The sequence below is a fragment of the Pseudoalteromonas sp. SG44-17 genome (genome assembly GCF_014164235.1).
In the GTDB taxonomy this organism is placed as follows: domain Bacteria; phylum Pseudomonadota; class Gammaproteobacteria; order Enterobacterales; family Alteromonadaceae; genus Pseudoalteromonas; species Pseudoalteromonas rhizosphaerae.
The window spans coordinates 1-57671 of the sequence record NZ_JACJEV010000016.1 but is presented as its reverse complement, the minus strand read 5'-3'; the positions used below and the strand labels follow the sequence as shown (position 1 = coordinate 57671).

The 57671-nt window shown below is 41.3% G+C and carries 59 protein-coding genes and 1 riboswitch (1 of these 60 running past the window's edge); of the genes, 35 read left to right on the top strand and 24 right to left on the bottom strand.

From position 1 onward, the window contains the following. Both H5182_RS12670 and H5182_RS22360 read left to right on the top strand, forming a co-directional pair. Positions 1–704, top strand: partial view of a potassium channel family protein gene (locus H5182_RS12670; protein WP_145237873.1) — the 3' portion only. 364 nt of this gene lie to the left of the window's left edge; 704 of the gene's 1068 nt are visible here — the last part of the coding sequence; its start codon lies beyond the left edge, outside the window; it ends in the stop codon at positions 702–704. Continuing rightward, positions 704–913 (top strand): PLDc N-terminal domain-containing protein, encoded by a 210-nt coding sequence (locus H5182_RS22360; RefSeq protein WP_145237876.1) that lies wholly within the window; start codon positions 704–706, stop codon positions 911–913. The genes H5182_RS12670 and H5182_RS22360 overlap by 1 nt, the downstream gene beginning before the upstream one ends. Before the next feature lie 62 nt (positions 914–975). Here the strand turns inward: H5182_RS22360 and H5182_RS12665 are convergent, their stop codons facing one another. Together H5182_RS12665 and H5182_RS12660 are read right to left on the bottom strand one after the other, a co-directional pair. After that, positions 976–2007: a cytosolic protein gene (locus H5182_RS12665; RefSeq protein ID WP_182760128.1), complete on the bottom strand. Its 1032-nt coding sequence runs from the start codon at positions 2005–2007 to the stop codon at positions 976–978. Between the two features lie 86 nt (positions 2008–2093). Beyond that, positions 2094–2552 carry an EVE domain-containing protein gene (locus H5182_RS12660; RefSeq protein ID WP_149980445.1) on the bottom strand — a complete coding sequence of 153 codons (459 nt, stop codon included), beginning with the start codon at positions 2550–2552 and terminating at the stop codon, positions 2094–2096. A 76-nt stretch (positions 2553–2628) separates the two neighbouring features. On the opposite strand from H5182_RS12660, the gene tesB reads away from it, so the two are divergent. After that, the gene (gene tesB, locus H5182_RS12655) at positions 2629–3486 is read left to right on the top strand and encodes an acyl-CoA thioesterase II (protein ID WP_182760127.1); all 858 of its coding nucleotides are present in this window, start codon (positions 2629–2631) and stop codon (positions 3484–3486) included. Positions 3487–3500: 14 nt separating this feature from the next. Here tesB and plsB read toward each other — a convergent pair whose 3' ends face one another. Further along, complete coding sequence (plsB, locus tag H5182_RS12650) at positions 3501–5945, bottom strand: glycerol-3-phosphate 1-O-acyltransferase PlsB (protein WP_182731740.1); 2445 nt, start codon at positions 5943–5945, stop codon at positions 3501–3503. A 419-nt stretch (positions 5946–6364) separates the two neighbouring features. On the opposite strand from plsB, the gene rpsJ reads away from it, so the two are divergent. From rpsJ to H5182_RS12590, 12 genes are all read left to right on the top strand, one after another. Continuing rightward, entirely contained in the window at positions 6365–6676 is a 312-nt protein-coding gene (gene rpsJ / locus H5182_RS12645; RefSeq protein ID WP_002957900.1) for a 30S ribosomal protein S10, read from the top strand. Between the two features lie 27 nt (positions 6677–6703). Continuing rightward, the gene (gene rplC, locus H5182_RS12640; protein WP_054206125.1) at positions 6704–7339 is read left to right on the top strand and encodes a 50S ribosomal protein L3; all 636 of its coding nucleotides are present in this window, start codon (positions 6704–6706) and stop codon (positions 7337–7339) included. Between the two features lie 17 nt (positions 7340–7356). Continuing rightward, positions 7357–7962, top strand: a complete 606-nt coding sequence (gene rplD / locus H5182_RS12635) for a 50S ribosomal protein L4 (RefSeq protein ID WP_054206126.1) — start codon at positions 7357–7359, stop codon at positions 7960–7962. Further along, the gene (rplW, locus tag H5182_RS12630; RefSeq protein WP_054206127.1) at positions 7959–8261 is read left to right on the top strand and encodes a 50S ribosomal protein L23; all 303 of its coding nucleotides are present in this window, start codon (positions 7959–7961) and stop codon (positions 8259–8261) included. The genes rplD and rplW overlap by 4 nt, the downstream gene beginning before the upstream one ends. Positions 8262–8278: 17 nt before the next feature. Continuing rightward, on the top strand, positions 8279–9103 hold the full coding sequence (gene rplB / locus H5182_RS12625) for a 50S ribosomal protein L2 (protein ID WP_007376192.1): 825 nt from the start codon (positions 8279–8281) through the stop codon (positions 9101–9103). 15 nt (positions 9104–9118) lie between these two features. Continuing rightward, complete coding sequence (rpsS, locus tag H5182_RS12620) at positions 9119–9397, top strand: 30S ribosomal protein S19 (protein ID WP_010561269.1); 279 nt, start codon at positions 9119–9121, stop codon at positions 9395–9397. A gap of 14 nt (positions 9398–9411) precedes the next feature. After that, the gene (gene rplV / locus H5182_RS12615; protein ID WP_004588690.1) at positions 9412–9744 is read left to right on the top strand and encodes a 50S ribosomal protein L22; all 333 of its coding nucleotides are present in this window, start codon (positions 9412–9414) and stop codon (positions 9742–9744) included. An 11-nt stretch (positions 9745–9755) separates the two neighbouring features. Beyond that, complete coding sequence (rpsC, locus tag H5182_RS12610; RefSeq protein ID WP_054206128.1) at positions 9756–10457, top strand: 30S ribosomal protein S3; 702 nt, start codon at positions 9756–9758, stop codon at positions 10455–10457. A 12-nt stretch (positions 10458–10469) separates the two neighbouring features. Next, positions 10470–10883 carry a 50S ribosomal protein L16 gene (gene rplP, locus H5182_RS12605; protein WP_002957890.1) on the top strand — a complete coding sequence of 138 codons (414 nt, stop codon included), beginning with the start codon at positions 10470–10472 and terminating at the stop codon, positions 10881–10883. Continuing rightward, a complete protein-coding gene (gene rpmC / locus H5182_RS12600; RefSeq protein WP_054552371.1) occupies positions 10883–11074 on the top strand; it encodes a 50S ribosomal protein L29 in 192 nt (63 codons plus the stop codon). The genes rplP and rpmC overlap by 1 nt, the downstream gene beginning before the upstream one ends. Beyond that, on the top strand, positions 11074–11331 hold the full coding sequence (gene rpsQ / locus H5182_RS12595; protein ID WP_016709053.1) for a 30S ribosomal protein S17: 258 nt from the start codon (positions 11074–11076) through the stop codon (positions 11329–11331). Before rpmC ends, rpsQ begins: the two co-directional genes overlap by 1 nt. Before the next feature lie 172 nt (positions 11332–11503). Continuing rightward, entirely contained in the window at positions 11504–12376 is an 873-nt protein-coding gene (locus H5182_RS12590; protein ID WP_310736428.1) for a hypothetical protein, read from the top strand. Here H5182_RS12590 and H5182_RS12585 read toward each other — a convergent pair. Then, complete coding sequence (locus H5182_RS12585; RefSeq protein ID WP_182760126.1) at positions 12270–12806, bottom strand: helix-turn-helix domain-containing protein; 537 nt, start codon at positions 12804–12806, stop codon at positions 12270–12272. The two genes, H5182_RS12590 and H5182_RS12585, sit on opposite strands and share 107 nt — an antisense overlap. A 183-nt stretch (positions 12807–12989) precedes the next feature. Between H5182_RS12585 and H5182_RS12580 the strand changes: the two genes are divergently transcribed. Then, the gene (locus H5182_RS12580; protein ID WP_182760125.1) at positions 12990–13454 is read left to right on the top strand and encodes a hypothetical protein; all 465 of its coding nucleotides are present in this window, start codon (positions 12990–12992) and stop codon (positions 13452–13454) included. Between the two features lie 28 nt (positions 13455–13482). Here H5182_RS12580 and H5182_RS12575 read toward each other — a convergent pair whose 3' ends face one another. After that, on the bottom strand, positions 13483–15114 hold the full coding sequence (locus tag H5182_RS12575) for an endonuclease (RefSeq protein WP_182760124.1): 1632 nt from the start codon (positions 15112–15114) through the stop codon (positions 13483–13485). A gap of 408 nt (positions 15115–15522) precedes the next feature. Between H5182_RS12575 and H5182_RS12570 the strand changes: the two genes are divergently transcribed. The 5 genes from H5182_RS12570 to H5182_RS12550 all read left to right on the top strand — a co-directional run bounded on the left by H5182_RS12570 (position 15523) and on the right by H5182_RS12550 (position 21318). Continuing rightward, positions 15523–17331 (top strand): assimilatory sulfite reductase (NADPH) flavoprotein subunit, encoded by a 1809-nt coding sequence (locus H5182_RS12570; RefSeq protein WP_182760123.1) that lies wholly within the window; start codon positions 15523–15525, stop codon positions 17329–17331. Positions 17332–17399: 68 nt separating this feature from the next. Further along, a complete protein-coding gene (gene cysI / locus H5182_RS12565; protein WP_182760122.1) occupies positions 17400–19097 on the top strand; it encodes an assimilatory sulfite reductase (NADPH) hemoprotein subunit in 1698 nt (565 codons plus the stop codon). A gap of 43 nt (positions 19098–19140) precedes the next feature. Then, positions 19141–19881, top strand: a complete 741-nt coding sequence (locus tag H5182_RS12560; RefSeq protein WP_182732337.1) for a phosphoadenylyl-sulfate reductase — start codon at positions 19141–19143, stop codon at positions 19879–19881. 137 nt (positions 19882–20018) lie between these two features. Next, positions 20019–20753, top strand: a complete 735-nt coding sequence (locus tag H5182_RS12555; protein WP_182732338.1) for an ABC transporter substrate-binding protein — start codon at positions 20019–20021, stop codon at positions 20751–20753. 34 nt (positions 20754–20787) lie between these two features. Further along, the gene (locus H5182_RS12550; RefSeq protein ID WP_182732339.1) at positions 20788–21318 is read left to right on the top strand and encodes a DUF4124 domain-containing protein; all 531 of its coding nucleotides are present in this window, start codon (positions 20788–20790) and stop codon (positions 21316–21318) included. On the opposite strand, the gene H5182_RS12545 is transcribed toward H5182_RS12550, so the two are convergent. From H5182_RS12545 to H5182_RS12525, 5 genes are all read right to left on the bottom strand, one after another. Beyond that, positions 21315–22160, bottom strand: a complete 846-nt coding sequence (locus H5182_RS12545; RefSeq protein ID WP_182760121.1) for an ABC transporter substrate-binding protein — start codon at positions 22158–22160, stop codon at positions 21315–21317. The genes H5182_RS12550 and H5182_RS12545 overlap by 4 nt on opposite strands. Positions 22161–22170: 10 nt before the next feature. Further along, the gene (locus tag H5182_RS12540) at positions 22171–22407 is read right to left on the bottom strand and encodes a hypothetical protein (RefSeq protein WP_145237921.1); all 237 of its coding nucleotides are present in this window, start codon (positions 22405–22407) and stop codon (positions 22171–22173) included. 125 nt (positions 22408–22532) lie between these two features. Further along, positions 22533–25280, bottom strand: a complete 2748-nt coding sequence (gene acnA, locus H5182_RS12535) for an aconitate hydratase AcnA (RefSeq protein ID WP_182760120.1) — start codon at positions 25278–25280, stop codon at positions 22533–22535. 197 nt (positions 25281–25477) lie between these two features. Next, positions 25478–25897 (bottom strand): hypothetical protein, encoded by a 420-nt coding sequence (locus H5182_RS12530; protein WP_182760119.1) that lies wholly within the window; start codon positions 25895–25897, stop codon positions 25478–25480. A gap of 83 nt (positions 25898–25980) precedes the next feature. Next, complete coding sequence (locus H5182_RS12525; RefSeq protein ID WP_149980457.1) at positions 25981–26364, bottom strand: RNA-binding S4 domain-containing protein; 384 nt, start codon at positions 26362–26364, stop codon at positions 25981–25983. A 257-nt stretch (positions 26365–26621) separates the two neighbouring features. Here H5182_RS12525 and H5182_RS12520 point away from each other — a divergent pair, with 257 nt between their 5' ends. Together H5182_RS12520 and H5182_RS12515 are read left to right on the top strand one after the other, a co-directional pair. Beyond that, a complete protein-coding gene (locus tag H5182_RS12520; RefSeq protein WP_182732343.1) occupies positions 26622–26909 on the top strand; it encodes a hypothetical protein in 288 nt (95 codons plus the stop codon). Between the two features lie 56 nt (positions 26910–26965). Then, positions 26966–27628, top strand: a complete 663-nt coding sequence (locus tag H5182_RS12515; protein ID WP_182760118.1) for a hypothetical protein — start codon at positions 26966–26968, stop codon at positions 27626–27628. On the opposite strand, the gene H5182_RS12510 is transcribed toward H5182_RS12515, so the two are convergent. The 5 genes from H5182_RS12510 to glnA form a co-directional block, all read right to left on the bottom strand. Continuing rightward, positions 27625–28083: a cyclic nucleotide-binding domain-containing protein gene (locus H5182_RS12510; protein WP_182732345.1), complete on the bottom strand. Its 459-nt coding sequence runs from the start codon at positions 28081–28083 to the stop codon at positions 27625–27627. The two genes, H5182_RS12515 and H5182_RS12510, sit on opposite strands and share 4 nt — an antisense overlap. Before the next feature lie 28 nt (positions 28084–28111). Beyond that, positions 28112–29497 carry a nitrogen regulation protein NR(I) gene (gene ntrC, locus H5182_RS12505; RefSeq protein WP_145237940.1) on the bottom strand — a complete coding sequence of 462 codons (1386 nt, stop codon included), beginning with the start codon at positions 29495–29497 and terminating at the stop codon, positions 28112–28114. Between the two features lie 18 nt (positions 29498–29515). Continuing rightward, positions 29516–30586 (bottom strand): nitrogen regulation protein NR(II), encoded by a 1071-nt coding sequence (glnL, locus tag H5182_RS12500; RefSeq protein ID WP_145237942.1) that lies wholly within the window; start codon positions 30584–30586, stop codon positions 29516–29518. Positions 30587–30676: 90 nt separating this feature from the next. Then, positions 30677–31189: a DUF4124 domain-containing protein gene (locus H5182_RS12495; protein ID WP_246175485.1), complete on the bottom strand. Its 513-nt coding sequence runs from the start codon at positions 31187–31189 to the stop codon at positions 30677–30679. A 132-nt stretch (positions 31190–31321) separates the two neighbouring features. After that, positions 31322–32728, bottom strand: coding sequence for a glutamate--ammonia ligase (glnA, locus tag H5182_RS12490; protein ID WP_145237945.1), 1407 nt, complete (start codon positions 32726–32728; stop codon positions 31322–31324). Between the two features lie 520 nt (positions 32729–33248). Here glnA and typA point away from each other — a divergent pair. Then, positions 33249–35072 carry a translational GTPase TypA gene (typA, locus tag H5182_RS12485; RefSeq protein ID WP_145237948.1) on the top strand — a complete coding sequence of 608 codons (1824 nt, stop codon included), beginning with the start codon at positions 33249–33251 and terminating at the stop codon, positions 35070–35072. Between the two features lie 482 nt (positions 35073–35554). Here the strand turns inward: typA and H5182_RS12480 are convergent, their stop codons facing one another. Continuing rightward, entirely contained in the window at positions 35555–36283 is a 729-nt protein-coding gene (locus H5182_RS12480) for a CBM9 family sugar-binding protein (RefSeq protein ID WP_182732346.1), read from the bottom strand. Between the two features lie 194 nt (positions 36284–36477). Between H5182_RS12480 and H5182_RS12475 the strand changes: the two genes are divergently transcribed. After that, entirely contained in the window at positions 36478–36753 is a 276-nt protein-coding gene (locus H5182_RS12475) for a hypothetical protein (RefSeq protein WP_145237954.1), read from the top strand. Here H5182_RS12475 and H5182_RS12470 read toward each other — a convergent pair. Continuing rightward, positions 36748–37839, bottom strand: a complete 1092-nt coding sequence (locus H5182_RS12470) for an MBL fold metallo-hydrolase (protein WP_182735689.1) — start codon at positions 37837–37839, stop codon at positions 36748–36750. The two genes, H5182_RS12475 and H5182_RS12470, sit on opposite strands and share 6 nt — an antisense overlap. Before the next feature lie 178 nt (positions 37840–38017). Next, entirely contained in the window at positions 38018–38674 is a 657-nt protein-coding gene (locus tag H5182_RS12465; protein ID WP_145237960.1) for a DUF2959 domain-containing protein, read from the bottom strand. A gap of 88 nt (positions 38675–38762) precedes the next feature. Here H5182_RS12465 and H5182_RS12460 point away from each other — a divergent pair, with 88 nt between their 5' ends. Genes H5182_RS12460 through dtd form a run of 3 tightly spaced genes read left to right on the top strand, consistent with a single transcriptional unit; the run spans position 38763 to position 41067 of the window. Continuing rightward, positions 38763–39656 carry a virulence factor BrkB family protein gene (locus H5182_RS12460; protein WP_182735690.1) on the top strand — a complete coding sequence of 298 codons (894 nt, stop codon included), beginning with the start codon at positions 38763–38765 and terminating at the stop codon, positions 39654–39656. A gap of 32 nt (positions 39657–39688) precedes the next feature. Next, positions 39689–40642, top strand: coding sequence for an alpha/beta fold hydrolase (locus tag H5182_RS12455; RefSeq protein ID WP_182760117.1), 954 nt, complete (start codon positions 39689–39691; stop codon positions 40640–40642). Next, positions 40630–41067, top strand: a complete 438-nt coding sequence (gene dtd / locus H5182_RS12450; RefSeq protein ID WP_182732350.1) for a D-aminoacyl-tRNA deacylase — start codon at positions 40630–40632, stop codon at positions 41065–41067. Before H5182_RS12455 ends, dtd begins: the two co-directional genes overlap by 13 nt. 13 nt (positions 41068–41080) lie before the next feature. On the opposite strand, the gene H5182_RS12445 is transcribed toward dtd, so the two are convergent. Next, positions 41081–41770, bottom strand: coding sequence for a spermidine synthase (locus H5182_RS12445; RefSeq protein WP_182732351.1), 690 nt, complete (start codon positions 41768–41770; stop codon positions 41081–41083). A gap of 217 nt (positions 41771–41987) precedes the next feature. On the opposite strand from H5182_RS12445, the gene H5182_RS12440 reads away from it, so the two are divergent. Next, a complete protein-coding gene (locus H5182_RS12440; RefSeq protein WP_182760116.1) occupies positions 41988–42881 on the top strand; it encodes a bifunctional GNAT family N-acetyltransferase/hotdog fold thioesterase in 894 nt (297 codons plus the stop codon). A gap of 54 nt (positions 42882–42935) precedes the next feature. Here the strand turns inward: H5182_RS12440 and H5182_RS12435 are convergent, their stop codons facing one another. The 5 genes from H5182_RS12435 to dapA form a co-directional block, all read right to left on the bottom strand. Beyond that, complete coding sequence (locus H5182_RS12435) at positions 42936–43976, bottom strand: phospholipase A (protein ID WP_182732353.1); 1041 nt, start codon at positions 43974–43976, stop codon at positions 42936–42938. A 290-nt stretch (positions 43977–44266) separates the two neighbouring features. Further along, positions 44267–45388 (bottom strand): succinylglutamate desuccinylase/aspartoacylase family protein, encoded by a 1122-nt coding sequence (locus H5182_RS12430; RefSeq protein ID WP_182718986.1) that lies wholly within the window; start codon positions 45386–45388, stop codon positions 44267–44269. Positions 45389–45393: 5 nt separating this feature from the next. Then, positions 45394–46599 (bottom strand): PLP-dependent decarboxylase, encoded by a 1206-nt coding sequence (locus tag H5182_RS12425; RefSeq protein ID WP_182732355.1) that lies wholly within the window; start codon positions 46597–46599, stop codon positions 45394–45396. Next, a complete protein-coding gene (locus H5182_RS12420; protein ID WP_182735693.1) occupies positions 46599–47339 on the bottom strand; it encodes a 2,3,4,5-tetrahydropyridine-2,6-dicarboxylate N-succinyltransferase in 741 nt (246 codons plus the stop codon). Before H5182_RS12420 ends, H5182_RS12425 begins: the two co-directional genes overlap by 1 nt. 15 nt (positions 47340–47354) lie before the next feature. Beyond that, on the bottom strand, positions 47355–48239 hold the full coding sequence (gene dapA / locus H5182_RS12415) for a 4-hydroxy-tetrahydrodipicolinate synthase (protein WP_145237988.1): 885 nt from the start codon (positions 48237–48239) through the stop codon (positions 47355–47357). A gap of 132 nt (positions 48240–48371) precedes the next feature. Beyond that, a riboswitch (Lysine riboswitch) is annotated at positions 48372–48565 on the bottom strand. A 190-nt stretch (positions 48566–48755) separates the two neighbouring features. Between dapA and H5182_RS12410 the strand changes: the two genes are divergently transcribed. From H5182_RS12410 to H5182_RS12385, 6 genes are all read left to right on the top strand, one after another. Continuing rightward, positions 48756–49457, top strand: coding sequence for a DNA-3-methyladenine glycosylase I (locus H5182_RS12410; protein ID WP_182732357.1), 702 nt, complete (start codon positions 48756–48758; stop codon positions 49455–49457). A gap of 8 nt (positions 49458–49465) precedes the next feature. Further along, a complete protein-coding gene (locus H5182_RS12405) occupies positions 49466–50881 on the top strand; it encodes a YdiU family protein (protein ID WP_182735694.1) in 1416 nt (471 codons plus the stop codon). Between the two features lie 467 nt (positions 50882–51348). Then, positions 51349–52413: an OmpA family protein gene (locus tag H5182_RS12400; protein ID WP_145237997.1), complete on the top strand. Its 1065-nt coding sequence runs from the start codon at positions 51349–51351 to the stop codon at positions 52411–52413. Positions 52414–52690: 277 nt separating this feature from the next. Next, complete coding sequence (acnB, locus tag H5182_RS12395; RefSeq protein WP_149980473.1) at positions 52691–55288, top strand: bifunctional aconitate hydratase 2/2-methylisocitrate dehydratase; 2598 nt, start codon at positions 52691–52693, stop codon at positions 55286–55288. A gap of 389 nt (positions 55289–55677) precedes the next feature. Beyond that, positions 55678–56310, top strand: coding sequence for a 2OG-Fe dioxygenase family protein (locus tag H5182_RS12390; protein WP_145238003.1), 633 nt, complete (start codon positions 55678–55680; stop codon positions 56308–56310). A 9-nt stretch (positions 56311–56319) separates the two neighbouring features. Beyond that, positions 56320–57552 (top strand): cysteine desulfurase-like protein, encoded by a 1233-nt coding sequence (locus H5182_RS12385; protein WP_182732361.1) that lies wholly within the window; start codon positions 56320–56322, stop codon positions 57550–57552. The last annotated feature ends 119 nt before the right edge of the window (positions 57553–57671 follow it).

Below are 57671 nucleotides of genomic sequence, written 5' to 3'. Positions count from 1 at the left end.
ATCACATTATTATTTTTGGCTGGCATCAAATTCGTACTAAAAAAATGATTGATTATATTCTCGCTGACCAAAAGCGTTTGGATCGACGAATTTTGCTTGCGGTCACAGAGTCAATGGAGCATCCGTTTTTAGCTAATGCCCATGTTGATTTTGTGCGCTTAACTAGTTTTACAGATTTAAGCGAGCTGGAAAGGGTCGCAATTAAACTGGCAGATAAAATTATTATTGACGGGCAAGACGACGACGAAACTTTTACGACCGCCCTGCGCATTAGTAAATTAGTGAAAGATGACTGCCATATTAGTGCGCACTTTAACGATGAGAGTAAAGTCGAAATGCTACTAGAACATTGTTACAACGTGGAATGTTCAACGGCTAAGTCAGCCGAAATTCTAGTACGTTCAATGCAAGACCCCGGCTCAAGTCGTGTACAAGAGGAATTATTATCTACTTTGCATGGTGATACCCAGTTTAGTTTAGCTATTCCTGCTGATTTAGCGGTAATGGAATTTGGTAAATTATTTCATCATTTTAAACACGACCATGATGCTATTTTACTTGGTGTTGCTCACAACCTGAGTGCGCAAAATATGGATTTAAATCCACCACTGGATTATCCGGTTAACAGTGGTGATATTTTACATTACATTGCGGTTGATCGTGTTTTAAGCAGCGAAGTTGATTGGCAGGGGCTTGCTAAGTAATGAATGAAGTGGCGTTTTTAATTCTACTTTTGAGCGCATATATACTCCCAGTAGTGATTGTGCTCAATAGTAAACGTACGCAAGGCCACGAAAAAAATGGCTGGTTAATCGGCATCATTTTCTTTTCATGGCTCGCACTGATAATGTACTTTGCGATAGTGCCCAAGCACGGGCACAAAAAGAAAACTACCAAGAAAAAGAAAGGCTAAAATTGAGTTGTCAGTTTACATATAAATTTGCCAACCGTGCTTGATTAAACAAGCACGGTTTTTTATTTTAGCTGTTTTAGTTTGTGCTCCACTAAAGGATCATCAGGGGCAAGTTGCTGAGCAACTTCGAGCAGCTGAATGGCATCCTTAGGGTGTTCATCTTGGTGCTTTAGCGCGACATCAATCAATGGTTGAATATCAATTTTTGCTTGATGCTCTTGCACATGCGCTGCTTTTTCATCAATTAGTATGTTGTGCGCTTTGCTTAATAATACTTGGCGGTGTGCCGATTTAGCATTCGCCTTGTTGAGCCTTCTATAATAGTCTTCTTTAAAGCGCAGGGTTTTGGTTTGTAGGCGAAATTGCGCAATATCGACTTGTTGATTGCTAATAAAGTCGACGGCCACTTGTTTATAAAAGCCAAATTTATTTAGGTAGGTGGCATGGGTACTGTGACCCATACCAAACACGCGTAAGTGGGTTAGTTGCGAATAGCGCTTAGCATGGCCGCGGTCAATACGATTGGTCGGGTCGTAAATTATATAGCCTTTAGCATTGCCTAAATCGAGATCGTGGTAATCTTGCTCCCAATCGAATTGTTGCGCTATATCCGTACTTGAGCGGTCATCCCAAGGAGCAAGTGCTTTATTTTTGGTGCTAACAGGGTGAAATAACAGTACCTTATCTAGCTTTAGTAAATTAGCAAATGCACCCACAGCAAAACCACCTCGGCTTAAGCCGTAGCCTAATCGCTGGGTAAAGGGTGTTAGCAAGGGAGCGAGTTGCTCGAGGAAAAACAGTAAATTACGGTGTCTAAACCAATTACTTATTCCTAAGTGCTGAAAAGAAATAACATTAACATGTTGTTTTTGCGCGAGTTGAAATCCCCAAGGGCTAAAATCATCATTGAGATCATGCTCTTGGTAATTAGTACCGGCAGGAGAAAAGGTGAACAATAAAGGCTTATTTATATCAATAAAGTGATACTTAACAAAAACATCGCCAAGTAAATCGCCTCCAGAGATAGGTAATCTGGTTTGCTGTTCATCTTGAGGTAGAGTTAACCACTCATCTAACCAATACAGTAATTTCATCTAACCCCCTAACTAAAACAAGCCGTCTATTTTAGCAAATTTGGAAAAAGAAGGAAACGTGATGTATTAGCAACAATCTATTGTTGTTACTCTGCCATTTTTATAATTGCTTGCCAATCCGCTTTAGTCACTGGCATTACCGATAATCGACCGCCTTTTTTTAGAGCTATTTCGGTGATGGCGTCGTTTTCTTTAATCGCTTTTAAGCTGACTAATTTATTTAAATGCTGCTGATAGGTCACATCAACCACAACCCATCTCGGTTTATCACTGGTTGATTTAGGATCGTAATAATCACTGCTTAAATCAAACTGGCAAGGATCTGGGTAGGCTTCAGCAGTCACTATTGCGATACCTGCAACGCCGACGTGTTTACAGCTAGAATGGTAAATCATTACTAAATCGCCGAGCTTTACGCCATCGCGCATAAAATTACGGGCTTGGTAGTTGCGCACACCTTCCCATGCAGTGGTTTGTGCAGGGGCGCTTTTTAAATCGTCGATTGAAAATGCATCGGGTTCAGTTTTAAATAACCAATACGCCATAACTAGGATCCTTGAAATATTTACATCATACTTGTCTATAGTATCATTAAAATCTAAATGGGATTGAGGAGCAACTATGAGCCAAGTTTTAGATGATTTATTGTCGTTATTAACGTTAGAAGAAATAGAGCAGGGCTTGTATCGAGGGCAAAGCCAAGATTTGGGTTTTCGTGCGGTATTTGGTGGTCAAGTCATGGGCCAGGCACTGTCTGCAGCTAAAGAAACCTTACCGGAAGGCCGTATTGTTCATTCACTGCATTCTTATTTTTTACGCCCTGGTGATGCTGCAAAGCCAATTGTGTATGATGTTGAAACGATCCGTGATGGTAAGAGCTTTAGTACTCGCCGAGTTAGTGCTATTCAATATGGGAAACCTATTTTTTATATGACGGCATCATTTCAAGGTGCTGAAGAAGGCTTGTCGCATCAAGCTACTATGCCGGATGTACCTGCTCCTGAGGAGCTGCGCTCATCACTGGAGTTTTATCAAGAGCACGCATCTCATATACCTGAGGTGATCCGCAATAAGTTTATTCGCGAAATGCCGATTGAAATGCGTCCGGTCACCTTTCATAACCCATTTAAGCCAGAGGTAATGGAGCCGGTTAAACATATTTGGTTCAAAGCCAATGGCGAGATGCCAGATGATCAACGTATTCATAACTATTTATTGGCGTATGCGTCTGACTTTGAGTTTTTACCAACGGCTCTACAGCCCCATGGTGTCTCGTTTATGCAGCCAAACATGCAAGTAGCAACAATTGACCATGCGATGTGGTTTCATCGTCCGTTTCGAATGGATGATTGGATTTTATATACCATTGATAGCCCAAGTGCGAGCTCAGGGCGGGGGTTGGTGCGTGGTCAGTTCTTTGACCGTCAAGGCAATTTAGTTGCCTCAACGATCCAAGAAGGTGTAATGCGTCAGCGTTGATATGCCGCTTGCAGTTATTTTTGCTTACATTGTCCTTGCACAATATCACTAATTGACTGCCAGACTCGCGCTGGCAGCAAGGCTTTAAGATGAATATACACTTCACAAAGTTCAGTACTGCCCTGTAAGCCATTCTCGGTTTCGCTAATTAAACTTTGTTCGCGCAAGTTGCTAATAAAACCTACCAATACTTTTTTGTCAAAAAACTCAGGGGTCTTAATACCATGCAAAGTACCTAAGCGCTGCGCTAATACTTGGCTTTCGCGTTCAAGCTCTTCGCGTTCAATTTCTTTACTGGTTTGAATAAAGCCAATCACAATGGCGTAGCGTTGCAGGGTTAAGCTAAGCGCACGACCTAGAATTTCTAGCTTGGCTAAGCAATCATTACTGTTGGTGATTTTTATGTTATCACCATCAATTTCTATTAAATCTTGATCTACAAAGCTGGCCAGTATGCGGGTGATATAATTTTCATCAAGTTCGTGTAAAAACCATTCTTTAGCAAACATCGGGTAAAAACAGTTAACCAATTTTTGGCACTGCGATACTGTCGTTTTATGGCTTTTAAATATATGCAGTGCCAGTAAGCTTGGTACGGCAAACACATGGAGAATATTATTACGGTAGTAGTTAAAGAGGATTTTCTCTTTATCGTTAATCGCGATAATCTCGCCAAACTCATCGCTTATAACGTCAAATTTATTCAACTTTAAAGCATGTTCGAGTAACTGTGATGAAGTTTCATCTGGGGTGGTGATTTTTTCACTGTAACTAGCGCTACGTTGTAAATGTAAGTAAAAGTCTAGTTGTGCTAACAATTTAGGCTTGCTCAATGCTTGCTTATCATTTACCAGTAAGATCATTGCCAGTAAATTAACTGCGTTAAGCGCGGCGGCACTATTAATATTAACCATCACTTTATCCGCTAAAGTCGCCACTTGCGGACCAAGCCATTGTGGTTTTTGAACATCAGTTGGGTGAATAGATTCACGCCAATCAGGTTGATGCTCATTTAAATATTGATTAACCGAAATCGGATCGCCAAAATTCAAATAGCCGCGGCCATAGTTTTTGAGATTTTTAATGGCTTTGAAAATACCGAAAATCGACTCGCCTTTTTTATCATCACCTGCGAGTTCTTTCAGATAAGTATTTATTTCCATGACGTGTTCATAACCAATGTACACCGGCACAATCGAAATAGGGCGATCAATACCACGTAACATAGCTTGTAGTGTCATCGCCAACATACCTGTTTTTGGTGGTAGTAAACGCCCGGTACGGCTACGTCCGCCCTCAGTATAAAACTTAACTGAGTAACCTTTGATAAACAACTGACTTAAATACTCTTTAAATACAGCGGAGTAAAGCTTGTTGCCAGCAAATGAGCGGCGGATGAAAAATGCGCCACTGCGGCGGAATATGCCGCCTGCTGGGAAGAAGTTTAAGTTAATACCAGCAGCAATATGTGGTGGTACTAAACCAAGATGATAAATCGAGTAGGTAAGTAATAAGTAATCCATGTGGCTGCGATGACACGGCATATAAATAATTTCATGACCTTTATTGGTTAGATCATGGATTTGTTCGGTGTATTTTATATCAATGCCGTTATAGAGCTTGTTCCATAGCCAGGTTAATACACGATCTGCAACACGTATGGTGGCATCACTGTAGTTAGCAGCAATCTCATCTAATAGCTTTAACGCATTTTGCCGTGCTTGCTCATGGCTGATTTTTTTGCTTTTTGCTTCATCGTTAATTGCTTTTTTTATAGTCGGTGATGCTAACAATGAATTAAATAGTTGCTCGCGTGAGGGCATTTTAGGGCCCGTTGCCGCCAATTTTTGACGACGAAAATGCACCCTAGCGACGCGAAGTAATTTATGAGGTAACTCATCAACATCGGCTTTTTCATTTACTAATAACGATAAATCCAACGGTTGACTAAAGCGTATAAAGTTATCACGCCCTGAAAACAGTAATACAAAAAACTTACGAAACCAGCTAGGTGTAAGTGAGTGCGAAACCAGCGTACCTAAACCTGGTTTTTCTTTACCTGGATTACGACCCCATAAAATAGTGACCGGAATGACTTGCACGTTTTTTTCGCCACTGGTAAATAGTTGAGCAATTATTTGTTTACCCTGGTTTAGCGCGTCAGTTGGCTTCGCTTGGCTGCCAAACAGTGGTGGTGGATTTTGTAGGCCAATAAAGCGGTCTAACTCTGCATTACCCAACAGCTGTTGTTCAGTTGGTCTGGGCAGGTTGTACTTTTTACAAACTCGGTCAAGAGCCGCTAAATCTGAGCGAGCATTAAGTTTAACTATATAAAAAGTAGGGTAGGCGGGATTAAGACCGTATTGTTCAATTGGGTTCTCGGGCAGTACTTTGCTTTTCACAAATAGGCGATTCATCACCATAGACACAAAATTCAAGCAATAATTAAAAATACGCATCAACTCACCAAGGTTAAGGATTAAGAGATAAAAGCAAAATAAGGATGAATAATAACAATTAAAAACTGGACTGACCATTATCATTAGTGCCAAGTACGATTGCATGGCTTCCTAACTATAGTAAATTCCCAGTAATGACGACATAGTGACAACCCTTTTTTACAGTATAAATAATCCTCATTCTGGTAGTTTGAAATAGTTGTTGCATTTATCACCAATATCACTATAATACGCAGGCTTTCAAAATTCCCCCGGGAACTTGGAAGGAACATTAAGCTTGGATTTCAAGCTAATAAAACAGGAGTTCCGATTTGGAACTCAACGTAGATATAAATCAACAACCGGCATCTTATGTTTTTAAGATTGTTTCGGTCGTTTTTTTATGCTCTTTTAAATGCTCTTTATATTGAGGTTTAAGAATGTCAAATCAACGCATTCGTATTCGCCTAAAAGCTTTTGACCACCGTTTGATTGACCAATCAACGGCGGAAATCGTGGAAACTGCGAAACGCACTGGCGCACAAGTACGTGGTCCAATTCCACTACCTACACGCTTTGAACGTTTTACTGTACTTACATCACCGCACGTTAATAAAGATGCGCGTGATCAGTACGAGATCCGCACCCATAAACGTCTGATCGACATCGTAGAACCAACTGACAAGACTGTTGACGCACTTATGCGTTTAGATCTTGCTGCTGGTGTTGATGTTCAAATCAGCCTGGGTTAATCGAAAGATTAGAGAGGTTTTAGGAAAATGGCATTAGGTCTAGTCGGTCGTAAAGTGGGTATGACACGTATCTTCACTGAAGATGGTGTATCTATCCCTGTGACAGTTATTGAAGCGACACCTAACCGCATTGCTCAGATCAAATCTGACGCAACAGACGGTTATAACGCGCTTCAAGTAACCGCAGGCACTAAAAAAGCAAGCCGTGTAAACAAAGCAACAGCGGGTCACTTCGCTAAAGCTGGTGTTGAAGCGGGTCGCGGTCTGTGGGAATTCCGCCTAAATGGTGGTGAAGGCGATTTTGAAGTAGGCGCTGAGCTTACTGTTGAATTATTCAACGAAATCAACAAAGTTGACGTAACCGGTACTTCTAAAGGTAAAGGTTTCCAAGGTGGTGTTAAGCGCTGGAATTTCAGCATGCAAGACGCTACACATGGTAACTCTCTATCTCACCGTGCTCCTGGTTCAATCGGTCAAAACCAATCACCTGGTAAGGTGTTTAAAGGTAAGAAAATGGCCGGTCATATGGGTGCTGAGCGTGTAACGACTCAAAACTTAGAACTAGTACGCGTTGACGCTGAGCGTAACTTGCTTTTAGTTAAAGGTGCAGTACCTGGCGCTATCGGCGGTGACGTTATCGTTAAACCTGCTGTTAAAGCATAAGTCCTGGAGATTTAGTGATGGAATTAGCAATTAAAGACGCTTCTGGCGGTCTTGAAGTTTCTGAAGCTACTTTTGGACGTGAGTTTAACGAAGCATTAGTACATCAAGTAGTTGTTGCATACGCAGCAGGTGCTCGTCAAGGTACTCGTGCTCAGAAGACACGTTCTGAAGTAAGCGGTGGTGGTAAAAAACCATGGGCTCAAAAAGGTACTGGCCGTGCACGTGCTGGTACAATCCGTAGTCCAATTTGGCGTTCAGGTGGCGTTAGCTTCGCAGCTAAACCACAAGACCACAGCCAAAAAGTAAACCGTAAAATGTACCGCGGTGCGATCAAAAGCATTTTATCTGAATTAGTTCGTCAAGAGCGTTTAATCGTTGTTGAAAGTTTTGCTCTAGCAGCACCAAAAACTAAAGAACTAGTTGCTAAGCTTAAAGAACTTGAGCTTAAAGATGTTCTAATCGTAACTGAAGAAGTAGATGAGAATCTATTTTTATCGGCACGTAACCTGTACAAGGTTGACACGCGTGATGTAGCTGGTATCGACCCTGTAAGCTTAATCGCTTTCGATAAGGTACTTATTACAGCAGCTGCTGTTAAGCAACTTGAGGAGACGCTAGCATGATTCGTGAAGAACGTCTTTTAAAAGTGATCCTTGCTCCACATATCTCTGAAAAAAGCACTATTGCTGCTGAAGAAAACAACACTATCGTTTTCAAAGTAGTAAATGACGCAACTAAAGCTGAAGTTAAAGCAGCTGTAGAGAAGCTTTTTGAAGTGGAAGTAACTGGTGTTCGCACACTTAATGTTAAGGGTAAAACAAAACGTACTGGCGCACGTTTCGGTCGTCGTAGCGACTGGAAAAAAGCTTACGTTACTCTTAAAGAAGGCAGCGAACTAGACTTTGTCGGCGGCGCCGAGTAATAAGGGGAGTTAGAATTATGGCACTTCAAAAGTGTAAGCCAACTTCTGCGGGTCGTCGTCACCTAGTTAAAGTGGTAAACCCAGATCTACATAAGGGCAAGCCATACGCACCACTATTAGAGAAAAACTCTAAATCAGGTGGTCGTAATAACAATGGTCGTATTACGGTTCGTCATATCGGTGGTGGTCATAAGCAGCATTACCGTTTAATCGATTTTAAACGTACTAAAGATGGCATTCCAGCCACTGTTGAGCGTTTAGAATATGATCCAAATCGTAGCGCAAACATCGCACTTGTATTATATGCAGACGGTGAGCGTCGTTACATTATCGCACCAAAAGGCTTAAAAGCTGGTGATGCAATCCAGTCTGGTGTTGATGCACCAATCAAGCCTGGTAATGCATTACCTATGCGCAATATGCCTGTAGGTTCGACTGTTCACAACGTAGAATTAAAACCAGGTAAAGGTGCTCAAATCGCACGTTCTGCTGGTGCATACGTTCAAATCCTTGCTCGTGATGGTCAGTATGTAACATTACGTCTTCGTTCAGGCGAAGTTCGTAAAGTTGAATCAGATTGTCGTGCGACGCTAGGTGAAGTAGGCAATGCTGAGCATATGCTTCGTTCACTTGGTAAAGCAGGTGCAAATCGCTGGCGTGGTATTCGTCCGACAGTTCGTGGTGTTGCCATGAACCCGGTTGATCACCCACACGGTGGTGGTGAAGGTCGTACATCTGGTGGTCGTCATCCTGTGTCTCCATGGGGTAAGCCGACTAAAGGTGCTAAGACGCGTAAGAACAAGCGTACGGATAAATTTATAGTACGTCGTCGTACTAAGTAATATTGAGGAATAGCCATGCCACGCTCTCTCAAGAAGGGTCCTTTTATAGACCTACACTTGCTGAAGAAGGTAGAGAAAGCTTTGGAAAGCGGTGACAAGAAGCCAATTAAAACTTGGAGCCGTCGTTCAATGATCATACCTAACATGATCGGATTGACCATTGCTGTCCATAATGGTCGCCAGCATGTACCAGTTTTCGTTTCTGACGAAATGATCGGTCACAAACTAGGTGAATTTGCACCAACTCGCACTTACCGTGGCCACGCTGCGGATAAGAAAGCGAAGAAACGTTAAGAGGGGAATGATAAATGCAAGCATTAGCTAAACATAAATTCGCCTCTGGTTCGGCGCAAAAAGCACGTCTAGTTGCAGATCAGATCCGCGGGTTACCTGTCGATCGCGCACTAGAAATCCTGGCGTACAGCCCTAAGAAAGCGGCTGTATTAGTTAAGAAAGTACTTGAGTCTGCTATTGCTAACGCAGAGCATAACGAAGGTGCTGACATTGATGAGCTACGTGTAACAACGATCTTTGTGGACGATGGTCCAACAATGAAACGTATTATGCCACGTGCTAAAGGACGCGCAGACCGCATCCTTAAGCGTACAAGCCACATCACTGTTGTGGTTTCAGATAGCTAGGAGTATAAGTAATGGGACAAAAAGTTCATCCTACTGGTATTCGCCTAGGTATATCTAAACCTTGGGTTTCTACCTGGTACGCGAGTTCAAAAGATTTCTCTGCACAGCTTTTTGGCGATCACAAAGTACGTACATTCCTTACTAAGGAATTGAAAGCGGCTTCTGTGTCTAAAATCGTTATTGAGCGTCCAGCAAAATCAATCCGCGTAACAATTCACACGGCTCGTCCGGGTGTTGTTATCGGTAAAAAAGGCGAAGACGTAGAAAAATTACGTCAAGCGGTAACTAAGATTGCTGGTGTACCTGCTCAGATCAATATTTCTGAAGTACGTAAACCAGAACTAGATGCACAACTAGTAGCAGACGGCATTGCCTCTCAACTAGAGCGTCGTGTTATGTTCCGTCGCGCTATGAAGCGTTCGGTACAAAATGCAATGCGCATCGGTTCTAAAGGGATCAAAGTTGAAGTTAGCGGTCGTCTTGGCGGCGCAGAAATCGCACGTTCAGAATGGTATCGTGAAGGTCGTGTACCTCTACATACTCTTCGTGCTGATATCGACTACGCAACTTCTGAAGCCTTAACCACTTATGGTATCATTGGTGTTAAAGTTTGGATCTTCAAAGGCGAAGTTATTGGTGGTTTACCACTAGTACAAGAGCAAGAGAAGCCAGCTAAACGCGCACCAAAGAAAGCCAAAAAAAGTGCTAAGTAGAGGTAGCGAGTAATGTTACAGCCAAAACGTACAAAATTCCGTAAAATGCACAAAGGCCGCAACCGTGGTTTAGCGCAAAACGGTAACAAAGTAAGCTTCGGTACTTTCGGTTTGAAAGCTACTGGCCGTGGCCGCATGACTGCTCGTCAAATCGAAGCAGCTCGTCGTGCCATGACACGTCACGTGAAACGTCAAGGTAAAATCTGGATCCGTGTCTTCCCTGACAAACCGATCACAGAAAAGCCTCTTGAAGTTCGTATGGGTAAAGGTAAAGGTTCTGTTGAATATTGGGTTGCTGAAATTCAGCCTGGTAAAGTACTTTACGAAATGGAAGGTGTTTCTGAAGAGCTTGCTCGTGAAGCATTCGACCTTGCTGCTCGTAAACTGCCATTCAAAACAACTTTCGTAACTCGGACGGTAATGTGATGAAAGCAAGCGAACTAAAAGATAAAAGCGTAGAAGAGCTTAATGCTGAACTTCTAGGTCTTCTTCGTGAGCAGTTTAACCTGCGCATGCAAGCAAGCACTGGTCAGTTAGCTCAAACTCACACGCTAAGAACAGTACGTCGCGATATCGCGCGTGTAAAAACAGTTATTAACCAGAAGGCAGGTCAATAATGAGTGATAAAATTCGTACTCTTCAAGGCACTGTAATCAGCGACAAGATGGAAAAATCTTTCACTATCGCTATCGCACGTTACGTGAAGCACCCAATCTATGGGAAATTCATCAAACGTACGACTAAATTACACGTACATGACGAAAATAACACAGCAAAAGCGGGTGACGTTGTTACTATCCGTGAATGCGCTCCAATCTCTAAGACTAAGTCTTGGACATTAGTAGACGTTATTTCTAGTCCAAAACAAGCTTAATTTTTAATTAAGTCTGTTTTATAAAAAGCCTCGGCATTAGCTGGGGCTTTTTGCTTTTAGTACTGCAGTAAAGCCACTTATTGATGGTTTTTAACCTAATAACAGTGCCTCCCTAAATGAACTAAACCTGCCTAGTTATACTCATAGAATAAACTGTTCACAGGGAGCGGATGTGTTTAAAGGTAACTATAAAGCGTGGGGTATATCAATTGGTTTGCATGTTGTTGTTATTTGTTTGATTTCGAGGCAAACGATTGAGATAGCACAACCCCCTACAGGCAAAGTAATAAAAGCTTATGTAATGGTGGACCTTGCAACATTACCTAGTAATAAAAATAGTAAGCAACCCAGTGCTTCATTCTCTGAAAATAATACTGAGCTTGATGCAAGTGAGTTAACAACTAAGCCGCTTAAAGAACGTGATTTTGAAAACGACAAGCAATTAGAATCAGATTTACCGGATGGTGCTATTACAGCAAATGGAAATACGGCCACAAGTACCGATGGAAAAAAGCATAATGTTGATAAGGTAGTTATTGATAATATAAAGAGTAAGGTTAATTCAAAAGCTAAACAGCAGTCATTTAAAAAGCTTAACCCTTACGCATTGATACCTCAGTTTTCAACTTCAAATAAGGCCATTGTATCGTTTGATTACACGCAAATAGCAACTTTGCCAAATCGTAAAAACCACCAACAAATTACGGTTCCTATTGAGCATTCTAGTGATTTAAAATCAGTGATATTATGGCAAAACGCTGATGGAGGTAAGCGAACGGAGATGTATAAAGGTATGTGTTATGACATCGATTTCAATGGTGTGATGGGGAAAGTAGGGTTGCCGCAAGGATCACCAAGGCCATGTAAAAATAACGATGCTATTTTATTCGATAAAATAATGGATAAATGGAACGTTAAAAGCAAATTCGGTAGTGGGTTCATAATTTACGAAACTTATGTGTTTGCGATAAAACGCCTATTACGACTGACACTAAAATACACAGCACGGAGCTTACAATTAAAAAGCGGTTTTCAATCCGGCTAACTTGTCTTTCGCCCACAATTTGGTATGTAACATCCCCCTCTATAAATCGCTCGCCTTGATATTGCTGAGTCACATTAAACGCTAAAAAGTCCCCTAGCTTTGCTTGATAGGTGAAGTAGGTTTCTGGATAAAAAATTTCATATGTTGCACACAGCCACATTACAAGACTAGTGATAATCAGGAGCAAACTCATAAGTGGCATTTTTTTAAATGATGTGTGTTGTGATGGTTTTGAGGGTGAATACTTATCTAAACACGCTTTGCCATAGCAAAGTTCGAGCTTTTCAATTACCTCAGTGGAAGGAATAAATTGTCCATTTTCGAGCTTAGATAAGTAAGACTGCTGGATACCAATTTCACGTGCAGCAAATGCTTGGGTCCACTTTTTGTTTGCTCTAATGCGTTTTAATTCTGTTCCTAATGATGACATGTTTCCATACTCTAATTGTTTACTTACCCGCGCATTATCGCTAAAAATGAGTTTTTTAAATAGCCTGCTGAGTTATATTCATGGCGATGAATAAAAAGAATATCATGAATATTAGTGAGTTATATATTAATTAGGTGTTTTTTAGTTATGCTAAGCAGACTTATTAATAAAGGAGTATAACTAATGAAAACGTATTTTTATAAAGCAGTAATCTGTATTACCTTGGGGTTTTTATCCTCAGCATGTATTGCAGAGCCAGTATTTGCGATTGAAGCAACTATTTATAAATTAGAAAATAATATAACCATAGACAGCCAAGTAAATGAAACACTAAAAAATCTACAACCCATTCATCAACCTCAACTATTAGCCAGCTTGAACAAAAGTGCATTAATAGAAATAGGTGACGATGAGCAGTTAACAGCCCTTGAGATTAAAACAAATAAAGAAGGAAGCTATTTTAACGCGAGTATGAAACTTAAAGAAAAAGTGGACAGCCAATGGGAGTCTATTACGTCTTTTATGCCAAATATTCCAAATGGGCAAACGGTGTATTTTAGTCGAACATTTGCAGACAATGTATGGGTGATTAAACTAACAGGGCAGCGCTATGAGTCTATTGCGCTTGGTCAGGCGAGTTTTAAATAGCTTCAGCCTTGGCTGAAGCTATATTTCTCTACCAAATCATTTCTACAAATTCAGGGTAGTCGATATAGGGATTACGATTACCTTGAAATTCAAACGCTGCTTGGTTTCGGTCTATTTCCATTTGGCTCACAGGGTCTGCGTTATGCCAATTAAGCAACATAGCAACAACCCAGCTTTCAAATACTTGGTTACTTGACCCATTAAGTACCGCATTACTTGCAGTGGTATTATTTTGCCAAGAGCCGATTACGTTTTCATAACGTGTAGCCATATAAAAATAAGCGCGAGCAAAGTCACCTTTAAATTCATCAATCGGTTCAAATACTGTACCTGAGTAATTAATTGCGCTACTAGCAGAGCCTAGTTTGCTGCCGTTTGTTGATGTAAACGTAGCGCTTGCCACTTCACCAAACGGAAAGTTGCTACGTTTAGAATTTACATAACCATCGGTTGCATAAATGTGGTGAACATCTGAGTTCATAGGCTCATTTGTGCCGCCAAACCAACTTTTAGGAAATGAATGTTCGCGGTTATAGCAATCAGCTTCACTATTGTAAGTGCCGCATTGATCACTTACAGCGACATAGTTATAGCTGTCTTGACCGGTGGGATTTTCTGAATAGCGATCGAGTATTGAATTGTCATTTTCAAAGTACTTATCCCGTGAAGCAATATCGTAAAAACTCCAAATAGCTGAATAACCCTGTGAGTTGTGACCTTTAATAATGTTATAGAGCGCGGTTTTAAGTGCATAGCCCGTTAAACCTTGTGCTGTAACATAGTAGCCAGTTGGCTCGCTGGGTGGCGTTTCTGGGTTGGTATTATCACCAAGTATAAAGGGAGTTGCTTCACTGCTTTGAAAACTACTGCCGTTAGCCAATGTTGTTTGGGCGGATGTTAGCGCGTAGCTGCCATTACCAAATGAACAGCAAATACCGTCGCCGTAACTATCAAAAATACTAAATGTGTAATCGCCATCAACTAAGCAGGCTTGCTCTGTATAGCTGTTGTTGCCACTATAACTGCCACCTGACGCAACCGCTGTGCCTTGGGCGTTAGTGATTTGCCAGCTAGTCTCTTCGCCATAGTTATCAGTTGTCAGTGCTAAGTTAACGGTGTTATCAGCACAACCGACTGGTGGCGGTGGGGTGGTATCACTAGAACCAGGTGTAAAACTATCCACATAAACAGTTTCACTGCCATCAAAGCCGCTGACATCGTAAAAACGCAGGCCAACGGTAATCGTAGCATTGCTGGTTGCTGGATATGTATAGCTTATTTGTTGCCACTGATTTAATAACGCTGGATTTGAATAGCCTTGATAGCCGTCGGCAATTAAGCGCGCTTTAATGCCGCCTTCGGTGTGATAAACCCAGCTTGAGAATAAGTAGCTTTTGCCGGCCTCAACAGTAACTTCTTGCAGTAAATCAGTATTGCTTTGACTAGCGGTATTAACCACTACTTTTGCAGCAAGAGCTCCTGAATTTACTATGGTATTTGAAGCTGATAGTGTAATACCAGTATCAATCGTGCTCCAGCCGTTTGGGCTATTACCTGACCAGTTTTCAAAGTCACCATTATTAATGGTGGCCATGCAGGGAAGTGCTGTAGCTAACATAGCACTGCTGAGTATGAGTTTTCTATATGCCCCGTGTGACATAGTGTTTCCTTATTATATTTATAGTCGGCGCACAGAATGTGGCCAAATCCACTATAGCCTACTCAAGATTTGTTGCAAAAAAGTTAATTTGTATTTTGAAAAAAATGAAGTGAATAAATTTTTGTATGATATTTCTGATCGGCTAAGTGTGGTGCTGAAATCGTAAGTAGTTATTTGTTACCTTTTAATCTGTTTTTACTGGTTAATTTATAAATTAATAACTAAATGGAATAACAAAGCAGATTCTATTCTTTTTTTATTGGCGCGTACCCCGTTATTCTTCACACTCAGAGAAATCTTTAGGGCCTGAGTTATTTGCCTTAAAGTTGACACAAATTTTAGGCAAAGTGATTACTGCAATCAGTGAGCATTTTGCAGATAACTTTCAGGGTTACGGGGAATTAATTCATGTTGTTAAGTCAACTCAATGCGCTAGCAAGTCCGCTATCGCAAGAGCAAGTACAGAAGCTACAAGGTTTAGTGGCTGAGCTTAATCCAATCCAGCAAGCTTGGGTAAGTGGTTATCTTGCTGCGAATGCCAATACGGCGGCATTAGGTGGTGTTGTAGGTGCTGCGCCAAGTGTTGGGGATGCAGCGGCATTGACCATTTTATATGGCTCACAAACCGGTAATTCAAAAGGTGTAGCGACTAAGCTCAAAGAGCAAGCGGAGTCTCGTGGTTTAGCTGTTAAGCTGGTTAGCATGGCTGATTACAAACCAACGGCCCTGAAAAAAGAAAAATTCTTAACTGTCGTTGTTTCTACTTACGGTGAAGGTGAGCCGCCGGAAGATGCCGAAACATTACATGAGTTTTTAGCAACCAAAAAAGCGCCTAAGCTTGATGGCGTTAAAATTGCGGTTATAGGTTTAGGTGATTCAAGCTATGAGTTCTTCTGTCAAACAGCAAAAGACTTTGAACAGCGCTTAAATAAGCTCGGTGCAGAAACCATTTATCAGCGTGCTGATTTAGACGTTGATTACGATGATGAAGCCGCCAGCTGGATCAGCGGAGCACTTGATGCATTTGAACCTGATTTAAAAGCACAGCAAGGCGCAACAGGTGGGCAAGTGGTGTCATTTGGTGCACCAGCAACAGCTGCCAGCCAATATACTAAGCAAAACCCATTTCCAGCAGAACTTAGCCTAGTGCAAAAGATCACTGGTCGTGACTCTAGCAAAGATGTGCGCCATGTTGAGATTTCACTGGAAGGATCTGATATTACTTACACACCGGGCGATTCATTAGGCGTGTATTTTTTAAATGATGAGATTCTGGTTGATGAAGTACTGACACTGACGCAAATTGATGGTGCCAGCAAAGTTAAAATCGCTGATGAAGAGCTCAGTGTTCGTGATGCACTGATTGAAAAACTTGAATTGACTCAGTCATACCCTGGCTTTGTTGAAAAGTACGCGATAGCGACAGGTGCGCCTGAGCTATTAAAGCTGGTTGAAGATAAAGCGGCAATGCGTGAATATATTGAGCCTCGCCAAATCTTTGATGTGATCCGCCAAAATCCAGCTGCGCTTGAGGCACAAACGTTTGTTGATTGCCTACGTAAACTGCAAGCACGTTTATATTCAATTGCGTCAAGCCAAGCAGAAGTTGAAGATGAAGTGCACTTAACCATTGGTCTAGTTGAATTTGAAGCATTCGGTAGTGAGCATTTAGGTGGTTGTTCTGGTTATTTAGCACGTCGTGCTGAAGAAGGTTGTAAAGTAAAAGTATATAGCGAGCATAATGATAACTTCCGTTTGCCAACTAACGACGAAACGCCAGTGATTATGGTTGGCCCTGGTACTGGTATTGCGCCGTTCCGTGCTTTCTTGCAAGAACGTGATGCCCGCGAAGCATCCGGTAAAAACTGGTTATTCTTTGGTAATCCACACTTTACCCAAGATTTCTTATATCAAGTAGAAATTCAAGGTTACTTAAAATCAGGGCTACTAAGTAAAGTTGATGTGGCGTTTAGCCGTGACCAAGCAGAGAAGGTCTACGTGCAAGACAAGCTACGCCAAAACAGCAAAGACGTATTTGCATGGCTAGAAGCGGGCGCGCATTTTTATATTTGTGGTGACGCAAATCGCATGGCGAAAGATGTACACCAGGCATTGGTTGATATCATCAAAGAAAACAGCGGTAAGAACGATGAAGACGCTGAGCAGTATTTAAAAGATTTACGTAGCGCAAATCGCTATCAGAAAGACGTGTACTAAGCGTAGACGTTGCTTACTTTATAAAAGCAAAGCTAACAGCCGTCACTGTAACAAATTTAGGATCAAACATGAGCGAACAAGATAAAAACGTAAAGCTTTCTGATAACGAGCGTTTGAAAAGAGAAAGTAACTTTTTACGTGGCACCATAGAGCAAGATTTAAAAGATGAGATCACCGGTGGCTTCACTGCGGATAACTTTCAGTTAATTCGTTTCCACGGTATGTATCAACAAGATGACCGTGATATTCGAGGTGAGCGTGCTAAGCAAAAGCTAGAGCCATTACACAACGTAATGTTACGTGCTCGTATGCCTGGCGGTATTATCAAACCTGAACAATGGTTAGCAATTGATAAGTTTGCTGACGAAAAAACTAGCTACGGCAGTATTCGTTTAACAACCCGTCAAACGTTTCAATTTCATGGTGTGTTAAAACCAAATATAAAAGGCATGCACCAAATGCTTAATAGCGTGGGCATCGACTCTATTGCAACGGCAGGTGATGTTAACCGTAATGTACTTTGTACTACAAACCCTGTGGAATCTGAGTTGCATCAAGAAGCATACGAGTGGGCTGCAAAAATCTCAGAACATTTGTTACCAAAAACTAAAGCGTATGCAGAAATTTGGTTAAACGGTGAAAAGGCTGAGACTACAGAAGAGCCAATTTTAGGATCTAACTACTTACCGCGTAAGTTTAAAACCACGGTGACCATTCCACCGAACAACGAAGTGGATGTGCATGCGAATGACTTAAACTTTGTAGCTATTGCAGATAACGGCAAGCTAGTTGGTTTTAACGTATTAGTAGGCGGTGGCCTTGCCATGACCCACGGTGATACCGCAACCTATCCACGTAAAGCCGATGATTTTGGGTTTATCGCCTTAGCGGATACGCTAAAAATTGCTGAGCATGTGGTGTCTGTACAGCGCGACTGGGGTAATCGCTCAAACCGTAAAAACGCAAAAACTAAATACACCTTAGACCGTGTTGGTACTGATGTATTTAAAGCGGAAGTAGAGCAACGCGCAGGTGTTAAATTTGCGCCAAGCCGCCCTTATGAGTTTACTCATCGTGGCGATCGCATTGGTTGGGTTGAAGGTATTGATGGTAAGCATCACTTAACTTTATTTATCCAAAGTGGCCGTATTTTAGATTTACCGGGTAAACCACTGAAAACAGGTTGTCGTAAAATTGCTGAAATTCACCAAGGTGATTTTCGTATGACGGCAAATCAAAATTTGATCATCGCCGGTGTGCCTGCCGATCAAAAAACAGTGATTGAAGAAATAGCCCGTAATCACGGTTTGATTGACGACAAAGACTCTGAGCAACGTAAAAACTCGATGGCCTGTGTGGCATTACCAACTTGTCCACTCGCAATGGCGGAAGCTGAGCGTTACTTACCAAGCTTAATTGAAAAGACCGAGGCATTGCTTGCTAAGCACGGTATTCCTGATGACAGCATCATCATGCGTGTGGTTGGTTGTCCGAATGGCTGTGGCCGCGCAATGTTAGCGGAAGCTGGCCTAGTAGGAAAAGGCCCAGGTAAATATAACGTGTACTTAGGGGGTAACCTTGAGGGGACGCGTATTCCTAAATTGTATTTAGAGAATGTTGGTGAAGACGTGTATTTAGACGCCTTTGACAAATTAATTGGTCAATGGGCAAGTGAGCGTAATGACGACGAATGCTTTGGTGACTTTGTGATCCGCAAAGGCATAGTTGCTGAAGTTAAAGTGTCAGTCACCGATTTTCACGCTTAATTTAAAAGCAAGCGGTGACGCTTGCTGAGGTTTGGAATTTACTATGAGTGAATTTAAAAACATATTACAGCTAGATAAAGAAAGCCAAGTAACACTGCTGGCTGATGCTAACGGCGTATTGAAAGATATGAGCGCTGAGCAGCGTGTCGCATGGGCACTGGAAAACTTGCCAGACACGCAGTTTTTATCATCGAGCTTTGGTATTCAAGCGGCTGTGATGTTGCATTTAGTTACAGTACAGCGCCCCGATATTCCTGTGGTATTAACAGATACTGGTTACTTATTTCCTGAAACTTATCAGTTCATTGAGCAAATGACCGAACGCTTATCGCTAAATTTAAAAGTGTATAAGTCGCAGTTAAGCCCAGCTTGGCAAGAAGCCAAGTTTGGTAAGTTATGGGAACTAGGTGAAGCAGGTATTAAACAATACAACCAGCTTAATAAAGTTGAACCAATGACTCGCGCATTAAAAGACATTAATGCAGGTACTTGGTTTAGTGGCTTGCGCCGTGACCAATCATCAACACGTGCCGATAAGCAAATTATTGAAATTAGCCGTGGCACGGTAAAGGTTTACCCAATCATCGAATGGTCAAATCGCGATGTTTATCAGTACCTGACTAAACATGACTTACCATATCACCCATTATGGGAGCAAGGTTATGTGTCAATGGGCGATGTGCATACTACGCGTAAACTAGAGCCAGGTATGACCGAAGAAGAGACCCGTTTTTTTGGTCTAAACCGCGAATGTGGCCTACACATTGATGGTGATGGGATCTAATTCTGAACGTAAAAATATAAGTAAATCATTTAAGCTGAGATAGCTAACTATAGTGATTATTAAAGCGCAGCCTAGCTGCGTTTTAAATTTTTGACTATAATACAATCAGCCGTTATAAATTGATGTGCATGTATTTTATGAAACCATATTACGTAATTTTCTTTTTATTCTTTTCTACTAGTCTTTTTGCCGATAACCTTCGCATTGCCTTACCCGAGCAAGATTACCCTCCTTATCACTTTGTTTGTTCAAAAACAGGCATTTTAAATGATGTTATTACATCGTTTTCGATGGCAACGGGGATCCAAATAGACTATACCTTCGTCCCTGAAATGCGCTCTGCGAAAATGGTGAAACGAGGTGATGTTGATGCACGAATGGAATCAGAAGTTTGGCTTGTAGATAATGGACCCTATTATTGGAGCCAAGAGATAGTAGTAATTGAAGATGTGTTAGTAGTCGCTCGAGGAGCTGAACTAATTGACTTTAAGGAGCTAAGCAGTTTAAAGGGCGGTGTTTTACTCGGGCGATTTGGTTATGTGTATCCAAAATATGAGCTACCAGTAGTGAATAAGACTCTGCACCGTGAGAATTTTTATTCAGACTTAGAAATATTGCAAAGTTTGCACAAAGATACTGATACAAGTAAACGCTTTACTGTTATGTCACGCTCTGTCGTAAACTGGTACATACAAAAGTACCCTGAGCTTGCTGCTTTGACCATAAGTGATGAAAATGTCGCTGAGGCGCCGCTGCAGTTGCAGTTTTCTTATAATTCAAGGGGTAAAAAGTACGCGAAAGAATTTAATGATTTTTTACAAAGCTTGAAAGATAATGGCGGCCTAGCTAAAATCATAGCCCGCTATCAATGATAGCAATCGAGAATTTTAACTCAAAGGATTGAAGATGAAGTATTTTGCGTACCTCGCTATTATGGTATTGCTGATCAGTGTCGCGGCATTATTTTATTTGCAACGACCCGATGGTCAAACGTGGTTAACCAGTGATGGTATTAGTAGTAAATCAAATCAGCTAACAGAGCAAATGGTTGCGTTATCAAGTGACACCCTTGCCATGGCAGCCACATTGGTTAGTGAGACCAGTCAAAAAGTTGTAGAATCAATTACCAATGAAAGCTCAGTAGCAACGACAGTTATTTATAAATGGCAAGATCAGCAAGGTCAATGGCATTACTCAGATCAGCCTAATCCTGAGGGCACAAGTGAAAAAGTAATTCTAGATCCGCGCGATATTACAGTAGTTGCGGCCGAAGATACGTCCATTTTAAAAGGCACCTCAAAAACAACTAATATGTCTTTAATGCCAAACTCAGGCAGTGTTTATGATCCCGTGGTGATGAAAAAGCTGTTTGAAGATGCAGAGCAAGTGAAAGAACAGTTAGAGCAACGTACTAAATCGTTAGATGAGACGCATTAATTTGCTTTAATAGCGTTGTTTTGCTGTGTTTTTTCGGGCTGTGTTACAAAAAATTGTTGCTTAATGATTGGCAGGTTATAGGCTTTTAACCAACGATCAGTAGCTATCATTAGTTCTCCTGAAGCAACTAATCTTGTCAGGCCTTCATCAAAATTATCTCTGACAGACTTATCTTGAAAAACAATGTAAGAGCCTTGATAGTTTAAAATATCGCGATATATAAAACTTGTAGGGTCAAGTTGGGTGTTTGTTGATGTATGCCAGTAGAGCATTAAATAATCACCGATACGGGCATCGATCTTATTGGTAAGTAACTGTTTATTTAGGGCTTGTTGATTTCCTATTTCAGTATAATAGTTGAATACCTGTGTCGCCATGTTTTTATATTCTGGGCCAAAGATATCGCTCGCCCCTATAAAACTACCTACTCTTAAATTCTTCAAATCGTTCAACGTAGCTACTTTTTCGGTCCATGCAGAAGGAAGCATGGTCACACGGTTCATAAATCGTACTCGATAACGAGAAATAAAAGCATGTGCAGCTGGTTGTGCCGTATAGTTGATCGCTATATCAGCGACTTTATTGTTGAAGTAGCGTTGAATAGCATCATTATTTAACGGCACCAATTGCGGGTTTTGATAGCCTTGTATCAGTAACACTTGAACCACAAGTTGATCGAAGTAACCATTACCGGTTACGTTGTCCTGCATGAAATAAGGTGCAAAATTACCGGATGCAATAATCAATTTGTCATTTGCACGTAATTGAGTGGGTAAGCAAAGCACTAAAAATGCCGCTATTAATAAAGTTTTAGAGGTGTTAAATGGTTTGATTAATTGCATGACCTTGCTGCTATACATGTTTGTCACGTACAGCCTCTATGTTCATTAAAACAATAGTGAGGTAAATTTTTGTAGGCAGAGAAAATAGCACTCCAATAGCAATAAAAGCGGCGCTGATAATAATGCCATGTATACTATTTTGTTCACCAAACAGATCCGAGACTAATAAATAATGTCCAGTCGCAATAAGGCATATGCCAAGGACAATAAATACTTTTAGTACTGTGATGATCTTCTGCTCGGTCATAGTATGCAGGCATTAATGATAAGATGAATTAAGTGTAGTTAATAATGAGTAAGCTGACTTGTTTTACATCAAAAAATTAAGGGCTAAGCAAATTAATTTTGCAAAGCCCTAATATTATAGATTAATTAGCTAGTTAACATATTACGCAGTACATACTGTAAAATGCCGCCATGTTTGTAGTAATCCCACTCTTTGGGGGTATCAATACGGACATCGGCACTAAAGCTTAGTTTTTTGCCTTCGCTATTAGTGGCAACGACACTAACTTCCTTGGTTTTATCGTAGAGACCTTCGATATCGAACTGCTCTTGACCTGTTAACCCCAGTGATTCATGGCTCTCACCTGCTTTAAATTGCAGTGGTAGCACGCCCATACCAATTAGGTTCGAGCGATGAATACGCTCATAACTTTGCGCAATGACCGCTTTAATACCTAATAATAGCGAACCTTTCGCTGCCCAGTCTCGTGATGAACCCGTACCATACTCAGCACCGGCAAGCACAACGAGCGGTACGCCTTGCTGTTGATACGCCATTGCAGCATCGTAAATACTGGCAAGCTCATCATCAGGTTGAGTGCGCGTTACACCGCCTTCGGTGCCTGGTGCAAGCAAGTTTTTTAAGCGTACATTGGCAAATGTACCGCGCATCATTACTTCATGATTACCACGGCGAGAACCGTATGAGTTAAATTGCGATTTATCTACGCCATTTTCTTGTAAGTATTCGCCAGCAGGCGCGCTTGCTTTAATTGCACCAGCAGGGGAGATATGATCAGTAGTGACGGAATCGCCAAGTTTTGCTAAACAGCGAGCACCCGTAATAGTAGGGATGCCTGGTGGTTCTGTCGTCATGCCATCAAAAAACGGCGCTTTTTTAATATACGTTGAGGCATCATCCCAGTCATAAAGTTTACCATCAGGAATTTTGATTTGTTGCCAGCGATCATCACCCTTATAAACATTACCGTAACTGGTAGCGAACATTTCTTTAGTGACGGTTTTTTTCACCAGTTCATTCACTTCGCTGACACTAGGCCAAATATTTTTCAGGTAAATATCGTTACCATTAGCATCTTGCGCAAGTGGCTCGTTATAAACATCGATATCAGTACGACCTGCAATCGCATAGGCGACAACTAAAGGTGGTGAGGCTAAAAAGTTCATTTTCACATCTTGGTGAATACGTCCTTCAAAGTTACGGTTACCCGATAAAATAGAGCTTACTACTAATTTATGTTGTTGAATTGCCTCACTGATCTCATCGGCAAGCGGACCTGAGTTACCAATACAGGTAGTGCAGCCATAACCTACTAGGTTAAAGCCAAGTGCATCTAAATCATCCATCAGGCCTGCTTTTTTTAAGTAGTCAGTGACCACTTGTGAGCCAGGTGCCAGTGATGTTTTTACCCAAGGTTTTACGTTAATTCCTAACTGGCGAGCTTTTTGCGCGACTAAACCCGCGGCTAAAATCACACTTGGGTTAGAAGTGTTGGTACAGCTAGTAATGGCAGCAATTACACAAGCGCCATCTTTTAACTCAAATTCTTGCCCTTTAAAGTTAACCTTTGCTGCGCCCATAAATTGCGCTTCGTTGGTTGGCTCATCAGGATTAGTGACAGGGCCTTCACCTTCAATTCGTGATTGCTGTTCATCACTATCGTCGCGCTTAGCAAGACGTTCATCTTGAAAGGTTTTTAAATGATTGGCAATAACTTCGCCAGCTTGATCAAGGGCAATTCTGTCTTGTGGACGTTTCGGACCGGCAAGGCTTGGCACTACATCATTTAGGTTTAATTCGAGCTTGTCGGTGTAATTTGCTTCATCGCCATCGTTGCGCCATAAACCTTGATGTTTTGCGTAGTCTGCTATCAGTTTTAGCTGTGTTTCATCACGGTTGGTTAAACGAAGATAATTAATTGTTTCATCATCGATAGGGAAAATACCACAGGTAGCGCCGTATTCCGGTGCCATGTTGGCTATGGTTGCGCGGTCGGCCAGTGGTAAATCAGCAAGGCCATCGCCATAAAATTCTACAAATTTACCGACAACGCCATGCTTACGCAATATTTCAGTAACGGTCAGCACTAAATCGGTCGCTGTGGTGCCCTCCGGTAAACGGCCGTTGAGCTTCATACCCACCACTTGCGGGATCAGTAAGCTAATTGGCTGGCCTAGCATTGCAGCTTCTGCTTCGATGCCGCCTACACCCCAACCAAGTACGCCTAAGCCGTTGATCATAGTGGTATGTGAATCAGTACCGACTAAGGTGTCAGGGTAAGCAAATTTTTGCCCATTGCGCTCTTCATTAAAGACAACGCGAGCAAGGTATTCTAAATTCACTTGGTGAACAATACCCGTTGCTGGTGGCACAACTTTTAAGTTATCAAAGGCTGTTTGGCCCCAGCGTAAAAACTCATAACGTTCTTTATTGCGTTCGTACTCAAGCTTGGCATTTAAATCAAATGAGCCATCTTCACCATAACCGTCTACTTGTACTGAGTGGTCGATAACTAATTCCGCAGGGGATAATGGGTTTATTTTCGCAGGATCGCCGCCAAGTCTTTCCATAGCATCACGCATTGCGGCCAAATCGACGATTGCTGGCACGCCAGTAAAATCTTGCATCACCACGCGGGCCGGTGTAAATGCTACCTCAGCACTGGGCTTGGCTTGTGAATCCCAGTTTAGCAACGCTTCAATATCTTGTTTTTTGATATTTACGCCGTCTTCATTGCGCAGTAAGTTTTCGAGTAGGATCTTGAGCGAGAACGGCAGTCGCTTGGCTTTATCGCCTAAACCTTGCAGTGAATGGATATGAAACTGCTCACCGTTGATAGTGAGTTGTTTTTGGGTGTCAAAACTATTGTTCATTATGTGCCCCTAAGTTAGATGAATATCCTTAAATGGTACTTAAGTGGTAAATGTAACCTCTCTTTAAATAGTTAAAATGCAAAGTACATACCAGTGTGTTTTTGCGCGATTTTTATACAGGTAATAGAATATATATGATGCTGAAAATTTATATTTCAAGCGTCAGCAGTAAAACAATAGTAACTCAATAGCGTGTTTTACAGTAGCCAACCTTGCTGTTTGCCTTTGTGGCTTAGCAGTAGCAGGATAATTGCAATTACGACTACAAATATTGGCATAAACACCGCGCTGGCACCGAGTAATTCAATACTATTAATAACAATGAAATTATAAAATTGCTGGATAAAAATCCCAGCGAGTGAGAGCGCAAAAAGCACTCGAGCAATGGCTTTTTTAAGTAATAATAAAATACAGCCTAAGACTCCACCAAAAACCGCGGTAGCGAATGCAATAGTTGACCAAATTGGTGTATTTGAATATGCAGCTTGTTGTTCTATAGGGAGTATACTTATCATGTCTGGAGTCATGAGCATTTGCATAATGAATGCAATTACCCCAAGAAAGTTCCAAATAAGGGCTGCCCAAGCGACAGATTTTAACCAGTGCGGAGGAGTCATACATTACCTTTTAAACTATTATTTAAAAAGTTATTAAAGGCGACTACGGCTACTTTTACAAGTTGCACGTAGTCTAAATTGGATTAGCCGAATGAAATAGGGCGACGGCCTGTTTTTTCATCCACTTTTGGTTTTTTGGTACGTTTACGCTTAGCTTTAGCAGGCGCGTTAGTAGCAGGCTCTGCACTTTGTTGTGGTTCAGGTTGCGTTGATGTAACAGGGCGCTCTGCTGGAATAGCACTTTCGCTTAATGTCAGTTGAAATTGCTCACCATCAAATTCAAGAATGTCGCCACTGTATAATTTTTTCCGCTTGATTGTACAAATTTCATGGTTAACGCCAACATAACCTTCAGTGATAAGGTTTTTGGCTTGGCCGCCACCTTCGACTAAATCAAGAACTTTTAAGAGTTTGCATAGCTCAATTGGCTCTTCTTCTAATTCAATTTCAATATATTCGTCGTTCATGTTTGATCTCATTAAGGTAGGGCACAGCCTGTAGTATAAAGGCTGTGCGCGACTTTTGCATCAAGCAGCCTAAAGTCTACAGGGCATTAAATAGAATTAACCTGAAACTATCTCGAATTTTATACCGTCTTTAAAAAAACGGTAGTAATTCAAGCGTAGTATCCGCGTGAAAAGCTGGCCTACAATTTGCTGTTCGAATCGAATTCGATATTTAGTTGGTCATTTTATTACAAATGCCGCAGTACTGGAGATTTAACATGGGCGTAAGACTAGCCATGAAAAAAGAGCTAATGGGTTTAGAGGGTTCTGACTTTATGACCGCAGATGATGTGCGTGCGCGGCTTAATCAGGTTGTAAAGAAAGCATCGCAACAACCAGAGCGAGGCTTTTCGCTTATTTCACGTTTTAACGACAATCACAGCCAATTAAGTTGTGGTGAAAATAGCAAAGAAAAACTACTTGAGTTTCAACGACACCGCTTGTTTAAGGATGTTTTATATACCCGTAAAAGCGTGGATGCTTGGCTCAATAGCCAAGTGAATTAACTTGCTATAAATAGTCACCTCGAATAGACTACATTTGTAATCTATTCGAGGTGACTATGAAATATGGCATTTTAATTGGCATGTTGTTATTTCTAACAGCCTGTCAGCACCCTACAGTGTATGTCTATACGGAGGGTTTAACTGTTTTGCAAAAACAACAACTGACAGAGCAACTACAACAGCAGACCTTGCCTTTTCAATTTACTGAACTGCCAGTACCCAAAGAGTTTAGTGCTGCGACATTATTAACCTCAGAAGATAAAATACTGACTTCTGAAACAGAGCAACTTGCCAATATTATGCAAGCGATGGGTTATCAGCCGCAGCTTAATTATGTGTCGGTGGCTAATCATCATTATAGCGATGGCAATATTGGCTTTTACTTACGTGGTGAGCAAATAGAGCAAGGTTTTGACGTGCCGCAACAGCTGCGTACTACTGGTTGCGTTGAAGACCGCTACAATAACCTTAAAGTCAGATTTTTTGATAACTTGGTTGAGTTTACTTTACTAAATGGTGCCCGCGCTCAGTTAGTTTGGCAGCGTTATGAAAATTATTTAGTCATCAATTATAGAAATATTTCGCAGTCATACACGCATTCAACCCCTTTGGTTGCAACGCCTTTTGGTGAAAAACCCTCAGATACATTTCGTTATACTGCGCATGTTGAGAGTCCGCAATGGTTAAACTGTTCGCTACAGGTTGTGTATATGGATTAGCCGCGTGACTCGAGGTAATCGCTTAATTTAGTAATACGTCTACTCATCCCTTCGATAATGCGGTCTTTAATTTTTTCGCGGATCACATTTGGTAAACGTATTAGTGCTTCGCTGGTAATCGCCAGTACTATGGTATCGCTTTTAGCACGAGCACTGGTGCTGTGCTCGCGGTTATTTATAAACGCACCTTCACCAATAAATTCGCCGGGTTCAATGGTGCCTAAATCCATCAAATGACTATGTTTAAATACCACAATAGCGCCGCTGAGCACGATATACAGTTGTTTGTCGTTATCAAACTGCTTAAACACAAAGCGATCTTTATTGATCAAGTATAAGTGACTGAATGACTCCAGTAATACTTGGCGCTCATTGAGGCTGAACTCTCTAAAAAAACTCAGCCTATTAAGTATCTCCATCTGCTTTATTAATGGAATATGCTCGATTAACTTCAACTTATTTTCCTTCGTTTGAGCAGGGAAGTTAGTTGATATTGCGCTCTTTTAATTTACGGGTCAATGTATTGCGGCCCCAGCCTATTTTTACTGCGGCTTCTTGTTTATGTCCTGCACAGTTTGCCAATGCGGTTTTAATTAGGCGGGTTTCTAATTGCGCTTGTACATTAGGCCAGATGTTTTCTTTACCTTGCTTAAGCTCTAGATTAAGCCATTGTTGAAAGGCATCAAGCCAATCACCCTCTTGTTGAGTCTCGTCAATTGCTAAGATCTCTGGAGGTAAGTCTTGCTCACTCACAAGCTCGCCGGGAGCCATAACGGTAAGCCAGCGGCAGGTGTTCTCTAGTTGACGAACATTGCCAGGCCAGTTGAACAAGCGTAGTAAGTCGGTGGCTTTTGAGCTGAGAATTTTGCTTTCGACTTGTAAGTCTTTGGCGCTTTTATGTAAAAAATGCTGTGCTAAGCGTTCAATGTCTTCGGTACGTTCACGCAGTGCAGGTAGGCGCAGGCGCACAACATTTAAGCGATGAAATAAATCGTCTCTGAATTTGCCTTGTTTTACTAAGTCTTCAAGGTTTTGGTGAGTCGCGGCAATGATCCGGACATCAACTTTAATACTTTGATGGCCACCAACACGGTAAAACTCACCATCAGCTAAAACACGCAGCAAACGGGTTTGTACATCCAGCGGCATATCACCAATCTCATCTAAGAATAGCGTACCGCCATTGGCTTGCTCAAAGCGACCTTTACGTACGCTATCAGCACCAGTAAAAGCGCCTTTTTCATGGCCAAATAGCTCTGATTCAACCAACTCTTTTGGAATAGCTGCCATGTTTAAGGCAATAAACTGGTTTTCTTTGCGTGGGCTGTGGTTATGTAAAGCACTGGCTACCAATTCTTTACCGGTACCAGATTCACCATTGATAAGTACGCTCATACTTGATGCTGACAGCTTACCTATTGCCCGAAATACTTCCTGCATGGCTGGCGCTTCGCCAATGATATGGGCACTTTTAGGTGGTGCGGGTTTACGTTTTACTTTTTTAGTTGAGTTAGCGCGACACGCGCTTTCTACTAACGCAACTGCTTCATTTAAATCAAATGGTTTGGCTAGGTATTCAAAAGCACCTTTTTGAAACGCATTTACCGCTGAATCTAAATCTGAATGCGCAGTCATGATGATCACTGGCAAGCCTGGGTTTTGTTCAGCGATCAGTTCTAATAATGCCATACCATCCATACCAGGCATACGTACATCAGACACCAGTACCGTAGGTTGGCTAAACTTTAATGCTGACAGCACGTCTTGTGCATTAGAAAAACTTTCAGCATTAAATCCTGCGCGAGTTAGTGCTTTTTCAAGTACAAAGCGAATAGATGCATCATCATCAACCAGCCAAACTGTTTTCATGCAAACTCCAAAAACCGATTAATCCGCAAAAGGCAGATATATATTAAACTCTGTATGACCTGGCCAGCTATCGCATTCTATATAGCCGTTGTGTTGATCGATCAAGGTTTGTGCAATCGAGAGACCTAAGCCAGAACCACCTTCTTTGTTGGTGATCATCGGGTAAAATAATGTCTCTTTGATGCTGGAATCGATACCTGGTCCGTCATCTGAAATTTGGATCAGCAGTGCCTTTTTAGGGGCTTTTCCGGGGCGACGTTGCTGGTGATTAATACGTGTTTTAATTTTTATCACGCCACCACCGACTAACGCTTGTTGTGCATTTCGAACGATGTTAAGTACTACTTGCTGAATTTTACCTTGGTCAATATAGACATCAGGTATACTTGGGTCGTAATCTTTTTCCAAGCTAATATTGGCGCAATTATCTAATGTACTTAGTTTAATTACAGACTCTAAGGTTTGATGAATATTACCGTATGACTTTTGTGGTAATTGATTCGGGCCCAGTAGCCTGTCAACAAGCTCTCGTAAGCGATCGGCTTGTTCAATAATTAATTCTGCACATTCATCCCGTTCTTGCTGATCAACCTCATACTGCAATAATTGCGCCGCTCCGCGAATTCCGCCTAAAGGATTTTTGATTTCATGAGCAAGCCCTCTAATTAGGTTACGTGCTGCTTGATATTGATGCATTTGATTAGAAGCTTGATCGTGGCGAATTTCATCATCAGTTTGGCGACACTCGAATAAAATAAAATACTCATTTTGTAACTTCACGCGACGCGAACTAATTGCTAGTTTGGCATGACGAGAATCAACAAAAACCACGTCAGCTCTGTGCTGGTGGCAATCTACACCATCTACCAAAGAGTATTGTGCAATGCGTTTAAGGTCAATGGAATGGTAATTAAAAAGACTGTCAAACGGTTGATTGAGGATACGTTTAGGGCCTAATCCTAACAGTTCACTGGCGCTATTATTAGCGTAAATAAGGGTGAATTGTTGATCAAGTAAGATCACTGCCGTTGACAGGTTTTGCCAAATGCTAGTTAGTAACTCAGGGTTAAAATTTTTATTATCGGGCATGGTTGCACCATTTTAGTGCGTTGATGATTATTAGCAGCTTAGCACAAATATTTTAAGTAAATTATGGTCTTTGATAGAAATACATGGTTTTTATAAAGACGATGCTCTATGCATATAAAATGTGCTCACTGGACTAACAGAGACAACAGAGCCTTGTGGATCAAATAGCTTCAGTTGCAATGTGTGTTCGCCACGGTTTACCTCGCGCAGAGCAAAAGTACTGATATTGCTAGGTTCTGCGTACGGTGCGCCATCAACTAGTAGTTGAATTTTAAAACCATTCTCAAAGCGTGGTGTTATACGGCTAGTTACATACACTGAACCGGTATTTTCACGAACAGTGCCTTGATCGGCAGGGGAAGAAATAACCGCTTTATAGCTTTTCACAGCCGCTGGTTGCTGTTCATCTAAAATGCTTGTATCAACAGTCGGCATCGACAAACTTTGATTGGTGAGCTTGATTTCTTGCGCACCTGGTTTAGGAGTATCTGAAAATACTGATACGCCATTTTTATCTTTCCAAGAATAAATTTTTTTATCGCCAGAATAGCCATAAAAGCTGATTAAAATCAGAGTTACTAGTAATAAAAGCGTCTTTTTCACCTTGTCACCTTGCATTTTTTGCACTAATTAAACTTTAGTGGAGAATGGGAAAATTAGCCATAAAAAAAGCCCGCAGAACGGGCCTTGAGAACACACATATATTATCTATAAGATAATTTTTCTACAGCCTAATTAACAGCTGTAGTACATTTCGAACTCAACAGGGTGAGTCGTCATGTTAAGCTTTTCAACTTCTTTAGACTTAAGCGCAATGTAAGCATCGATTAAATCGTTAGTGAATACACCACCTTGATTTAAGAACTCACGGTCAGCATCTAGAGACGCAAGCGCTTCTTGTAGTGAAGTTGCAACTGTTGGGATTTCTGCTGCTTCTTCTGCTGGTAAGTCGTATAAATCTTTATCCATTGCATCGCCAGGGTGGATCTTGTTTTTGATACCATCAAGGCCAGCCATAAGCATTGCAGAGAAAGCAAGGTATGGGTTAGCTGTTGGATCTGGGAAGCGTACTTCGATACGACGACCTTTTTCTGATGGAACCACTGGGATACGGATTGATGCAGAACGGTTACGTGCAGAGTACGCAAGCATTACTGGCGCTTCAAAGCCTGGTACTAAACGTTTGTACGAGTTAGTAGACGCATTTGCAAAAGCATTGATTGCTTTAGCATGCTTGATAATACCACCGATGTAGTAAAGCGCTTCTTCAGAAAGACCGCCGTACTTGTCGCCTGCGAATAAGTTAACACCGTCTTTAGCTAAAGACTGGTGACAGTGCATACCAGAACCATTGTCACCAACGATTGGCTTAGGCATGAAGGTAGCTGTTTTGCCATATAAATGAGCCATGTTATGGATAACATATTTCATTTCTTGGATTTCATCCGCTTTTAATACCATAGTGTTAAAGCGAGTTGCGATTTCGTTTTGACCAGCTGTAGCCACTTCGTGGTGATGCGCTTCTACAACTTGACCTAGCTCTTCAAGAACTAAACACGTCGCTGAACGCCAATCTTGGAAATCATCAACTGGAGCAACAGGGAAATAACCACCTTTCACGCCTGGACGATGGCCAGTGTTGCCGCCTTCGTAGCTTTTATCTGAGTTCCAAGCTGCTTGCTTAGAATCAATTTTGTACATTGAACCTGACATATCAGTTTTGTATTTGATGTCATCAAATACGAAGAACTCTGGCTCAGGACCAAATAGCACGGTATCAGCAATACCAGTCGAACGCATGTACTCTTCAGCGCGCTTAGCAACTGAACGAGGATCACGCTCATAACCTTGTAATGTGCCAGGTTCAACAACATCACAACGTAAAATTAAAGTAGCTTCTTCTGTGAAAGGGTCTAATTTAGCAGACTCAGCAACAGGTAGTAATACCATGTCTGATTCATTAATGCCTTTCCAACCAGCAATTGAAGAACCGTCAAACATTTTGCCGTCTTCAAAAAAATCTTCATCTACTTGGTGATGAGGAATAGAAACATGTTGCTCTTTACCTTTGGTATCAGTAAAGCGTAAATCAACGAACTTAACGTCATTTTCTTTAATAAAATCTAAAACCGATTGTGACATGTGTCCTCCAACTGTTGGGTTTTATTTTGCTGCATAATTGCTTTTGCTTTTATAGTAAGCGGCTTTTATGCCATTTTTATAGTGCATTGTTTTTTAAAGTTAAAAAATAAGTTATACATCCAGCTGTTATATGTTTTGCACCATATTGGATCGGCTTGTGATCATTTTGGTGCGTCAGTGTGGTCACTTCTCTTTGGCGCTAAATTGTATAGATTATAAACACCAACATAAAGCTAACTTACTCACCAAATACTGCCAAATTATGACAATAATAGCTAGGAATGAGCAAAATAGTGACAAATTGAAAAATTAAATTAATTAAAATGTCATATATAAAACAGATACTTATTGCAAGTATAAAGAAAGTTTTGAAATATATATTGGATAAACTTTCATCCATGTCATTAATAAGGGATAATATGCGCCCTTTTAAATCCTATGCTGGGACATCTCGTGAAAACGCAGATGAGTGCGTAGATCTTGCAGGATCAATGAGAATTTAATTTCTCTGAGTAAAAATATGAGCATCGAAAAGTTAAGAAATATAGCGATTATCGCGCACGTTGACCACGGTAAAACAACATTGGTTGACAAACTACTTGAGCAATCAGGTACATTAGAAACACGCGGCGGTAACGAAGAGCGCGTGATGGACTCAAACGACATTGAGAAAGAACGTGGTATTACCATTTTGGCGAAAAACACAGCCATTTCATGGAATGACTACCATATCAATATCGTAGACACCCCTGGACACGCCGACTTTGGCGGTGAAGTTGAACGCGTACTTTCGATGGCTGACTCAGTATTACTACTTGTTGATGCTCAAGAAGGTCCAATGCCACAAACGCGTTTCGTTACGCAAAAAGCATTCGCGCAAGGCTTAAAGCCAATCGTTGTTATCAATAAAATTGATAAACCAGGTGCACGTCCTGATTGGGTTATGGATCAAATCTTTGATTTATTCGACAACCTAGGCGCAACTGACGAACAGTTAGACTTTAAAGTAATCTATGCATCAGCAATTAACGGCTGGGCAACATTAGATTTAGACGAGCCATCAGACAACATGGAACCTATGTTCAAGATGATCGTTGACGAAGTATCACCACCGGATGCAGATCCTGAAGGTGACTTCCAAATGCAGATTTCGCAACTTGATTACAACTCATATGTTGGTGTAGTCGGTATCGGTCGTATCAAACGTGGTTCTGTTGCTCCTAACCAACAAGTTACTATTATCAGTGCCGATGGTACTAAACGTAATGGTAAAATTGGCGCAGTACAAAGCTACCTAGGCCTTGAGCGTATCGAAACTGATAAAGCTTACGCTGGTAACATCGTAACAGTAACAGGTATTGGTGAGCTTAAGATTTCTGATACAGTTTGTTTCCCTGGCAACGTTGAGGCATTACCACCACTAAGTGTTGATGAGCCAACTGTAACAATGACATTCTCTGTAAATAACTCACCTTTCTGTGGTAAAGAAGGTAAGTTTGTAACGTCACGTAATATCCGTGAGCGTTTAGACAAAGAATTAGTACACAACGTAGCACTTCGCGTTGAAGATACTGCTAGCCCAGATAGCTTCCGTGTATCTGGTCGTGGTGAATTACACCTAGGTATCTTAATCGAAAACATGCGTCGTGAAGGTTACGAGCTAGCTGTTTCTCGTCCAGAAGTAATCTTACGTACTGTTGATGGCGTTCTAGAAGAACCGTTTGAAACAGTAACAATTGACTGTCAAGATGAGCACCAAGGTTCTGTAATGGAGCAAATTGGTCTTCGTAAAGGCGAACTAACAAATATGACGCCAGATGGCAAAGGTCGTATGCGTTTAGACTTTATGATCCCAAGTCGTGGTTTAATCGGTTTCCAAACTGATTTCATGACGCTTACATCAGGTTCTGGTCTTATGTACCATACTTTCGACCATTACGGTCCGCACAAAGGTGGCGAGATCGGTGTTCGTAAGAACGGTGTAATGATTGCAAATGCAACAGGTAAAGCACTTACTAACGCATTATTCAACTTACAAGAACGTGGTCGCTTATTCATCGGTCACGGTGTTGAAGTATACGAAGGTATGGTTATCGGTATTCATAACCGTGATAACGACCTTACAGTTAACGCCCTTAAAGGCAAGCAGTTAACTAACGTACGTGCATCTGGTACTGATGAAGCGCAAACGCTTTCTCCGCACCTAAACTACTCACTTGAGCAAGCGCTTGAGTTCATCGATGATGACGAGCTAGTTGAAGTAACACCACTAAACATTCGTATCCGTAAGCGTCATCTTACAGAAAACGAACGTAAACGTGCTGGTCGTGCGCCTAAAGGATAATCACCTTATAAATTAAGCTGATTTTAAAAGCCGCTGTATTGCAAAATACAGCGGCTTTTTTGTGGGTGAAAACAAAAGAGCTGTAAGCGACAAGCTGTCAATAATAGCTGCTAGGTTAGAGGTGCTAGGATCTAGGTTAAAAGCGTTCTCATCACCAAGAGGGTGCACAGAAACAGTAAAGTTTAATCAAATCCAGCAATCGTTGCTGTTGATATTATGTTTATTATGAAATGATTCATTAGGTAGTCGCTAGATTTCAAAAAATCTTGCAACATAATCTATCTCTGGGAATAATCTTTTTCCTCTAAAAGCGCAGCGCCTCTTATCCTCTTTGTGAATAATTCACTTAAAGATTTTTTGCACAAAGAGAAGTGAATGAGGAAAGGCTGAAACAACAGATAATGCAAAGCTCCTGCGTTTATTGGGAGTGTATTTTTGGTTGGGTTTCGCTTCGCTCACTCCAACCTGGCGGCTAACCTCCATCACTTTTTCGGTAATAACGTAACCTTTCCAAATACGCTGGCGTCGATATAGCCTAGGTTGCGGCTGCCATTTACGGGTTGTACTTCATGCGAACCCATAAAGTGCTCACGAATTTTACTGCCGTCGTTATCGCAGTAGGCGAGCATAAAGCCGATTACTTGCTTTGCCGTTAACTTAAGCGGGGTGTTTGGCACACCTTCTTGGAAATCATTCGGGTAGAGCTTAATGGCTACTTCCCATGTGATGTTATATGGGGCGGTACTGTTTCGTTGCCAGTGGCTGATTAAATGATCTGTGTATAAATGGGGTTTTTTATCAGCTCCGAAATCGGCAGCTTGGTTATCAAGACCAATGTGATAGGCAAACGCAGTATGATTGAACTGATGGTTACCGCCAGATGCGTCGCTATCAATAAACACTTCTAAGGCATCATCGTCCCAGTACTTATCGGTAGGATCTGGATGGGTATCAATTAGTACATCATCCACAATATCGGCTTGTAAATACAGGTAGTTTTCATCCCAAAGTAACTTGTAGCGGCCTTTAAAGTCTTTATCTGAGTCAGGCAAGGTGCCATCCATAAGAAAAGGCATAGGCTGCCATTTTGCTTGGTCCCATGCGCTTTCAGATACACCGTCAATAGTAATTGGTGTTGCTGTATGCTCTACATCGATAGCCATAGCGGCGTTGCTCATTAATAGGCCTAAGGTAAGCGCGGCTGTTTTCATCTAATTCTCAAAGTTTCTTATTTTGTTTGTGGTTCAATAGTGACTGAAACAAAAATTGAAAACAACAGACAGAATGTTCAGGTATAAAATTAGTGATAGTAATGGATCGTAAGTGAATACAGTTTTTTACATTTTCTCGCTCAGTTAACAGGTAAAGTAATGGCACTACTAGAATTAATATAAAAGGAATAATTGTGGCTAACGTATTGTTGTTGATTGTGGCTATGTTGTTATCTGGCTGTACTTCGTCGCAAGTAATGAGCTCGGGTTGTGACTTTGTTGTTGGTAGTGCACAAAGTCAGCAACGGCAAGTGCAGAACCACTCGCTTGATAGCTCAGAGACACACCAAACAGCGAATATAATTAATGGTTTTTTTAGTATGTTACTTGGGCCAATAAATCGCTCCCTCGGTGATGATGAATGCAAGACTGAAGAGCAATCGTATCAGTATCCAAGTGTCGTTTTATAGTGCGACACTTTGCCCTTCATTTAAAATATACAGCGGGATTTGTGACTTCATTTCATCATACATATGCAATAAGCGCAGCAATGCAGAATGGCTGCTGTGATCGCCCATCTTCCAACTTGAGTTGCCATAGCCCCAAGGTATCATAACTTTACAGTTAAGCTCCTGTGCGGCTGTTAAGGCATCCTCAGGAGTAGTATGTACATAACGATACCAGTTACCGTTTTCTTCATGGTAGTACGAGGCGATTGGCATTAAGCACACATCGATAGCGCCATATTTTTTCTGTATATCGTTAAAGTGTTTTGAATAGCCTGTGTCGCCTGCAAAAAATAAAGTGCTGCCATTTTGCTCAAGTAACCAGCCATTCCATAAATCTTTATCGTTATCTTCGTAAATAAAGGGCACTAACACACGACTGCTAAAATGATGCGCAGGTAGCGCATGAATGGTTAAATCATCAATTTTAGTTTTTGCATACCACGCCATTTCGCTAATATTAAAACCACCGGTAGGAAAGTTATCTGCCATACCAAGTGGTGTTAAGTAGCGAGGTTTATTACCTATGCTTTCAATGTCTGCTTTATTGAAGTGATCGTAATGGATATGAGAATAAATTACTGCGTCTAGATTGTTAAGTTCGCTTTCGCTAAGCCAATCGCCAGGTTTACGATAAAACCCAGATGCCAGCCGAAAAGCTAAATCAACAGGGGAGTCAAATTGCTCTTTTACTGGGTCAAATACAACTTGCTGGCCGTTAGGAGTGTTGATCATAAACCCGGCGTGACCGAGCCAGCGTACTGTGTAGCCGGTATTTAGTTGTGGTGCTAGTTGCGCGCCTTGATAGAGGCAGTTTTCACCCGGAGTTTCACATACCAAGTTAGCATTACTTGGGTAACAATCGCTTTCGCAGCTAATCGGATAGTTTTTTTTCCCTGGATAGAGGTTGTGGTAGCGCCCAGCCTGCTCACCCTCTTGATGAAGTGGCACAACAGTATCAGCGCCTGCAATTCTTTGCACATTATTGGCAGTGCTACACGCAGCTAATAAACTTGATGCGATAATTAAACTAGCTGCACGTATTTTCATTGTTTAATGTTTTTATAATTTTAATTAGGTAAAAGTGTAGCAAAAATAGCAGATGAAATAACACTTAAAAAGTAACAAGATATAACAACAAAAAAGCCTACATAAATGTAGGCTTTGATTACTCTGCGACTAGCAAACTAGCGCTCTTGATAAGTGACAGGCAAACTCACAGGCTGATTTAGCCTGCTTTACTCATTTGCTCAATAAATTTATTTGAATCAGCAATCGACTTGTTCATGTCATCCATTAACACTTTTATATCGCGCTTAAGATTAGTGAATTCACCTTGAATGGCTGATACAGCTTGTGCATTAAGGTTATGCTTCAAGTATAAAACATTGTCATGCAGTGATGACAGTACCGGCTCCATCTTGCTTTCAGCATTACGCATAGAGCGTAACAGTTTATCAAAGTCACGTTTGGTTGCGGTGAGCTTTTTATTACTTTCACGTTTAAGTGAAGCGTTAGAATATTGTTCTAATTCATCGCTCCATTCTTCAAACAATGCTTCAGCTACATCTTCAACTTTGTTGATGTTATTTGTAACGTCATTAGCAGCCGCAAGGCTAGATTCGTAGTCATCATTGAGTTGGTCATAGGCTGCTTGTACATCTCCACCATCAAAGTTAATCAATGTTGTTAAACGTTCAAGTGCAGATTGGAATTCCTCTTGAGACTCTTCTTGAGACTCTTTAGTTGCTTCTACGCGGTCCACTAAAATGTCACGCTTATGCACACCAACTGATTCCATAGCCGAGTAATATGCAGATTGGCAGCCAGATAAAGCCAATGATAAGGCCAATATTGGTGCGCTGAGTAAAGTCAGTTTTTTCATCGAGATCCCTTTTTAAATCCGTTAGTGCTGTAAATTATGTGGTGGATTGCTATGATAATCAAAACTATTTTAGCAGAAAGTTAACTTTATGAATGAAAAGGTCGCACATTATAAACAGCAGTTGAGGGTACTTATACGTCAGCAGCCAACGTGGTGGATGCAGTATATTAATCGCTGCATTGACGACCAAATTACTGTAAATGCTGGTTATTTAGCCTATGTAACCTTACTTTCATTGGTTCCTTTAATTGCAGTTGGCGTGGCTATTTTCTCGGCTTTTCCTGGCTTTGAAGATACCCGTATTGCTATTGAAAACTTTTTATTTACTAACTTTGTGCCTACCTCATCAGATGTAATTAAAGAGCATATAACGTCTTTTGCAGGTAATGCGAATCAAATGACTGCTGTAGGTATTGGTTTTCTTGCAGCGATAGCATTGCTACTGATCCGTAATGTTGATGCGACGCTGAATCGAATTTGGCGGATTAAAACCAAGCGACCAATGATGATTTCTTTCGCGGTATATTGGATGGTGTTGAGTTTAGGGCCATTGTTATTAGGCGCAAGTATTGGGGTTACTTCATATATTGTGTCGTTAGTATCATTTGCCGATCAGGGGATTCCGGGCTTTAGTGGCTTTTTATTAAAATTACTGCCTTATTTAATTTCTATGGCTGGCTTTATTATGCTCTATACTTTAGTGCCTAATACTCGCGTATCTTTTAAAGCTGCAGTACCAGGTGCTTTATTTGCAGCCTTGTTGTTTGAATTAACTAAAAAAGGTTTTGCGCTTTATATCAGTCACTTTCCTTCATACGAAGTGATTTATGGTGCGGTGGCAACTATTCCAATTTTATTTGTGTGGGTGTATTTGTCGTGGGTGGTTGTGTTACTCGGTGCAGAGTTTACAGTATGTATTGGCCCTAAAAATATCGAAGGTACATCTGATATTATCCTTGATGAGGGCGATGCTAATAAGTAATTCACTGCATCGCTGATAGGAGAGTCGGCATTATGCAGTTATATCCAAATATTACCCCATACCATGATTTTCATTTGAGTGTGGGAAGTGGGCACCAAATTCATGTACAAGAGTACGGTGATCCAGCTGGCCTGCCGGTGGTAATTTGCCATGGCGGGCCCGGCGTGGGTTTGCATGCTGATAATTGCCGTTTCTTTGATCCTACCCGTTATCGTATTATTTTATATAGCCAACGCGGCTGCGGGCAATCAACTCCTCATCTAACAAGCGCTAATACAACCTCAGAACTGGTCGCTGACCTTGATTATTTACGCACTTACTTAGGACTAGAAAAGTGGGTGTTAAGCGGTGGTTCGTGGGGAGCAACTCTGTGTTTGCTGTATGCCATTGAATACACTCAACATGTACATGGGTTAATTTTACGAGGCACGTTTTTGGCTACTTCAGCCGATTTTCAGTGGCTATATAGTCGTCATGGTGCTGCTGCACATTTTTATCCTGAATTATATGCGCGTTTTTCTCAGGATTTACCTGATGTTGCCAGCATTTTTGCGTTTTATCGGCGGCAATTAAATGATGATAATCAAATTAATGCAAATCACTTTGCTAAATTATGGTGCCAATGGGAAAACGTATTAAGCCATGGTAAACAGCAACATCAATGGGGGTTAAGTTCACCACAGTTGGGGCTTAATATGGCGCGTTTAATGGTCCATTACTTTACTGCTCAGTGTTTTATTACTGATAACTTCATTGGTGAACACTATAAAAAAATTAGTAAAATTCCTACTTGGTTTATTCATGGCAGGCATGATTTAGTGTGTCGTTTTAATGCCGTACAGCATTTAGCTGAGCAACTCAACGCACAGTTACTTATTTTAGATGGTGTTGGGCATGGTGTTGATAGTAATGTATATTTAGCGGCAGTGCGGCGTGCAGCCGATCTTATGTGTATCAAATTATCGAGGAATAGATGCAAGGATTAATTCAGCGCGTAAAACACGCAAAAGTTGAAGTGGATGGTCAGGTAATTGGTCAAATTGAGCAGGGGCTTTTATTGTTGCTTGGGGTTGAAAAGCATGATGATCAACAAAGCACTGATAAGCTGCTACATAAAGTTAGTAATTACCGCGTATTTAGCGATGAAAACGACAAAATGAATTTAAGCCTGCAAGATATTCAAGGTGAGTTATTGGTGGTATCGCAATTTACTCTGGCGGCAGATACTAAAAAAGGCATGCGCCCAAGCTTTTCATCAGCAGCCACACCTGCACAGGCTAATGAGCTATACGAATACTTTGTTAGCCAAGCTCGAGTTATGGGTTTAAGCGTAGCAACAGGACAATTTGCTGCGGATATGCAAGTAAGTTTATGTAATGATGGGCCGGTGACATTTAATTTAACAGTGTAGTTAAGGCTAGCAGTTATTTTCTGATCACCACGATGTTGTTGGCATAACCTGGAATTTTTTCGATGCTAGGTATTTTACCAAAAGTGGTGATCAGTAAATGTTCTAACTGCTTTAATTGTGAATCATGCTGAGATAAAAAATTAATAAACAAATAGCCATTTTTAGTTAAAGCACAGCGCAGTTTTTCGTAAAAGCGGTGTTTGTATAAAAATAACGGCGCATCTAATTGGCTAAATAGGTCAAGAATGATCCAATCGTATTGTGGGCCATGCTCTAATACAGCTTCAGCATCAAAACAGCGTAAATTCGATGCATGCTCACCACCAAAAAAACGCTTATAGCAATGAATGATATTCGGATTTTTCTCTACAGAGAGTAGCTGACTATCAGGGTAGGTGTGTTGTAAGTAATTGCGGATAGCACCGCCACCTAAGCCCAGTTCAAGTACGGCGTTTGGCGCTGAGAGTGGTTGCCATAATTGCGCTAAATATTGTAAATGTGGAAACAGCAAATGGCTTGGGCTGCTTTTCTCGACCACTGACTGTAGTGTTTCGTTGATCAATAACCAACGTAACTGCTTATGTTGGCGTACCTGAATGCAATCGGCGCCATATTTGTGCCAATAGAGTAGTTGCCCGATACGGTGACAATCTTCGATAAAGCTGTGCTTTACTGCCCCGTTGTCTTCAAAAAAATGTTCCATAGTTACATCAGCATAGACGAGTCAATCTAAAGTGCCAATATGTCTATCAAGTTTTACAGGTAAAGCAGTTATTTTGCGTTGCTCACCAAAGTCGTATTCCAAGTTTTTATCAGATGGAGTATGGTAGTTTGCAAATAATAACTGACCGCATTTTTAGTTAGATAAACGCATCTTGAATTAACAAGCGTTTGCGGCCTTGGTAGCAACAGGAGTGATTATGTTTCAGGTGACAACACCACAAAGTAGCGAAGATTGGCAAGCGTATTATCAATTACGTTGGCAAGTATTGCGCGCACCTTGGAATGAACCGCGTGGTTCTGAGCAGGATGATTTAGAGCAAGATGCTGAGCATCGCTTTATTAAAAATAAAGAGGGGGCAGTGTTAGGTGTTGCACGACTGCATTTTAATAATCAACAACAAGCGCAAGTCCGTTATATGGCGGTTGCGGAAGGTAACCGTAATCAACACATCGGTAGTCGTTTATTGCATGAGCTTGAGAAAATAGCCTGGACTCAAGACGCCGATGAGTTAGTTTTATTCGCTCGTGAACGGGCATTAGAATTTTATAAGCGCCATGGTTATGAATTAAAAGAAAAGGCTCACTTAGCTTACGATGATGTACAACACTGGAAAATGGTGAAACAAAAACCGTCTGAGCCAGGCTGGTTCCGTCATCCTAATTGGACCCAAATTCTGCAAAATACATGGCGCGAATCTATTCCGATCAGCGATGCTATGGGCATTAAAGTTGAAAGTTACACTGATTGGCAATTTACCACCAGTGCAGATCTAAATGCGAACTTAAACTTGCATAACACTATGTTTGCTGGCTCTATTTATAGTTTAGCGACGTTAACCGGCTGGGGCGCAACTTATTTAGCACTCAAAGAAGCCGGGTTTGAAGGTAATATAGTGTTAGCCGATGCTAATATTAAATATTTAAAACCGCTTAATAACGACCCTCGTGGCAGCGTTGATTTAAGCGGTTGTAAAGGTAAATTAGCCGAGTTAGAGTCAGAAGGCAAAGCGAGCTATGTAGTGCCAGTGGAAATCTACGATGGTGAGTTACTGGTTGCTGAGTTTGAAGGTACATTTAAAATTATTAAGTAGTTAGAATTCAGAGCAAACAAAAAATAAGGCCAAGCAATTGCTTGGCCTTAACTTTTATAGTAAATCAGTTAACAATATACCCACACCAATACGTTCTATATCTGCGTTATAATCTATTAAGCTTTCACCGTAACCGTTAAAGTATTGGGCATAGCCTCGTAGTCGGCCCCATAACGGAAATGACCAATCCAGTTGAATTGCACCGCGGTTATCTGAATTTAAATTATTGCGGGTCATAAAGCTAAATTCATGATCATCTAGTCTATACGCGCCAGAAAATTCAAAGTAACCCATGTATTTATAGATATCTGGGTTATCGTCGCCTTTAGCCTGCATAGGATCTTCTTTTCTATCTTCTGGGATGCGGTACCAAGGTTTAAAACTAAATACAAAGCCATCATTTTCCCAAACGAAATTGGCATAAATACGATTCCAAGAACGAGAGTGAGGCTGGCTACGGCCATTCGATTGATGCACGAAACCAACCGCAATCGCCATTTCATCTCCCCAAAGAACATGCTCGGGGTCTAGATAATTAACCCAAAAGATCTCGGGTTCGTAATTAGTTTCACGAAATGGTGATGAAATATCGTCGTTATAAAACTGCCAAAATGATTGCAGTGTAAAACCAAAGTAAACAGCTTGGTCTTTATCTGCAAAATCATTGTATAACGGTACTTTGATTGATAACTGATATTTTATTTCTAAGTTATCAAGTGTTTCGCCTTCGTTGTTTTCTGATAGGTCATTAAGATTGTCAAAAGGTCTGGCATTTGGGTTGGATACATACGACAGCGGTAATATATAATTACGTTTATGTGGAGTGATCACATTTCGGTTTTTTTCACTGACCTGTTCACGGGCTTTGCGTTTATCTAGTACGGTGATCTGCTTACTTTCATCGAGAGAACTACATTTTTCACGTAATTGCGCTAGTGTCATTTCGGCTTTGCCGCCAATGGCTTCATTTAAAATACATTGCTTTACTAGCTCAAGATCATTGTCTTGTTCATTTGTTTTTTCAGCTTGTTCTGATTGTGCAAATGCGGTGCATGAAAGCAGTGTCGTCAGTAGGAACCCGTAGCGCCAAGTCATTATTCTTCCTTTGATAAAGCCAAATAGAGAGTAGCTGTTGTATGTTATTAGTAAATGATAATGGAGTGATTTTCAGTGCAAGAAAATAGCTGAAAATAGATTTTCATTATATTTTATTCAGTGCAGACTTTAACTGAATATCAGTGAATTGTTACTGAACTTAGTTGATTGTGGCGCTTTTTGCCCATAAATACAAAGAAAAAGCGGCCGAAGCCGCTTGTTCAATGCACTTTTTCCAATTGGATAGTCGTGCTCTCACGCAATGAGAAGGGTTGAGCTTGATATAAAAATTAAAGCTCAAATACGTTAGTAAAGAATTTATATAGTTCGGTGCCTTGGTTTACGCTTGCTGAAGCAAAATGCAAAATCGCGATGGCGTCACAATCAAGTGTTAGGGTTTGTAATGGTTGCTCTGCGAGGTAGCGCTCCATTCGCAATACTCTAGCAATCGGCTCGCCAGCTTTGATATGGCCGCCAAGTGGCGCTATATACTCAACCATGCCGCCCATAGGTGCATAGTAAGCAAGGTAATCATTTAAATCACAGCCGTAGCGCTTCATTACTTTTGGCTGATAGGGGGCATCAACGAATACCTGCTTATGATTTAGGTAACTTAAAATACTATTAGCATCATCAAGGGCCGCAGTTAAATCGATTTTTTCTTGGCTGCCGAGTTCGACCGTAAAAGCTTCAACTTGAACATTAAATTCACGCCCTTGTTGAGCTAATGCCTCGGTTAATTGCCACCATGGGCAAAAACTTGCTTCATCCATTGCTCCTGCAAAATCATTAGGGATGATTAATACATGAGGAATATTAAAGTAGTTGGCACTGGCCTTGGCATAATCTGGGCAATATAAATGCTGACTCGAAATGGGGCCTGTGTGTAAGTCGAGCACGATATCAGCTTGGTGTGCCAACTTTTGCAAGTTAAGTGCAATGCGTTTGCCTGTAGTTAGGCGATAAGCTGGACCGCTTAGTTGTTGGTCTACTTCATCAATCAGTGCGGCTTTAAACTCACTTTTTAAGGTTTGCTCATCGGCATCACTATATTGCTCAGCAAATTGGCTCGCGAGCTTACTATTGCAGTGATACATGCGGTTCCAGTTGGTGCCGGTGATTGGATCAAAACGACCAAGGGTGAATTCGCCCGATTTTTGATTGCAACCAATTGGGTTCGCGTAAGGCACCAGGGTGATATCGCCTTTGAGTTCAAGATGCTTAAGCTGCTCAAGTAATTGGTAAATAACCGCATTGCCTTGTACTTCTGCACCGTGCATATTAGCTTGCACATACACACTTGGCCCAGTGCCATCGCCTTTTAAACGATAGACAGGAATTGTGAGCGGTAGGCCGTTGGCAACTTCACCAACTACTATGTTTTCTTGGCTTATAGCTTTAGTCGTACTCATCTCAATTACCTTAAGTAGTAGCTGGCATCTTCAGCTGTGCGAATACAGTTAAGCTCGCCATTTTGTAATGTGTATTCAGCGGCTAGCTCATGACATAAAAAATACGGCATACTTTCGGTAAAGCCGTACGCGCCACATTGGCTAAAGACCAGCCAGTCTTGTTCATTTAAATCACTAGGTAATTGGTGTTCACCTAAGCAATCAAGTGCTGTACATAATGGCCCATATAAGCTCATAGTTTGGTATGCAGCAGTTGAGTCTCGTAATAATCGTGCCGGGAAATCTTGGCTGGTGACTGCAGGGCGCAATAAATGATTAATACCGCCGCTTAAGATCACTTGTTGTTGGGCATAGTTAAGTTTTCGCTCAACGACAGGTGTTGCGTAATGACCGCATTCGCCCACAGCATAACGGCCAAGCTCCATCCAGAGTTCTTGTACGCCTGCGGCATTCTTAATGTCAGCTAATGCATCAATGAGCGCATCCCAACTTAAGGTTGGTGCATCAAGAGTGTAAGGAATACCTAAACCACCGCCTAAGTCGAGTACTTTTAAGTGAATACCTAAGTCGTTGGCAAGCTTTGTTAGCGGTGCAATCATTTGTGACCAAAGTTCAGCTAGCTTGTCGCTGCTGAGCATGTTGCCCCATTGAAAAATATGCAGGCCATCAAAGCTAAGCGCTGGGTAGTCGCTAGTATTTAGCGCTTGCCATTCATCGCAACCTAAACCAAATGGAGTAAGGCTATCGCCACCAAGTGGGTTTTTTTCTCCTTCAGGCCAGCGTAATTGCACTCGCAGTAATACCTGTAACTGGCAGTTTTGTAAGCTTGCTTGCTCGTTAAGCCAGCGTACTTGATTAAGGCTTTCGGCAACAAAGGTACGTACGCCGCGCGCAATAAAGTGTTTAATTTGTTTTGGGCTTTTGGCAGGCCCTGTATTGAGCACGCGCTCGCTGTTAATACCTTGTGCCAGAACTTGCTCAAGTTCGCCTTTACTTGCTACATCAAAGTTAAAACCCACGTTATCTAAGCTTTGAATGACTTTAGATAATGGATTAGCTTTTACGGCATACCACAGTTTTACCTCAGTTTGCGCCACTAATCGCGTTAAGTGTGCGTTTAATGTATCAAGGTCGTAAATAAAAAATGGTGTATCAAGCGTAGTTGATAGCTCATCAATGGCGGTTTTAACTGGCGTGCTCAAAAAGCTCATTAACGTAAAACCTCTTCAAGCAGCAATGATGCATCACTTTGTTCATCACGGTATTTTACAATTAATGCACACGACATACTTAATCCTTGCTCGCGGGCCCAAGTATTAGAAGCTGGACGAGAGCCTGGAATAACAATTGCGTATTCAGGAATAGGCTCGCCTTTAGCCAGCTGGCGCTCATTAACACAGTCATAAACTGGAATAGTTGCTGATAAGCGTACACCTGGTGCGAGCACCGCGCCTTTTTTCACTACTACGCCTTCAACAATCACGCAACCTGCACCGATGAATGCATCGTCTTCTACCACCACCGGGCTTGCACCAATAGGTTCAAGTACACCGCCTAGTTGTACTGCAGCGCTTAAATGTACATTTTTACCTACTTGCGCACACGACCCCACTAACGCATGGCTATCAACCATAGTGCCTTCGTCGATAAACGCACCAATGTTTACATATGCTGGTGGCATAATAATCGTGCCCTTAGCAACGTGTGCGCCACGGCGAACGCTTGAGCCACCAGGTACCATACGCACTCCTGCATCGGCTGCAAAACCTTGTGGTGCTAAATTGTGTTTATCAACAAAGCCACCTGGAAATTCGGTATTAGTGCCATTTTTAAACGCTTCTAAAATACCTTGTTTTACTGCAACGTTAGCATGCCATTGGCCGTTGTCGTCTTGTGTTGCTGCGCGCACTGCGCCCGATTCTAAATTATTTAGTAGTTCTAACCAGCTCATTATAAAAACCTGTATTTAATGCCAAGATAAAATGGTGTTGTTTGCGTTGTTAATACAATCAGTTTGCGTTAACTCAAGATGCGTCAAAGGTGGACGTAAGTACGGGCTGTTAATTCGCCCTTGTAAATGCATCAATACTTTGACGGGGATAGGGTTTGCGACAGCAAACAAGCTTTGAATGGCTTGTGACCAGTCGGCAAATAAATTGGGGTGTTGACCGCTGAGACTTCGTTTTACAAACTCATGGGTTTGCACAGGCCATGCATTAGCAGCCACAGAGACTAAACCTTTTGCGCCAGCCTGGGCAAAGTAAGGCATCAGTGCATCGTCACCGCTAAAAATAGCTAAATTAGGTGCGACTTTTCTAAAACCTTCAAATTTAGCAATGTCGCCACTGGCTTCTTTGAGTGCCCACAAGTTTTTATGGTCTTTCAAGTTGCTAATTACGGCCGATGGAATATCAACAGCACTGCGTCCTGGTACGTTATAAAGCATGCAAGGATGTTTACTGGTATTAAGTAAGCTTTCAAACCAATGTGTTTGGCCTACCACGCCGGGCTTAGCGTATAGGGGAGTGCCCAGTAAATAGCTATGAATGGGTAACTGATTACAGTATTCAACCCAGGCAATTTGTTGCTTTAGGTTTATACCGCCTACTGCAACCATCAGTGGTACTGTTGGCGTTAATTGGCACACGTGTTCAACAATCGCTTGTTGCTCTTTGAGTGTTAGTGCGAGGCCTTCGCCAGTGCTACCAAGTAATAAAATACCATTGTTAGCCACTTGCTGCTGTGCAACTAACTGATCAAGAGTGGCATAGTCGACTTCACCAGCGTCAGTAAATGGCGTGACGAGTGCCGTCCACAAAGGGTAGTCATTTAAATTGAAGTTATTGATCATCTCTCACGAACTTATAAGTGATTCGAGGAGTTAATAAGCTTTTATGATTGGAGCCACATTAACGTCGTTCGAACTAATAATTCGAAGAGCGAATGGGCTTAATATAATAGGGCGCTATGGCCTTATTACGCTAAGACCAGAAGCTCTCCACCAAATATTTTAACAGCCAAGCTGTTATTGGTGACAGTCGCTGGGATTCAACCCAGTCGCCCGAAGTAAAACTTCACAAAAAGTGTTACTTCTCGGCGTTAATTCCCCTCACGTATGATCACTGGAGTGTGTGCTCCTCACATACGTTACCTGAATAACGCACCTCTTCTAGCCCATGGTGCAAGTTTTATCGTTTAAAACTCACACCTTTAATAGGGGTAATACGGAAGATTAAAGCATTTTAGCCGTCTAGGTGTCAAGGCTGGATATTTTTAAGTTTATTTTTAGCTGCAATGTGCTCCTGACATTTTTTTACAACGTAAATAGCGTTACAGTAAGCGTAATAACAAGCAGTGGTAGTGAGTAATGGAAAAATTTCAAGATATATATCAACGAGCGGCACAGCGAAAAGGTAGCGAAGTAATGTTACAGCACTTACTTGTTGCCCCTCAAAATGCAAAGCAATTAACTGCTTTACCTGATGATGCATGGCTTGAAGAGTTTACCCGCAAAATTTTTCAAAGTGGTTTTTATTGGTCAGTGATCAACAATAAATGGCCAGGTTTTCGGGAAGTATTTTGGGATTTTAGTGTGGCTAAATTATTAATGATGCCGCCAGATATGCTTGAGCAAAAAGCCACCGATGAGCGAATCGTTCGTAACTTTAAAAAAGTGCAAACGATCCCAGAAAATGCGTATATGATCCATGAAGTGGCAAGTGAACATGGCAGTTTTAGTCAGTTTATTGCAGATTGGCCGAGCGACGATATTATTGGTTTGTGGGGGTATTTAAAAAAGCATGGGGCGCGTTTAGGTGGTAACACCGGCCCTTATGCATTGCGAACCTTAGGGAAAGACACTTTTTTATTCTCGCGTGATGTAGAAAGTTATCTCCGTGCTCATAAGATAATTGATGGCGGTTTACAAACTAAAAAGTCACTTACCAGCGCTCAACATTTTTTTAATGAATTGCAGCAACAAAGCGGATTAAGCCTTCAAGAGCTCAGTTTGTTAGTTGCATACAGCGTGGGCGATAATCGCGTTGGCATACAAACAACCCAAGCCTAAGGAATACTATGAAATTAGTTGCTCGTTACACCCAGATTGCTGATGATTTTGCTGTGGCTGATCAGCCAAGTGCTGTTATTGCTCCAAACTTACTGCTGTGGAACGATACGTTAGCTAGGCAGCTTAATATTGAGGTTGCCACATCAGAACGTGCGGTAATTTTTTCTGGTAATCTTAATAACAGCGATGTTGCTGCTGTGGCATTAGGTTACTCAGGGCATCAATTTGGACATTTTTCACCGCGTTTAGGTGATGGGCGAGCACATTTATTAGGGGCTGTCACTGATCAGCAGCAACAGCTTTGGGACATTCAACTCAAAGGTTCTGGTGCTACGCCATTTTCACGTGGAGGTGATGGCCGTTGCGCAATCGGTCCTGCGGTACGTGAATATATAATGAGTGAGGCAATGCACGGGCTTGGCATACCGACGACACGTTGTTTGGCAGTTGTTGCCAGTGGTGAAACAGTTTACCGTCAACCACCACAACAAGGAGCCATTGTTACCCGCGTTGCTAGTAGTCATATACGTGTCGGTTCGTTTCAGTATTTAGCTGCGCAAGGTGATGTTGCTGGTTTAAAAAATTTAGCTGATTTAGCTATTGAGCGTCATTATCCTGAGATAAAGTCTACGGGCTCTGCGCGTTATTTGGCATTTTTAAGTGCGGTGATTGAAAAGCAAGTTAGCCTGATTGTTAGCTGGATGCGCGTTGGTTTTATTCATGGAGTAATGAATACTGATAATACGCTCGTCAGTGGTGAGACCATCGATTATGGCCCTTGTGCAATGATGAATCAGTTTGATTTTGATACTGTATTTAGTTCTATTGATCGCCAAGGCCGCTATGCTTTTGGCAATCAACCTAATATTGCTAATTGGAATTGTGCACGTTTAGCTGAAAGTTTAATTCCTTTAATTAGCGATGACGAAGAGCAGGCTGTTGAGCTACTAAGCCCATTAATAAATGGTTTTGCTGAGCAGTTTCATCAAGCTTTTACACAGATGTGGGCGAAAAAGTTGGGCTTTGATGGTCATCAAGATGGTGATGCTGAATTAGTATCCGAGTTATTAACTTTACTGAAAACTCATCAGCTTGATTACACCAATACTTTTGACTCATTAACAGAATCACTGCAAGGTCAGACTGCTATTCCGAGTGACTTGGCTGGTTGGTCTATTAAGTGGTTAGCCAGAACAAATACGCAAAGCTATCAGCTGATGCGCCAAGCCAACCCACGCTTGATCCCGCGTAATCATATCGTTGAAAGCATAATACAGCAGTATGAAAGTACTGGTGAAAGCAGCATGTTAGATGAATATTTAACGGCCTTGAGGTCGCCTTACCAATTGTTGGCAAGCCCTGCATTTTGGTACTCACCGCCTGTCGATATGGACACTAATTACCAAACATTTTGTGGTACATAATAACAGCATCAATTATTGTTATTTGTCGCTGTTCGTAAATTGAACGGATACGAACGAATTGATGCTACTTATTCATCCAGATCTTTAGTTAAAAGCTGTTATTTATTAATAATTATAAGAAATAAATATGCTTAGCTACTTGTTGATTTAAAATTAACCAATATAATGCACCCATTAACTTCAGCATTTAAATTTTTAAAGCCAAATATATTGGAAACGTTGTTTCTGAAATAGTAGTGATAGCAATTACAATGCTGACAATCGATGTATGTGTAAGTTAGGTAAAGTCTTTTATCTGAACTATAATGTAGAGCGCTTTATTCTAATAAATATTTAAATTGCAAAATATATGCATTTAAACGTTTTTGTTAAGTAATGATTAACTAAAGATACGGTACTCTGTAATCAAACTTATTGAGCTAGGGTTTCTTAGCTACAATTTTAATTGTGAAAATGGGAAGGAAACAATGAAATTAAAATCACTTACTATTGCTTTAGCACTAGCTGCAACTAGCGCTTCAAGCTTCGCGGCTGAAAAAGAAGGTTTCTTTATCGGTGCTTTTGGCGATTATTACGATGCTTCATGGGAAAATGTCCGTGGTAGCGCAGGTACTAACGTTGATGATTCAACTGGTTGGGGTGCGGAAATTGGTTATCGTTTTAACGATTACTGGAGCGCGCGCTTAGAATATGCTGATATGGATTTTGACATTTCAAATGTAAATCCTGCTATGAACGCAACAAGCATGGACGGCGATCGTTTAGGTATTGATGGTCTTTATCACATCAACGGCGGCCCTTTCTATGGTATTTTCGGTCTTAAACAAATCGATATTACAGAAAACCTAACTTTTGCTAATGTGGGTGCTGGTTACCAACATTATTTCACTGATAATTTCGCATTTAATGCTGAAACATCTATTTACCAAGGCCTTGACCGTGGTTACACAGATGTAGGTGCTAAACTTGGCCTTAGCTATTTATTTGGTAAGCAAAGTTCAGCAGCTGAGCCAGTTAAAGCTGCTCCAGCTCCAGCTACAGTAGTACCTGTAGCGGTTGCTCCTGTTGATAGCGATGGTGATAACATCCCTGATGCAGATGACCAATGTGCAAACACACCAATGACAGATGCTGTTGATGGAACAGGTTGTACTCTATATGAAGACCGTGAAGTAACTAAGAGCTTGTTAGTAACATTCCCTAACAATGCGTCGGTTGTTGCTGGCAAATATGACAGCGGTATTGAAAAAGTTGCAGGCTTCTTAAAAGAGCACACAGATACAACAGTATTACTTGAAGGTCATTCTTCTGCTGTTGGTAAAGCAGATTACAACAAGTGGTTATCTAAAAAGCGTGCTGATGCAGTTGCTGCTAAGCTAATTGCTGATGGCATTGCTGCAGATCGTATTACTACTGTTGGTCTAGGCGAAGAGCGTCTTAAAAATACAGACAACACACCTGCTGCACACGCGGAAAACCGTCGTGTAGAAGCACACATTAAGTCAATTGAACGCGTGAAAGTTGAGCGTTAATAGCATTTGATTTATTAAAAACCCGGCAATATGCTGGGTTTTTTTATGCCTAATAAAATAGTAATGATTCGCAGTTAATTAACATTCATGTGAATGGTGTTTTCCTTTTTGACTATTCATAGTATTTATAGTGAGTATAAAATTTTGCTTGATTGCATGGACTTTCATCTATATTTAAAAGCTTTATAATTAATCGTCAGAATACTATAAGTATTGAGTAATTTTTCGCGAGAACGCGTATTACTGAATACTTTCACGTCACCAAGAGGGCAATATTGTGCTAGAAGATTATCGTAAACACGTAGAAGAACGTGCCGCGTTAGGTATCGTACCAGCGCCATTGGATGCTCAGCAAACGGCTGATCTTATCGAGCTAGTTAAAACACCACCTGCAGGTGAAGAAGAGTTTATTTTAGACTTATTAGTAAATCGCGTGCCGCCAGGTGTGGATGACGCAGCTTACATCAAAGCTGGTTTTTTAGCCGCAGTTGCTAAAGGTGAGGCAACTTCACCACTAATTTCAAAAGAAAAAGCAGCTGAACTATTAGGCACAATGCTTGGCGGTTACAACATCGCCCCCATGATTGAGCTACTTGACGAAGAAGCGCTTGCGCCAATCGTTGTTAAAGGTCTTGCAAATACGTTATTAATGTTTGATGCATTTTATGACGTTGAAGAAAAAGCAAAAGCGGGTAATGAATACGCTAAGCAAATTATTGAATCTTGGGCTGCTGCAGAATGGTTTACCAATAAACCTGCGGTTGCTGAAAAAATCTCAGTTACGGTATTCAAAGTAACTGGCGAAACAAATACTGATGATTTATCACCAGCGCCAGACGCATGGTCACGTCCTGATATTCCATTGCATGCTTTAGCAATGCTAAAAATTGAGCGTGACGGTATTACACCTGATAAAGCTGGTGAAGTTGGCCCAATTACACAACTTGAAGAATTAAAAACGAAAGGCTTACCACTTGCCTACGTAGGTGATGTTGTTGGTACTGGCTCTTCTCGTAAGTCAGCAACTAACTCTGTACTTTGGTTTATGGGCGATGATATCCCGTTTGTACCAAACAAGCGTGTTGGCGGTGTATGTTTAGGTAATAAAATTGCGCCAATCTTCTTCAACACAATGGAAGATTCAGGCGCATTACCAATCGAATTAAATGTTGATGAACTTAACATGGGTGAGCAAATCGATATCTTCCCTTACGAAGGTGTTGTTAAGCGTCACGGTACTGATGAAATTATTTCTACTTTTGAACTTAAATCTGAGGTAATTTTAGATGAAGTTCGTGCTGGTGGTCGTATCCCACTAATCATTGGTCGTGGTTTAACTGACAAAGCGCGTACATCTCTTGGCTTGGGTGCAACTGATGTATTTAAAGTACCAACAGCAACAGAAGTTTCTGATAAAGGCTTCACACTAGCGCAAAAAATGGTTGGTAAAGCATGTAACGTTGCAGGTATTCGCCCTGGTCAATACTGTGAGCCTAAAATGACTACTGTTGGTTCGCAAGATACAACCGGTCCTATGACGCGTGATGAACTTAAAGATTTAGCGTGTTTAGGTTTCTCTGCAGATTTAACAATGCAGTCTTTCTGTCATACATCAGCTTACCCTAAACCTATTGATGTAAATACTCACCATACGCTTCCTGATTTCATCATGAACCGTGGCGGTGTTTCACTTCGCCCAGGTGACGGTATTATCCACTCATGGTTAAACCGTATGTTATTACCAGATACCGTCGGTACTGGTGGTGATTCACATACACGTTTCCCATTAGGCATTTCATTCCCAGCGGGGTCGGGTGCAGTAGCATTCGCAGCAGCAACTGGTGTAATGCCACTTGATATGCCTGAATCAATTTTAGTCCGTTTTAAAGGCGAAATGCAGCCTGGTATCACATTACGTGACCTAGTACATGCAATCCCTTACTACGGTATTAAGCAAGGCTTATTAACCGTTGAGAAAAAAGGAAAAATTAACGAATTCTCTGGTCGAGTACTAGAAATTGAAGGCGTTGAGCACCTAACTGTTGAGCAAGCATTTGAATTATCTGATGCATCTGCAGAGCGTTCGGCGGCAGGTTGTACTGTTAAGTTATCTAAAGAATCTATTTCTGAATACCTAGAATCAAACATTGTTATGCTGAAGTGGATGATCTCTGAAGGTTACGGTGATGTACGTACGATTGAACGTCGTGTTACGGCAATGCAAGAGTGGTTAGCTAACCCAGAACTTATGGAAGCTGATAAAGACGCTGAGTACGCTCATATAGTTGATATCGATTTAGCCGAAATTAAAGAGCCAGTTCTTTGTGCACCAAATGATCCAGATGATGCGCGTCTTCTTTCTGATGTTGCAGGCGAGAAAATTGATGAAGTATTCATCGGCTCTTGTATGACTAATATTGGTCACTTCCGTGCTGCTGGTAAGTTGCTTGATGGCTTTAAAGGTCAATTACCGACTCAGCTTTGGGTTGCTCCACCAACTAAGATGGATAAAGACCAACTTACAGAAGAAGGTTATTACGGTATTTTTGGTCGTGTTGGCGCACGTATCGAAACTCCAGGTTGTTCACTATGTATGGGTAACCAAGCACGTGTTGCAGATCAAGCAACAGTTGTGTCTACCTCTACACGTAACTTCCCGAACCGTTTAGGTAATGGTGCAAACGTATTTTTAGCTTCATCTGAACTTGCTGCAATCGCTGCAATTTTAGGTAGATTACCAACATCTGCTGAGTATCAAGAATATGCTGCGAAGATCAATGCAACAGCATCAGATACATACCGTTACTTGAACTTCCATCGCATGCCTGCTTACACTAAAAAAGCAGACAACGTGATTATTCAACAAGCTGTTTAATTTTAACTCGTTTGTATATGACAGCCTGCTTAGCAGGCTTTTTTATTAGGGATGCTGAAATATTATTCGTATTTAGTTGAGCATTAAGAATGTGGCGCTACAACCTACCTTACCAGCCTGCGACTAAGTTGAACTTGTAGTTGAAGATTGAAAAATAAATATGAGGTTAGTTGGACTCTTTAAGTGTTTTTGTTATTGATGTTTATAAATAGAAATTCCATTGGTCATTTTGTTGTTAGATTAAAATTTCATTATGATGATATTTTAGATCTTAAAATTCTACTTTAACCTTACTTTAATCAAGTAAAGACGCAAAAAATCCCCTCTATTTGCATTAAAATCCCTTCATTATTTATGAGTTAATCCTCTTATTTTTAGGCGAGATTTTTATGACAGCATTAAACAACCAGAACCTATTACAACTTCGCTTTGTAAACCAAGCTCATATTGAGGCTGTTAAGCCATCGTTTGCTAATCTTCCGGCTAACCCGTATGCCGACGGTGCGTTTCGTAAACGCCGCTATTCAGTAATTAAAGTGCAAAATGATGAACTTGTTTTACAAGCCACAAAAGCATTTGTACAAGATGATTCAATCAATACTTTCCAAGGTAATGTTGAGCGCACTTACGAAAATTTAGAGCCGAGTTTATTGGCAAGCGAAGGGATGAAAAGTATCGTCAATGAGTTTCGTGCCATTACCGGTATTAGCGAAGAGCGTGATATTGAAATTCATCAATTTCGTATGCTTGCTATTGAAAGTGATACGCCACCTGCGCCAGAAGGTATTCACCAAGATGGCTTTGATCACGTTTGTATTTGTGGTGTATCGCACGAAAACTTAGAAGGTGGTGAGTTGTTGGTGTATGAAAATAAGCAAGCTGAGCCTTGTTTTAAAATGGAAATTAAAGACGGTATGTTTGCATTAATTAATGACCGTGAAGTTTGGCATAACGCCACGCCGATGAATAAGATTGATGACACAAAAGCGGGTTATCTTGACTGCTTCGTACTGACAGCTTAAGGAATAGCAATGAACTTAACACAATTACGCCGCCAATTTCCGGCCCTAATGCAGCAAGTAGCTGGTAAGTCACCAATATTTTTAGATGGCCCGGGTGGCTCACAAGTACCACAGCCTGTTTTGAGTGCAATGTCGGCTTATTTAGGTTATTACAACTCGAATTTAGGCGGTGCATTTTTTTCGAGTGAAAAAACCGTTGAGTTAATGGCTGATGCGCGCCAAGCGGCTGCTGATTTACTTAATTCCCCATCGCGCGATCAAATTGTATTCGGTGCGAATATGACTAGCCTTACTTTTAGCTTTAGCCGTGCGATTTCTCGTGATTGGCAAGCGGGTGATGAGATTATCGTGACCAATGCAGATCACTTCTCAAATGTATCCTCTTGGCAGCAGGCTGCAGAAGATAAAGGCGCAAAGGTTAATACTGTATTGATTAACGAAGCTGATTGCAGCTTAGATTTAGCGCATTTTACAAGCTTACTGAGTACTAAAACCAAATTAGTAGCCGTTACTTATGCATCAAACACTACCGGCTCTATAAACGACATTAAACGTATTGTTGAAATGGCTCATAGCGTAGGTGCTTTGGTGTATGTGGATGCTGTGCATTATGCGCCACATGAGCTGATTGATGTTCAAGCACTTGATTGTGATTTTTTGGCCTGCTCTGCGTATAAGTTTTTCGGCCCACATTTAGGTATGGTGTACGCTAAGCGTGAGCACCTTGAAGAGTTTAGACCATACAAAGTCGAGCCTGCCAAAGATGTTATTCCTGGGCGCTGGGAAACCGGCACGCAAAGCTTTGAAGCACTCGCAGGTTTAATTGCTGCTGTTGACTACATTGCAGATATTAGTGAGCTTGATGGTAGCTATTCACGCCGCGATAAATTAGCTTCTGCTTTTGCAAAAACTAAACAGCATGAAATGGCGTTAAGTGAGTACTTCCTTACTCGACTAGTTAACTATCCTAAGATCAAACTATTTGGTATTGATGATTTAGATCGTTTAGCTGAACGTACCCCAACTTTTGCTTTAACCTTTGCAGGGCTTGAGCCACGTCAGGTGTCTGAGTTTTTAGGTAAGCAACATATATGTGTGTGGGATGGTAACTTCTACGCTCAGGGCTTATGCAAGCAATTGGGTGTATTGGATACTGGCGGCGTTGTACGCATTGGTTGCATGCACTACAACACCATCGAAGAGCTAGATAAGTTATTTGATTTGTTTGATCAATTACTTTAGAGCTATAAGGCATAAGCTGTAAGTTTTAAGCGACCAGAGCGCTTGGTAAGCCTTTACATAAAATCTGAATTGAGTAGATTTTTGGCTTACCGCTTACCGCTTACCGCTTACAGCCTACC

Coding starts and splice junctions, on each gene's coding strand:
- H5182_RS22360 (WP_145237876.1), top strand. CDS start 704: ATGAATGAAGTGGCGTTTTTAATTCTACTTTTGAGCGCATATATACTC.
- H5182_RS12665 (WP_182760128.1), bottom strand. CDS start 2,007: ATGAAATTACTGTATTGGTTAGATGAGTGGTTAACTCTACCTCAAGAT.
- H5182_RS12660 (WP_149980445.1), bottom strand. CDS start 2,552: ATGGCGTATTGGTTATTTAAAACTGAACCCGATGCATTTTCAATCGAC.
- tesB (WP_182760127.1), top strand. CDS start 2,629: ATGAGCCAAGTTTTAGATGATTTATTGTCGTTATTAACGTTAGAAGAA.
- plsB (WP_182731740.1), bottom strand. CDS start 5,945: ATGCGTATTTTTAATTATTGCTTGAATTTTGTGTCTATGGTGATGAAT.
- rpsJ (WP_002957900.1), top strand. CDS start 6,365: ATGTCAAATCAACGCATTCGTATTCGCCTAAAAGCTTTTGACCACCGT.
- rplC (WP_054206125.1), top strand. CDS start 6,704: ATGGCATTAGGTCTAGTCGGTCGTAAAGTGGGTATGACACGTATCTTC.
- rplD (WP_054206126.1), top strand. CDS start 7,357: ATGGAATTAGCAATTAAAGACGCTTCTGGCGGTCTTGAAGTTTCTGAA.
- rplW (WP_054206127.1), top strand. CDS start 7,959: ATGATTCGTGAAGAACGTCTTTTAAAAGTGATCCTTGCTCCACATATC.
- rplB (WP_007376192.1), top strand. CDS start 8,279: ATGGCACTTCAAAAGTGTAAGCCAACTTCTGCGGGTCGTCGTCACCTA.
- rpsS (WP_010561269.1), top strand. CDS start 9,119: ATGCCACGCTCTCTCAAGAAGGGTCCTTTTATAGACCTACACTTGCTG.
- rplV (WP_004588690.1), top strand. CDS start 9,412: ATGCAAGCATTAGCTAAACATAAATTCGCCTCTGGTTCGGCGCAAAAA.
- rpsC (WP_054206128.1), top strand. CDS start 9,756: ATGGGACAAAAAGTTCATCCTACTGGTATTCGCCTAGGTATATCTAAA.
- rplP (WP_002957890.1), top strand. CDS start 10,470: ATGTTACAGCCAAAACGTACAAAATTCCGTAAAATGCACAAAGGCCGC.
- rpmC (WP_054552371.1), top strand. CDS start 10,883: ATGAAAGCAAGCGAACTAAAAGATAAAAGCGTAGAAGAGCTTAATGCT.
- rpsQ (WP_016709053.1), top strand. CDS start 11,074: ATGAGTGATAAAATTCGTACTCTTCAAGGCACTGTAATCAGCGACAAG.
- H5182_RS12585 (WP_182760126.1), bottom strand. CDS start 12,806: ATGTCATCATTAGGAACAGAATTAAAACGCATTAGAGCAAACAAAAAG.
- H5182_RS12580 (WP_182760125.1), top strand. CDS start 12,990: ATGAAAACGTATTTTTATAAAGCAGTAATCTGTATTACCTTGGGGTTT.
- H5182_RS12575 (WP_182760124.1), bottom strand. CDS start 15,114: ATGTCACACGGGGCATATAGAAAACTCATACTCAGCAGTGCTATGTTA.
- H5182_RS12570 (WP_182760123.1), top strand. CDS start 15,523: ATGTTGTTAAGTCAACTCAATGCGCTAGCAAGTCCGCTATCGCAAGAG.
- cysI (WP_182760122.1), top strand. CDS start 17,400: ATGAGCGAACAAGATAAAAACGTAAAGCTTTCTGATAACGAGCGTTTG.
- H5182_RS12560 (WP_182732337.1), top strand. CDS start 19,141: ATGAGTGAATTTAAAAACATATTACAGCTAGATAAAGAAAGCCAAGTA.
- H5182_RS12555 (WP_182732338.1), top strand. CDS start 20,019: ATGAAACCATATTACGTAATTTTCTTTTTATTCTTTTCTACTAGTCTT.
- H5182_RS12550 (WP_182732339.1), top strand. CDS start 20,788: ATGAAGTATTTTGCGTACCTCGCTATTATGGTATTGCTGATCAGTGTC.
- H5182_RS12545 (WP_182760121.1), bottom strand. CDS start 22,160: ATGCAATTAATCAAACCATTTAACACCTCTAAAACTTTATTAATAGCG.
- H5182_RS12540 (WP_145237921.1), bottom strand. CDS start 22,407: ATGACCGAGCAGAAGATCATCACAGTACTAAAAGTATTTATTGTCCTT.
- acnA (WP_182760120.1), bottom strand. CDS start 25,280: ATGAACAATAGTTTTGACACCCAAAAACAACTCACTATCAACGGTGAG.
- H5182_RS12530 (WP_182760119.1), bottom strand. CDS start 25,897: ATGACTCCTCCGCACTGGTTAAAATCTGTCGCTTGGGCAGCCCTTATT.
- H5182_RS12525 (WP_149980457.1), bottom strand. CDS start 26,364: ATGAACGACGAATATATTGAAATTGAATTAGAAGAAGAGCCAATTGAG.
- H5182_RS12520 (WP_182732343.1), top strand. CDS start 26,622: ATGGGCGTAAGACTAGCCATGAAAAAAGAGCTAATGGGTTTAGAGGGT.
- H5182_RS12515 (WP_182760118.1), top strand. CDS start 26,966: ATGAAATATGGCATTTTAATTGGCATGTTGTTATTTCTAACAGCCTGT.
- ntrC (WP_145237940.1), bottom strand. CDS start 29,497: ATGAAAACAGTTTGGCTGGTTGATGATGATGCATCTATTCGCTTTGTA.
- glnL (WP_145237942.1), bottom strand. CDS start 30,586: ATGCCCGATAATAAAAATTTTAACCCTGAGTTACTAACTAGCATTTGG.
- glnA (WP_145237945.1), bottom strand. CDS start 32,728: ATGTCACAATCGGTTTTAGATTTTATTAAAGAAAATGACGTTAAGTTC.
- typA (WP_145237948.1), top strand. CDS start 33,249: ATGAGCATCGAAAAGTTAAGAAATATAGCGATTATCGCGCACGTTGAC.
- H5182_RS12480 (WP_182732346.1), bottom strand. CDS start 36,283: ATGAAAACAGCCGCGCTTACCTTAGGCCTATTAATGAGCAACGCCGCT.
- H5182_RS12470 (WP_182735689.1), bottom strand. CDS start 37,839: ATGAAAATACGTGCAGCTAGTTTAATTATCGCATCAAGTTTATTAGCT.
- H5182_RS12465 (WP_145237960.1), bottom strand. CDS start 38,674: ATGAAAAAACTGACTTTACTCAGCGCACCAATATTGGCCTTATCATTG.
- H5182_RS12460 (WP_182735690.1), top strand. CDS start 38,763: ATGAATGAAAAGGTCGCACATTATAAACAGCAGTTGAGGGTACTTATA.
- H5182_RS12455 (WP_182760117.1), top strand. CDS start 39,689: ATGCAGTTATATCCAAATATTACCCCATACCATGATTTTCATTTGAGT.
- dtd (WP_182732350.1), top strand. CDS start 40,630: ATGCAAGGATTAATTCAGCGCGTAAAACACGCAAAAGTTGAAGTGGAT.
- H5182_RS12445 (WP_182732351.1), bottom strand. CDS start 41,770: ATGGAACATTTTTTTGAAGACAACGGGGCAGTAAAGCACAGCTTTATC.
- H5182_RS12440 (WP_182760116.1), top strand. CDS start 41,988: ATGTTTCAGGTGACAACACCACAAAGTAGCGAAGATTGGCAAGCGTAT.
- H5182_RS12435 (WP_182732353.1), bottom strand. CDS start 43,976: ATGACTTGGCGCTACGGGTTCCTACTGACGACACTGCTTTCATGCACC.
- H5182_RS12430 (WP_182718986.1), bottom strand. CDS start 45,388: ATGAGTACGACTAAAGCTATAAGCCAAGAAAACATAGTAGTTGGTGAA.
- H5182_RS12425 (WP_182732355.1), bottom strand. CDS start 46,599: ATGAGCTTTTTGAGCACGCCAGTTAAAACCGCCATTGATGAGCTATCA.
- H5182_RS12420 (WP_182735693.1), bottom strand. CDS start 47,339: ATGAGCTGGTTAGAACTACTAAATAATTTAGAATCGGGCGCAGTGCGC.
- dapA (WP_145237988.1), bottom strand. CDS start 48,239: ATGATCAATAACTTCAATTTAAATGACTACCCTTTGTGGACGGCACTC.
- H5182_RS12410 (WP_182732357.1), top strand. CDS start 48,756: ATGGAAAAATTTCAAGATATATATCAACGAGCGGCACAGCGAAAAGGT.
- H5182_RS12405 (WP_182735694.1), top strand. CDS start 49,466: ATGAAATTAGTTGCTCGTTACACCCAGATTGCTGATGATTTTGCTGTG.
- H5182_RS12400 (WP_145237997.1), top strand. CDS start 51,349: ATGAAATTAAAATCACTTACTATTGCTTTAGCACTAGCTGCAACTAGC.
- H5182_RS12390 (WP_145238003.1), top strand. CDS start 55,678: ATGACAGCATTAAACAACCAGAACCTATTACAACTTCGCTTTGTAAAC.
- H5182_RS12385 (WP_182732361.1), top strand. CDS start 56,320: ATGAACTTAACACAATTACGCCGCCAATTTCCGGCCCTAATGCAGCAA.